This is a genomic window from Vibrio sp. C8 (genome assembly GCF_054051265.1).
Genome location: NZ_JBPAOE010000008.1, coordinates 1 through 57,671, shown reverse-complemented (window position 1 = coordinate 57,671; position 57,671 = coordinate 1). Strand labels below are relative to the sequence as shown.

Annotated in this window: 48 protein-coding genes and 2 pseudogenes (1 of these 50 running past the window's edge); 31 read left to right on the top strand and 19 right to left on the bottom strand. The window is 39.1% G+C overall.

Going from position 1 to position 57,671, the window contains the following annotated elements:
• On the top strand, positions 1 to 3,173 hold the 3' portion of the coding sequence (locus ACRQQK_RS04830; RefSeq protein WP_457510272.1) for a hypothetical protein. 73 nt of this gene lie to the left of the window's left edge; only the last 3,173 of its 3,246 coding nucleotides appear in the window; its start codon lies off the left edge, out of view; the stop codon is at positions 3,171 to 3,173.
• Positions 3,174 to 3,496: 323 nt separating this feature from the next.
• Here ACRQQK_RS04830 and ACRQQK_RS04825 read toward each other — a convergent pair whose 3' ends face one another.
• Positions 3,497 to 3,964 carry an Lrp/AsnC family transcriptional regulator gene (locus ACRQQK_RS04825; protein ID WP_102967200.1) on the bottom strand — a complete coding sequence of 156 codons (468 nt, stop codon included), beginning with the start codon at positions 3,962 to 3,964 and terminating at the stop codon, positions 3,497 to 3,499.
• 163 nt (positions 3,965 to 4,127) lie between these two features.
• Between ACRQQK_RS04825 and ACRQQK_RS04820 the strand changes: the two genes are divergently transcribed.
• A complete protein-coding gene (locus tag ACRQQK_RS04820) occupies positions 4,128 to 4,955 on the top strand; it encodes an EamA family transporter (RefSeq protein ID WP_220089762.1) in 828 nt (275 codons plus the stop codon).
• Between the two features lie 378 nt (positions 4,956 to 5,333).
• On the opposite strand, the gene ACRQQK_RS04815 is transcribed toward ACRQQK_RS04820, so the two are convergent.
• A complete protein-coding gene (locus ACRQQK_RS04815) occupies positions 5,334 to 6,794 on the bottom strand; it encodes a hypothetical protein (protein ID WP_220089761.1) in 1,461 nt (486 codons plus the stop codon).
• A gap of 172 nt (positions 6,795 to 6,966) precedes the next feature.
• The gene (locus ACRQQK_RS04810; protein WP_102967382.1) at positions 6,967 to 7,569 is read right to left on the bottom strand and encodes a helix-turn-helix domain-containing protein; all 603 of its coding nucleotides are present in this window, start codon (positions 7,567 to 7,569) and stop codon (positions 6,967 to 6,969) included.
• A gap of 42 nt (positions 7,570 to 7,611) precedes the next feature.
• Between ACRQQK_RS04810 and ACRQQK_RS04805 the strand changes: the two genes are divergently transcribed.
• The 8 genes from ACRQQK_RS04805 (at position 7,612) to ACRQQK_RS04770 (ending at position 12,577) form a co-directional block, all read left to right on the top strand.
• On the top strand, positions 7,612 to 8,316 hold the full coding sequence (locus ACRQQK_RS04805) for a B3/B4 domain-containing protein (protein WP_102967381.1): 705 nt from the start codon (positions 7,612 to 7,614) through the stop codon (positions 8,314 to 8,316).
• Position 8,317: 1 nt separating this feature from the next.
• Positions 8,318 to 8,944: a LysE/ArgO family amino acid transporter gene (locus ACRQQK_RS04800; protein ID WP_180980383.1), complete on the top strand. Its 627-nt coding sequence runs from the start codon at positions 8,318 to 8,320 to the stop codon at positions 8,942 to 8,944.
• Between the two features lie 58 nt (positions 8,945 to 9,002).
• Positions 9,003 to 9,896, top strand: coding sequence for a dihydrodipicolinate synthase family protein (locus ACRQQK_RS04795; protein WP_102967379.1), 894 nt, complete (start codon positions 9,003 to 9,005; stop codon positions 9,894 to 9,896).
• 57 nt (positions 9,897 to 9,953) lie between these two features.
• Positions 9,954 to 10,580 carry a LysE family translocator gene (locus ACRQQK_RS04790; RefSeq protein ID WP_102941347.1) on the top strand — a complete coding sequence of 209 codons (627 nt, stop codon included), beginning with the start codon at positions 9,954 to 9,956 and terminating at the stop codon, positions 10,578 to 10,580.
• Positions 10,581 to 10,670: 90 nt separating this feature from the next.
• Entirely contained in the window at positions 10,671 to 10,988 is a 318-nt protein-coding gene (locus tag ACRQQK_RS04785; protein WP_102941348.1) for a DMT family transporter, read from the top strand.
• Positions 10,989 to 11,264: 276 nt separating this feature from the next.
• The gene (locus ACRQQK_RS04780; protein ID WP_102967208.1) at positions 11,265 to 11,570 is read left to right on the top strand and encodes an NIPSNAP family protein; all 306 of its coding nucleotides are present in this window, start codon (positions 11,265 to 11,267) and stop codon (positions 11,568 to 11,570) included.
• 81 nt (positions 11,571 to 11,651) lie between these two features.
• Positions 11,652 to 12,104, top strand: coding sequence for a GNAT family N-acetyltransferase (locus ACRQQK_RS04775; protein ID WP_102967209.1), 453 nt, complete (start codon positions 11,652 to 11,654; stop codon positions 12,102 to 12,104).
• Between the two features lie 47 nt (positions 12,105 to 12,151).
• A complete protein-coding gene (locus ACRQQK_RS04770) occupies positions 12,152 to 12,577 on the top strand; it encodes a GNAT family N-acetyltransferase (protein ID WP_102967210.1) in 426 nt (141 codons plus the stop codon).
• A gap of 73 nt (positions 12,578 to 12,650) precedes the next feature.
• Here ACRQQK_RS04770 and ACRQQK_RS04765 read toward each other — a convergent pair whose 3' ends face one another.
• On the bottom strand, positions 12,651 to 13,607 hold the full coding sequence (locus ACRQQK_RS04765) for a nitrilase family protein (protein WP_102967211.1): 957 nt from the start codon (positions 13,605 to 13,607) through the stop codon (positions 12,651 to 12,653).
• A 99-nt stretch (positions 13,608 to 13,706) separates the two neighbouring features.
• On the opposite strand from ACRQQK_RS04765, the gene ACRQQK_RS04760 reads away from it, so the two are divergent.
• The 3 genes from ACRQQK_RS04760 to ACRQQK_RS04750 all read left to right on the top strand — a co-directional run bounded on the left by ACRQQK_RS04760 (position 13,707) and on the right by ACRQQK_RS04750 (position 17,604).
• On the top strand, positions 13,707 to 14,579 hold the full coding sequence (locus ACRQQK_RS04760; protein WP_102967212.1) for a LysR family transcriptional regulator: 873 nt from the start codon (positions 13,707 to 13,709) through the stop codon (positions 14,577 to 14,579).
• 284 nt (positions 14,580 to 14,863) lie between these two features.
• On the top strand, positions 14,864 to 16,705 hold the full coding sequence (locus tag ACRQQK_RS04755; RefSeq protein ID WP_102967213.1) for an ATP-dependent nuclease: 1,842 nt from the start codon (positions 14,864 to 14,866) through the stop codon (positions 16,703 to 16,705).
• 488 nt (positions 16,706 to 17,193) lie between these two features.
• On the top strand, positions 17,194 to 17,604 hold the full coding sequence (locus ACRQQK_RS04750) for an H-NS histone family protein (RefSeq protein WP_102967215.1): 411 nt from the start codon (positions 17,194 to 17,196) through the stop codon (positions 17,602 to 17,604).
• Between the two features lie 159 nt (positions 17,605 to 17,763).
• Here ACRQQK_RS04750 and ACRQQK_RS04745 read toward each other — a convergent pair whose 3' ends face one another.
• On the bottom strand, positions 17,764 to 19,137 hold the full coding sequence (locus ACRQQK_RS04745; protein WP_102967216.1) for an MATE family efflux transporter: 1,374 nt from the start codon (positions 19,135 to 19,137) through the stop codon (positions 17,764 to 17,766).
• A 67-nt stretch (positions 19,138 to 19,204) separates the two neighbouring features.
• On the opposite strand from ACRQQK_RS04745, the gene ACRQQK_RS04740 reads away from it, so the two are divergent.
• The 13 genes from ACRQQK_RS04740 (at position 19,205) to manA (ending at position 34,963) form a co-directional block, all read left to right on the top strand.
• The gene (locus ACRQQK_RS04740) at positions 19,205 to 20,101 is read left to right on the top strand and encodes a helix-turn-helix domain-containing protein (RefSeq protein ID WP_102967217.1); all 897 of its coding nucleotides are present in this window, start codon (positions 19,205 to 19,207) and stop codon (positions 20,099 to 20,101) included.
• Between the two features lie 257 nt (positions 20,102 to 20,358).
• A complete protein-coding gene (locus tag ACRQQK_RS04735) occupies positions 20,359 to 21,231 on the top strand; it encodes a carbohydrate ABC transporter permease (RefSeq protein WP_102943002.1) in 873 nt (290 codons plus the stop codon).
• A gap of 1 nt (position 21,232) precedes the next feature.
• Positions 21,233 to 22,171, top strand: coding sequence for a carbohydrate ABC transporter permease (locus ACRQQK_RS04730; protein ID WP_102964507.1), 939 nt, complete (start codon positions 21,233 to 21,235; stop codon positions 22,169 to 22,171).
• Between the two features lie 7 nt (positions 22,172 to 22,178).
• A complete protein-coding gene (locus ACRQQK_RS04725) occupies positions 22,179 to 22,793 on the top strand; it encodes a YesL family protein (protein ID WP_102964508.1) in 615 nt (204 codons plus the stop codon).
• Between the two features lie 21 nt (positions 22,794 to 22,814).
• Positions 22,815 to 24,041 (top strand): AGE family epimerase/isomerase, encoded by a 1,227-nt coding sequence (locus ACRQQK_RS04720; RefSeq protein WP_112404628.1) that lies wholly within the window; start codon positions 22,815 to 22,817, stop codon positions 24,039 to 24,041.
• A gap of 14 nt (positions 24,042 to 24,055) precedes the next feature.
• Positions 24,056 to 25,138 carry an ABC transporter ATP-binding protein gene (locus tag ACRQQK_RS04715; RefSeq protein ID WP_102967219.1) on the top strand — a complete coding sequence of 361 codons (1,083 nt, stop codon included), beginning with the start codon at positions 24,056 to 24,058 and terminating at the stop codon, positions 25,136 to 25,138.
• A 141-nt stretch (positions 25,139 to 25,279) separates the two neighbouring features.
• The gene (locus ACRQQK_RS04710; protein ID WP_112404627.1) at positions 25,280 to 26,284 is read left to right on the top strand and encodes a LacI family DNA-binding transcriptional regulator; all 1,005 of its coding nucleotides are present in this window, start codon (positions 25,280 to 25,282) and stop codon (positions 26,282 to 26,284) included.
• A gap of 191 nt (positions 26,285 to 26,475) precedes the next feature.
• A complete protein-coding gene (locus tag ACRQQK_RS04705; RefSeq protein ID WP_102967221.1) occupies positions 26,476 to 27,840 on the top strand; it encodes a phosphohexomutase domain-containing protein in 1,365 nt (454 codons plus the stop codon).
• A gap of 42 nt (positions 27,841 to 27,882) precedes the next feature.
• Positions 27,883 to 28,875: a glycoside hydrolase family 130 protein gene (locus tag ACRQQK_RS04700; protein WP_457510270.1), complete on the top strand. Its 993-nt coding sequence runs from the start codon at positions 27,883 to 27,885 to the stop codon at positions 28,873 to 28,875.
• A gap of 116 nt (positions 28,876 to 28,991) precedes the next feature.
• Positions 28,992 to 30,164 (top strand): glycoside hydrolase family 130 protein, encoded by a 1,173-nt coding sequence (locus ACRQQK_RS04695; RefSeq protein WP_102967223.1) that lies wholly within the window; start codon positions 28,992 to 28,994, stop codon positions 30,162 to 30,164.
• Between the two features lie 184 nt (positions 30,165 to 30,348).
• Positions 30,349 to 31,650, top strand: a complete 1,302-nt coding sequence (locus tag ACRQQK_RS04690; RefSeq protein ID WP_102967224.1) for a carbohydrate porin — start codon at positions 30,349 to 30,351, stop codon at positions 31,648 to 31,650.
• 83 nt (positions 31,651 to 31,733) lie between these two features.
• Positions 31,734 to 33,716, top strand: a complete 1,983-nt coding sequence (locus ACRQQK_RS04685; protein ID WP_457510268.1) for a methyl-accepting chemotaxis protein — start codon at positions 31,734 to 31,736, stop codon at positions 33,714 to 33,716.
• Positions 33,717 to 33,778: 62 nt separating this feature from the next.
• On the top strand, positions 33,779 to 34,963 hold the full coding sequence (manA, locus tag ACRQQK_RS04680; protein ID WP_457510267.1) for a mannose-6-phosphate isomerase, class I: 1,185 nt from the start codon (positions 33,779 to 33,781) through the stop codon (positions 34,961 to 34,963).
• A 214-nt stretch (positions 34,964 to 35,177) separates the two neighbouring features.
• On the opposite strand, the gene ACRQQK_RS04675 is transcribed toward manA, so the two are convergent.
• The 5 genes from ACRQQK_RS04675 to ACRQQK_RS04655 all read right to left on the bottom strand — a co-directional run bounded on the left by ACRQQK_RS04675 (position 35,178) and on the right by ACRQQK_RS04655 (position 39,452).
• Positions 35,178 to 36,185 carry an NADP-dependent oxidoreductase gene (locus ACRQQK_RS04675; RefSeq protein WP_457510266.1) on the bottom strand — a complete coding sequence of 336 codons (1,008 nt, stop codon included), beginning with the start codon at positions 36,183 to 36,185 and terminating at the stop codon, positions 35,178 to 35,180.
• Complete coding sequence (locus tag ACRQQK_RS04670; protein ID WP_457510265.1) at positions 36,182 to 36,592, bottom strand: hypothetical protein; 411 nt, start codon at positions 36,590 to 36,592, stop codon at positions 36,182 to 36,184. The genes ACRQQK_RS04675 and ACRQQK_RS04670 overlap by 4 nt, the downstream gene beginning before the upstream one ends.
• A 5-nt stretch (positions 36,593 to 36,597) precedes the next feature.
• Positions 36,598 to 37,416 (bottom strand): oxidoreductase, encoded by an 819-nt coding sequence (locus tag ACRQQK_RS04665; protein WP_457510264.1) that lies wholly within the window; start codon positions 37,414 to 37,416, stop codon positions 36,598 to 36,600.
• Positions 37,417 to 37,487: 71 nt separating this feature from the next.
• Positions 37,488 to 38,270 (bottom strand): SDR family NAD(P)-dependent oxidoreductase, encoded by a 783-nt coding sequence (locus ACRQQK_RS04660; protein ID WP_457510263.1) that lies wholly within the window; start codon positions 38,268 to 38,270, stop codon positions 37,488 to 37,490.
• Between the two features lie 96 nt (positions 38,271 to 38,366).
• Complete coding sequence (locus ACRQQK_RS04655; RefSeq protein ID WP_457510262.1) at positions 38,367 to 39,452, bottom strand: alkene reductase; 1,086 nt, start codon at positions 39,450 to 39,452, stop codon at positions 38,367 to 38,369.
• 132 nt (positions 39,453 to 39,584) lie between these two features.
• Here ACRQQK_RS04655 and ACRQQK_RS04650 point away from each other — a divergent pair, with 132 nt between their 5' ends.
• Both ACRQQK_RS04650 and ACRQQK_RS04645 read left to right on the top strand, forming a co-directional pair.
• The gene (locus tag ACRQQK_RS04650; protein ID WP_457510261.1) at positions 39,585 to 40,136 is read left to right on the top strand and encodes a TetR/AcrR family transcriptional regulator; all 552 of its coding nucleotides are present in this window, start codon (positions 39,585 to 39,587) and stop codon (positions 40,134 to 40,136) included.
• A 72-nt stretch (positions 40,137 to 40,208) separates the two neighbouring features.
• Positions 40,209 to 41,359 (top strand): annotated as a pseudogene (locus tag ACRQQK_RS04645) (IS3 family transposase).
• 234 nt (positions 41,360 to 41,593) lie between these two features.
• Here ACRQQK_RS04645 and ACRQQK_RS04640 read toward each other — a convergent pair.
• Positions 41,594 to 43,603 carry a cellulase family glycosylhydrolase gene (locus tag ACRQQK_RS04640; RefSeq protein WP_457510260.1) on the bottom strand — a complete coding sequence of 670 codons (2,010 nt, stop codon included), beginning with the start codon at positions 43,601 to 43,603 and terminating at the stop codon, positions 41,594 to 41,596.
• 330 nt (positions 43,604 to 43,933) lie between these two features.
• On the opposite strand from ACRQQK_RS04640, the gene ACRQQK_RS04635 reads away from it, so the two are divergent.
• The gene (locus tag ACRQQK_RS04635; RefSeq protein WP_102967231.1) at positions 43,934 to 45,208 is read left to right on the top strand and encodes an ABC transporter substrate-binding protein; all 1,275 of its coding nucleotides are present in this window, start codon (positions 43,934 to 43,936) and stop codon (positions 45,206 to 45,208) included.
• A 700-nt stretch (positions 45,209 to 45,908) separates the two neighbouring features.
• Positions 45,909 to 46,505: a nucleoside triphosphate pyrophosphohydrolase family protein gene (locus tag ACRQQK_RS04630; protein ID WP_102967233.1), complete on the top strand. Its 597-nt coding sequence runs from the start codon at positions 45,909 to 45,911 to the stop codon at positions 46,503 to 46,505.
• Between the two features lie 34 nt (positions 46,506 to 46,539).
• Here the strand turns inward: ACRQQK_RS04630 and ACRQQK_RS04625 are convergent, their stop codons facing one another.
• From ACRQQK_RS04625 to ACRQQK_RS04590, 8 genes and pseudogenes are all read right to left on the bottom strand, one after another.
• On the bottom strand, positions 46,540 to 47,928 hold the full coding sequence (locus tag ACRQQK_RS04625; RefSeq protein WP_102967234.1) for a tyrosine-type recombinase/integrase: 1,389 nt from the start codon (positions 47,926 to 47,928) through the stop codon (positions 46,540 to 46,542).
• A 3-nt stretch (positions 47,929 to 47,931) separates the two neighbouring features.
• Positions 47,932 to 48,444 carry a hypothetical protein gene (locus tag ACRQQK_RS04620; protein ID WP_102967235.1) on the bottom strand — a complete coding sequence of 171 codons (513 nt, stop codon included), beginning with the start codon at positions 48,442 to 48,444 and terminating at the stop codon, positions 47,932 to 47,934.
• Position 48,445: 1 nt separating this feature from the next.
• A complete protein-coding gene (locus ACRQQK_RS04615) occupies positions 48,446 to 50,770 on the bottom strand; it encodes a site-specific recombinase (protein ID WP_102967236.1) in 2,325 nt (774 codons plus the stop codon).
• A gap of 4 nt (positions 50,771 to 50,774) precedes the next feature.
• Positions 50,775 to 53,105 carry a hypothetical protein gene (locus ACRQQK_RS04610; protein ID WP_102967237.1) on the bottom strand — a complete coding sequence of 777 codons (2,331 nt, stop codon included), beginning with the start codon at positions 53,103 to 53,105 and terminating at the stop codon, positions 50,775 to 50,777.
• A gap of 142 nt (positions 53,106 to 53,247) precedes the next feature.
• Positions 53,248 to 53,466 (bottom strand): annotated as a pseudogene (locus tag ACRQQK_RS04605) (nucleoside triphosphate pyrophosphohydrolase family protein); the annotation flags it as partial.
• Between the two features lie 120 nt (positions 53,467 to 53,586).
• Entirely contained in the window at positions 53,587 to 53,937 is a 351-nt protein-coding gene (locus ACRQQK_RS04600; RefSeq protein ID WP_457510258.1) for a DUF2750 domain-containing protein, read from the bottom strand.
• 121 nt (positions 53,938 to 54,058) lie between these two features.
• On the bottom strand, positions 54,059 to 54,682 hold the full coding sequence (locus ACRQQK_RS04595) for an OmpA family protein (RefSeq protein ID WP_457510257.1): 624 nt from the start codon (positions 54,680 to 54,682) through the stop codon (positions 54,059 to 54,061).
• Between the two features lies 1 nt (position 54,683).
• Positions 54,684 to 56,009: a TolC family outer membrane protein gene (locus ACRQQK_RS04590; protein ID WP_457510299.1), complete on the bottom strand. Its 1,326-nt coding sequence runs from the start codon at positions 56,007 to 56,009 to the stop codon at positions 54,684 to 54,686.
• A 424-nt stretch (positions 56,010 to 56,433) separates the two neighbouring features.
• On the opposite strand from ACRQQK_RS04590, the gene ACRQQK_RS04585 reads away from it, so the two are divergent.
• On the top strand, positions 56,434 to 57,671 hold a 1,238-nt coding region (locus ACRQQK_RS04585; RefSeq protein ID WP_457510256.1), incomplete at its 3' end, for an Ig-like domain-containing protein.

Here is a 57,671-nt window from a genome sequence, read left to right as displayed (position 1 = left end):
ATAAAAATGATAACTTTCTCAGAAATCGATGGGGGGGGTTAGAATGGAATATAGTTCGATGGTCAACTGAATATCTGAAGTATTCGTTTATAACACTGATAGCATTTTCACTATTTGGAATCCTCATTAGTTTATCCATTCCCTTGATGATATTGGTAACTCCTTTAGATTCAATTAACTGGGAAGATTACACTGAGTGGCAAACAACGTTTCTATCAGGTCAACTGACAGTATTGGCTGTTGTCTACCCTTTAGTTGTAGGTTTGGTTAGTGTTCTATTTCAAAACAAGGCAGATAAGAACGCAATATTGCCGGTCTACCAAATATATTCTGGGTTTATGTTCGCTGGGCTGAGTGGTTTGTTTCTGTCTGCATACCTTGTCATTGGATACTTAATAGCTCCACACATTAGCACGATCTCATACGCTGCATTCTCCATCTCATCAGCTATGTGGGTTTTACTTAATATTTCACTAACAGCTTGGTTCTTTGTTCAAACATTCAAAATTTTAGATGATTCATCTAGAGAGAAGATCATGTTGCGATACACGATTCAAGAATCATGTATTCATGACGTTAAAGGAAGATTATCATCATTTCTATTAGAGCAACCTTCTACTCTTGGTGTTATCAAGGAAAAGTATGGTTACATCAAAATTAAGTCATCGATTTCTTTTTATTCAAATAAAGGTTGCAAAGAAATTGTTCGAGGTAACCTCGAAGGAAAGTATATTGTTGATGTTAACTATACGTTGATCAACTTGGCGTTACATATCCAATCACTACTTCTCAAAAATAATAAGGATAAATCTGAACTTAGTTTAAATTTATCCCCTGTAAAAATAAATGGGGGTTTTCGGCTTGCTAGGTATCAAGGGTTTGAAATAAATCCATTTGTGAGGTTTGTACTTAAGCACTCATTTATGTTTTCTAATAGACGAACAAATAAAAACCTAAAATTGTCTACAATCGTTGATACTTTTGTCGGTGCTGCACATGACTCTATAAAGTCTGAGAACTCGAAGGAGTTTTCTGAAAACTTGGATGTCCTTGCTAATGCCCACTCTGAAATCGCATCAGTACTATCATTCACTAATGATAACAATGAACTTGATAATTGGATGGTTCTACCCTCCAATTCATTTTTAGGTCGAAATTATTTAGATGAGTTTTCGAGTGAATACTATCAACTGGCTAGGCTGGCAGTCGAGAAGCTTAATAATAGTTCATCATTCTTTCACGATATGCTTTATCTCTACAAAAAAATTTATGTTCGTAGAGACTCTCTGGTTAGACAAGAAATAAACTCTCTGCTCCAAGGTGCTGGTTTTTGTTGGTTTTTACTCATTGACTGGAGAAAGCACAATAGACAAATCGATAATATGAGAGCAGAAGCCACCTATAATCGAATGCTCTTAGATTTTGTTGGATACTGGGAAGGGTGGCAACATCAAATCCATCCATCCAAGGTGGTAATTTCTGATTACGACGAGAACTTATTCGCCTCTTCATGTCACCTCAAAGAGACAATCAATATGATTTCTGTATCTTTGAGTGCAGGAAACATTGAAGAGTTAGAATGGAGCGTTGACATTTTGTGTAGATGGCGACAATCGTTCGATATTGATGATTTTTCATATAGATCACAATCATGGCACTCTTCTGCTCTAAATCACTATTATTTGAAGAAACCTCTAGATAGCCCACAGTGGCATATTGCTCTTAATGGGTCGGAATTCAATCAATCCGATGCAAATATAGTTTGCTTTAGCAATTTAAATAAGGACTTGAGGCTAATCGCCATTTGTGAACTAATCAGGGCTTCAAATGAGGAAAATTCCTCAAAAATCAAAAAATTGGTTAACTCCTTAATGAAGGGACGTGGTGTTAAGTCTCAAGAGCCTTCGAATGTTCCTGAACCTATAGGTAATGCCTCTGATATCATTGGGGCATATATTCGCCAATTGGATTGGGGTAAATATAGCGATAATGCTTATGGCAATTGGCTTGGAGAATGCCGTAGATTATTCAATGATTCAGATGATGAAAAAAGGGTTTCAGGAAGGGTATACACATCTCGTGTAAGATCAAATGCCCAAAGTCAAAGCGAATTTTTTGTACAAATCGCCATCTATATTTCACGTAAAGAATGGACACTAACACCTGAGCTTAGATCTACAATATTTTCAGAGCTATTTAGCTATACAAATCGTGAATCTATATTGTATGAATTGAATAGTTGGATTTCGATTGCAGAAAACTACGCGAATACATTGAACGCTGAGGAAGATAGTAAAGTGATACCTCATATGTCAATACTAGATAGTAGTGAGGACACCAAGAATCTAATTGAAACCTTTATAAGGTCTATGAACCAAGCGATTTCAGAAATTAAAGAGTTTCAAAAAGAAAGTTTGAGGCATTCTAAAATAGATTTGGCAGTGGTAGAAGAATTTGCTCAAGAAGCATCTAGATACTTTTTGGATAAAGATAAAAAAGACTTCTACCCTCTATCATTATTTAAAATTGAATTATGCGATTATCTTGAGTCTGACTTTCAGCGAAATTACACATTCAAGAGCGTAGATAAGTATAACTTTACAACTGAAATTAGATCTAGTAATGAAAAATCTAATAAGGAATATTATGCTAGATTCCTACCCGATAGGATAAAATTAGATATCTTCCGTTCAATATTTGATTTTAATTATCTCTATCATTTGCAGTGTTATTCTGATATGAAGGCGATTGAATTAATTGTTGAATATATACCCAGCATTGAAAATCCTATTCTTTTTGTTAGCAGTTCTTCTGTATTAAACCTGCTAAATAGAGCTAAGTACCAAAAAGAGTTGCTGATGGATTTTGATATCAGTTATAGAAGTGAAAAAGAAAGAAATTATATATGCACTCTGGAAGGTTGTGATATTTATCGTGCACATTACACGGACGTAAAAGACTGTTTCTTACTTAGTCGTGGTGTCCTAGATACTATCGCTGTTCAAAAAACTAATGAGAATGGTGTAGTCGGCGTCGAATACAATCTAGAGAACAAAGATCATCTTTTAGGTTCAATCAAATATACATATTCGATGGATGTCAGGCTTTCTGCTGAGCCTAAATTATCTAGAAGTATGCGATTTACAGTTCACGATAATCTTAGAGCGACGTAAATAGAGCCTTACTTTTGTCACCACACAAGGTATAAAGGATACTTTACCTAATCCAACTTAAACAATTTAGTGCAAATGCGCTAAATTGTTTCTGTCCAACACCGTTCTAGCTGATCTCGCTAGCTCAGATTTGCCCCTTTCTAAGCTTGCGCAACAGGAGACTAATAATCCCTACTAAAAATAGCCCAACTTTTATTAATGGCAGACTGCACAGATCCAATGCGCATAAATTCCCCAAATATTTTCAAAACCACTTCACTTTGGTGTCTAATAATATGCATTATTAGACTGTGGTCGTTCTAACTAATGTACCTATTTTAGAGTTACCAAGGTAGATTCATCAGACCACCACTTTGTTTTAAAACCAGCATAGTAGACGTTTCTGAAACAGAGGGTATGCCTTGAAGAACATTTGCTACAAAACTAGTCAATGCGGCCGTATCTTCTACCCATACTCTTAGTAAATAGTCATAGTTTCCAGCAACCAAAATATACTCAGAGACTTCTGGGTGGCTTTCGATTTCACGAATGAATTGCTCATGGCCGTCAGGTGCATGTCTGTTCAGTTTAACGCTAATAAGAACACAGATGTTAAGCCCTAGGGCTTTAGGGTTTAGATTTGCAGAGTAACTCGTAATGAAACCATCCTCTTCTAACTGACGAATACGTCTTCCACAAGGGGTAGATGAAAGTCCAACTTTGTCAGCAATTTCAACGGTAGACTTTCTGCCGTCCTTAACGAGTTCCTGCAGAATCTGCTTATCTATTCTATCTAACTTCCTTGCACTCATTATCTACTATTCCAAAAATGTTTGACGAAATCTGCCAATAAAGTAACAAAACTCTAGTGATTTTGAACAACTCCGTCAATGCTCTTACTGTAAATTATCCCATAGATATTTCACATATAACCAAAGGATTTTCAGTACTATGCAACCTATACCTCGACTATCAATGACAGCAGCGTTTGCTTCTCTTCTGTCCCTTCAAGTAGGAGCCGCATTTGCTAAGACAATATTTCCTTTAGTCGGCCCAGAAGGTGTTGCTGCACTGCGCATTGGCATTACTGCACTAATTCTTGGTTTGATGATTCGTCCATGGACATTAAAGATTGAGCGCTCCGCTTTCCCAAATGTCATTATGTACGGGGGAATGATTGGACTGATGAACATATTGATTTACAGAGCATTTCATCATATTCCTGTTGGAATCGCGATTTCGATAGAAGTGCTTGGCCCACTAGGTGTTTCTTTACTTTCGACAAAGCGAAAATCAGATATAGTGTGGATAGGGTTTGCTCTGTTTGGCGTTATGATGCTGCCGTTCGGACTGTCCAGCTTTTCGCTAGACATTATTGGTGTTTTGTATGCCGTTTTAGCGGCCATTAGCTGGGGTATATATATTAGTTACGCTAGCAAAATAGCTCATATAGGTGCAGGAGGTGTAAGTATAGGGATGATAGTAGCTGCTTTATTTAGTGTACCTATTGGTGTTACCCAGATCGGACTGCCGTTGTTCAAGCCCGAAGTTCTAGCACTTGGATTAATTGTTGCAATTTTATCTAGCACCATACCATTTCTACTTGATGTTTATGCCTTAAAGAATCTTCCGAAAAGTATATTTGGAGTATTAATGAGCGCTTCACCAGCGGTTAGTGCAATAGCAGGTTGGTTTATACTTGATGAGCAATTAAGTTCTATACAATGGACAGGTATTTTCGCTATCAGCATCGCCTGTATTGGAGCAAGTTTACCTGCGTATGTATCTGCCAAGCCGGTGTAGTATAAATAGCTTGAATAATGTGTAATGGTTGCAAGAAAGAAAACTCAAAAGTCCTTATTCGAAAGCTATATTGAGTAAAACAACACGCATCATAGATTAGAGAAGATTGCGTTATACGTTTGTATTCATTGGTTTTAATAATAAATGATTGATTTCAAAAATTCCGATAGTTTTATCGTTTGCTCATCAATATTTTAAGTTAATGCTCCCATTTCAATATGGAATAATTAAAATATTCAATGTCAGAATTATTTATTTTTTACACTAACTCAGCACTTCCACCATGTTTGTATCTTATTTTAAAGGTGATACAGATGAATAAGCCAGTAGTCATCACCACTGGCTTGTATTTTCATGCTTTGAATAATTCTCTATTTACTATTCTTGTTTGACTTTAACTATTGGATTACTTCGTATGAAATAATAAATCATAGCTGAAATTATAGTTATGAAGCCAAATCCAACAACCCAGTAACCAGGGCCAAATGGTTGTGGATTAAATACCATATAAATTAATGAACCAATAGTGCAAATTATAACCCCAAAACGTAAAATCCTTTGAATGACTTTATTATCTTTCTCATTTAAAAATTGCTGTGCCAGTATCATTACAACCATAATTGCTGGGAATAACATTAAGCTTACATCAAGATGAAGCATTCTAAATGCAAAACCAAAATCACCAAGAGGAACATCATTCGCTGAGTTATATAGATCCGCTCTATATTCCTGTAGAAATCCCATGCCAGCAACAGTGATAACAATACACAACCATGTTAGAAATACACCACTAAGTGTATACTTTGATGTTTTGTCTAGTAAGTTATTGGATTTATTGTTCCCAAATAAAATTGATGCAATAAGTAGTAGTCCGCCAATTAAGAAAAAAGTGCCAATGATAAAATCAACAAGATCTATACCAGCAACACTTTGACCTCTGGGTTTGAAGAATCCTTTTTCTGTAAAAATATGTGGAATTTGAAATTCAGAGCTTCCAAAACCAGAAATAACAAGGATTAATACCATTAAAATTAATCCTGTAATAACAAACCATTCACTAACGGTTTTAAGTTTTTTTACATTACCTAAAACATTGCGACCATATTTCCAATTGATGACGGATAATATAAGACCTATCACTGACACTACCATCATATCTGAATGTGATCTTAAAAGATTGCTTTGCCATTCTTCAAGCGTGTATCCAATCTTCCCTGCATACCAACCCATGATTCCAGGCCAATCACCAAAATCTAAAATAAATCCGGCTAAATCTCCTATAAGAGCAGCAATTAAAGCTGAACATGAAGAAGCTAAAACCAAATAATAATAGGTGGAATTTTTAAGTGCATTATCTTTAGTCTTTATAATTCCTATTAGCATTGTAACTATGATTGCATCAAGAGCAAAAAACGAGAAAATCTGATACCAAAGGGTTAATTTAGTAAACTCCATGGAGCGATTTATAGCTCCTCCTGTTACACCAAAAAAAATGGTACCTATAGTGCAATAAAAAATAATTTTTTTGAATTTTGGGTCAAGATTAAATACCTGACTGACAATTAAACAAGTTAGTCCAGCCAATCCAACTGATAAGCCATGAAAGTACATTATTCTTGAATAATCTACAGGTGTTGTCCTATCTGTAAATATAGAAAATGGGTTAGCAATGAATACACTTCCCATAGCGTACAAAACTAGAACAATTAATAACCAATTGACAACTTGAGGCCAAGAGTACTTCCCAATCCCAACCTCTATCGAATTGCCGTTAGGACTAGCTAAATCTACCTCTCGATTGTTACCTTTGACACTTTGTGTTTCCTGACGCAAATTCATTGCCTTCTCCTAGAGTAGCCTATTAATGATGATACATAACGCCTATATAGATCATATTATATTGACCGATGCGTATCATTGTAATGACCAAAGTCAAAGGTTTTATATTTACTGTCAGTTCAAAATCAGAGTGAGCATTGAGTCCTAAATCGATTGGAATGGGATGTTCTTACTATCTATGTAACTCAGTAACGCTCATGGTAAACACCAAATCAGAGTCAGCTTGGTTTGAGTAGCTGTGAGGAACATCCGTTTTAGCTATAGCAGATTGACCTTCAAGCAGCTCTACTGTTTGCCCATCAATATTCAAAGTGAGTATTCCAGACTCAACATGGAATAGTTCAAATGTACCGTGTGGATGACCGGGTGATTCAAAATGTTCGGATGGTTTAATTACCCAACGCCAAAGTTCTATCATGTCGGGGCCCGTCGTTCCTGCCAATAGCTTAGCACTACCACCATGTTCTCCATTCCACAGAGTTGGAATATCTTCTTTAGAAATGACATTGATGGTTGGGTTACTAGCCACATTGACAATATCGGCTACTGAAATACCAAGGGCAGCGGATAATTTACACAGAATAGCAATACTTGGATTAGCAGAGCCTTTTTCGATTTCAACTAGCATCCCTTTACTGATCCCTGCTTTTTTCGCTAATACATCGAGTGAAAGCTTGAGATGTTTACGGTGCTCTTTGATTCTGGCAGCAACGGCTTGGTTGACAGTCTGGGCATTCGAACCACTATCGGTCATTATATTGACTTTATCGGTCATAACTGTATCTTGTAGCAAATGAGTCATGAGAGGAATTATCTAATGGTTACACTACTACCGTCAATTGACAGTCGCATTTCTAATATTGCGCCTGAATTTAAAGCATTGAGTATCACGGTGAAAGGAACTGAAGTTCAAGACGTTACGTATGCAAAGGACGTATTAAAGGAAGCCTGTGCATCTATTTTAGAAAGTGATTTCTGTTGGGCAGAGTCACACATCAATGCGTGGGGGGACGTTTTTCGTCAATTTGGCTCGAAGCCGAATCGAACACCTTGCTCTGCGGCAGCACTTCGAAAACGAGTATTAAAAGATGGAACAATGCCAAGTATTGACCCTATTGTCGATATTTATAATGCCATCAGTATTCGATATGCCATACCTGTTGGTGGTGAAGACATGGATAGTTATCAAGGAACACCAACACTCACCATTGCCGATGGCACTGAATCTTTTGACACCATTAAAAATGGTGAGGCTTCAATTGAAAACCCTGACGTTGGGGAAGTTATTTGGCGCGATGATATCGGCGTAACTTGTCGTCGTTGGAACTGGAGACAAGGTGTCAGAACCCGTATAGAACCCAATACTCGAAACATGTGGTTTATTCTAGAAAGCTTGCCAGAAATGCCACTAGAACACTTACAGGAAGCAGGAGATGAAATGGTCAGACACTTGCAAGTGATCATGCCTGATTCAGTGATAGAGCAATCGTTGGTTTTTGCTGCAAAATCAATTGAGGTTTGATGTGTTAAATACTTTGTTAACGGGGGCCGTTGTTTCTGGAAGTTTGATTGTCGCAATAGGTAGCCAAAATGCGTTTCTATTAAAGTGTGGATTAAAAAAGCAATACGCACTGTCCGTTGCGACTATTTGTTTTCTTGGCGACATTCTCCTTATCAGTACTGGTGTGCTGGGTATAGGGACCTTGCTTTATAAAGCACCGTTATGGGAAGACATTCTGACTCTTGGTGGCGTAGCATTTCTTTTCTGGTATGGCTATCAATCTGCAAAATCAGCTTGGAGAGGCTCTAGCCACCTAGAGTTGGAAAATTCGGACATTGGCCAGAGTTGGTTAAAGGCCGTGTTGATGGCGATGGCGATCACTTTTTTAAATCCACATGTCTATCTGGATACGGTGGTGATCCTTGGTGGTGTGACAGCTCAAATGGAACCTGACGACAAACTATTGTTTGTTATAGGGGCACTGGTTGCATCAGGAGTATGGTTTTACGGCTTGGCGTATCTAGCTAACAAGTTGATCCCGCTCTTTCGTAAGCCAAGAACATGGCGAATATTAGATTCAGTGATTTCATGCATCATGTTTGGTATTGCATTAAAACTGGCGACTCCTCTGTTAAGCCAATACATATAGAGCGTCGCGATAACGCTGTATTTTCAATCCGCCAATTCTATTTCAGAAGGTAAATTTTATGTTTGTTGGGCTGTCTGCATTTCCATTAACACCAATGTACGATGATTCTGTTGATGAAAAAGCTTTTATAGGTCTTATTCAGCGTTTGGTTAATGCTGAGGTGGATTCTATTGGGGTATTGGGGTCGACTGGTAACTATGCCTACCTCACAAGAGAAGAACGACAAAGAGTCGCGCAGATTGCGGTTCAACACGCCAAAGAAATACCCGTCATGGTTGGTATTAGCGCCTTAAACCTAAGAGATGTCCTTCACAATGCCGAAGATGCTCAAACAGCAGGTGCGAGTGCTGTGTTATTAGCGCCAATGTCATATCAACAGTTGACAGAAAGTGAAGTGTATAAGTTGTATGAAGTTGTCACTTCTAAGCTATCGGTGCCTCTGTGCGTCTATGACAATCCAGGCACGACACATTTTAATTTCAGTGATGAACTGCACGGGCGTATCGCTCAGTTACCCAATGTCAGGTCAATTAAAATCCCTGGTGTGCCAATGGAACCTCAAGCCGCTTTAGATCGAGTAAACCGCCTCCGCGCTCTCATTCCAAAGCATGTATCTATCGGTATTAGTGGTGATTCTTGTGCAGCAACCGGATTGAACGCAGGATGTGACGTTTGGTATTCAGTCATTGGTGGCTTATTCCCTAAAGTGGCTCAATCGATCACAGCAGCAGCGCAAAAAGGGGATGCAGAAGAAGCATTGCGTCTATCAAAACGCTTAACTCCGATGTGGGAACTATTCCATCGTAATGGAGGAAGCCTTCGTGTTGTGGCTACGGCTGCTGAGATTCAAAACTTAGTTAAGCCTCCTTGTTTGCCGTTGCCACTTAGGGCATTAGAGGGACAGGAAAGAAAAGAGTTAGCATTATTGCTTAATAATTTAGAATTATCATGATGTTAAGTCGGATGGTAAGTATGTCATTTCACAATGATATCGTTAAGGATGATTGCAATGGATGCTATTAATTACCCTTTAATCTTAGTGGCAGCATTAGCTGCAATAGCAAGCCCTGGACCTGCGACATTAGCTATTGCTAGCGCATCAATGAGCCATGGTCGAATTTACGGCTTAGGCTTGGCCTGTGGCGTGCTAACCGGTTCACTGTTCTGGTCTTGTAGTGCAGCGTTTGGTCTGGCTGCACTGCTCAGTTCAAATGTTTGGATATTTGAAGTTATACGGTATTGTGGCGCTGCTTATTTGATTTATTTGTCATTGAAATCTTTACGTTCTGCCGTTGGTAAATCAACATTGACGCTAGTTCAAAGTCATTCAACCACGTTGTCCAATATTTATTTCAAAGGTCTACTTATTCACCTGACTAATCCCAAAGCCATATTGTCTTTTGCTTCTCTGTACTCCATCGGCGTTCCTGCAACTGCGCAGATTTCTGATTTGGTGACGGTGATATTGTCGGTCGGAATGTTGAGTTCCAGTGTCTTTCTTGGTTACGCTGTTCTTTTCTCTAATCATAGAGCGAGAAATATCTATCTAAAATCGAAAGTTATGTTTGAATGTACGTTTGCTGCTTTTTTTGGTTTTGCTGGAATGAAAATTTTGACTGGTGATATTATTAAGTAGTTCTTAAAATACCTGTATTGGAAGACGACTTCCCCCGTTTTGGGAGTGAACTGCTGGGACGACCTAGCCCTGTTATTACATGGAGGGGCTATGCCTTGGTTCTATCTTCTCATTGCTGGATTACTTGAAATTGTGTGGGCTTACACAATGAAGCAATCTTACGGTTTCACTCGACTAATTCCATCACTCGTAACTATTTTGGCAATGACGGCAAGTTTTTGGTTGCTAGCGATTGCTATGCGCTCTATACCTCTTGGTACGGCGTATACAATTTGGACAGGTATTGGTTCTGTCGGTGCATTCCTTGTTGGAATTTTGTGGCTAGCTGAACCTGTTAACGCTTTGAGAGTTATCGCAGCCGTACTGATTATTATGGGGCTTATTTTAATGAAACTATCAAGTCTCTAGGTACCATCAATTCATGCAGCAAAATCGACCTTTGTAATCAACATCGGGTTCTGGGTTAACTGACTTTTCCATACTATAAGTTATTCATGATTTACTAATTTAGCAAAATCACTGAAACAGATATGTCCATCAGCGTGTCAGCGAGATCTCGGCTGGCACGAAACTGCCCCTTTTCTTTCTACAGAGTTTAGCTACGTGACTTGAATTTATGATCTTCTGACCAAATAAATCTAATACATAGGATGTGTGTAACTTTCAGAATAGAAGGAACAATCAGTGATCACTTGTCATGTTAAATATGTTGTAGACCCAAAGAAAATCCCTGAGTTTGAGAAATATGCTCGTATGTGGATCCTTCTGGTTGAACAGTTTGGAGGTGTTCACCATGGCTATTTCTTACTGTCAGAGGGTGCGAACAATATAGCGATGGCGCTATTCTCATTCCCATCTCTAGCGAAATATGAAAAATACCGCCACGAATCCGCGCAAGATGAAAGTTGTAAGGCAGCTTTCAAATATGCAGAAGACACTGATTGTGTGCTGAGCTATGAACGTAGCTTCTTCCGACCTATTGCCTCTTAGTGTTGAGCATGGTTTTGGTTTGTGGTGCTTTGGAAATAATATCTACCGTTTAAATGTAAGAATGTAACTATAGAGGAAACAATGGAATATCGTGAAGCAACGCTTGAAGATGCTGTACAATTGTCCAAGCTTTTTCATGCCTATCGCCAACTTTCCGTCAGTTTAGACAATCCAGCTAACGAAGATGAATCATCGAAGTGGATCTCATCAAGAATATTAGACGGGAACGGTATTTTTTTAATTGCATTAAGTGACAAGAAACTATTGGGTTTTGCCACTTTGTATCAGGGCTTTAGCTCGATTTCGTTAAATCATTATTGGATATTAAATGATTTGTTTGTTACAAACGAAGCAAGAGGCTCAGGTTTAGGTCGTGGCCTAATGGAGTTTGCTGAACGATATGCAAAAAAGACTAACGCAAAAGGCATAGAATTAGAGACTGCTGTTGATAATAAGGTTGCCCAGTCGCTCTACGAAGATTTAGGGTATATAGAAAACACTCGCTATAAAACGTACTTTAAAAAAATGGCTTGAGAATCACCGGCTGTTAGGTATTTGGTTTTGTTTGGTGAAACAATAAGATGGAAATAATTATAAGTAAGGATTTAGGGGTAGTTAAACAGGCTCAGGCCATTCGCCACCAAGTGTTTACTCTTGAGCAGAATATCCCACAAGAATTAGATCTTGATGGTTTAGATACGGAATCAATTCATGCTCTTGTGATTGAAAAGTCTGTACCTATCGCTACAGCACGCTTAACGATTAACAATGATGGTTCGTCAGTGATGGCAAGAGTCGCGGTCGTTGAAGCGTATCGAGGTTTAGGTATCGCGTCTAAAGTTGTGTCGGCTTTGATCGAACACGCAGAAAAGATTGGTGTAAATTCAATATTAATTCATGCACATAATTACTTGAGAAGTTATTACGAAAAGTTTGGCTTCCAGTTTATCAAAGAGGTTGAAATTGTGGGTGAGCATCAGTTAATCGAGATGCAGCAAGTGTTTTAGAGTGACGATTATGAACACTGGCCACAGTTGTTCGCTATGCCAGTGTCTAACAGCAATGGTGTGTATAGTTGATTTATTCTTCGGAAAACCTTGCGTCAAACGCTGACAGCTCATGGCCTTTAGTCGTAAGCGCTTGATAAAGCTCTGGCCTGCGGCCTCGAATCCAACGCCTTCCCGTGCACATCTCTAACTCCTGTGCTTTGAGATCGGCAATCACCATATCCTCATCAACGCTATCGGTTTCAGCTAAAATTTGTCCATATGGATTAAGGATCATTGCGTTTCCTGTCCTGACTTCATCCATATCAACACCGACACCATTACTGAATATCAGAAACATCCCGTTGTCATGGGCACGGGACGGCAACCAGCGCATTAGCCATTCACGTCCTTTGTGTCCTTGCATCTCTTCGCGAATGGCTTCAGGGTTCTGTTTACGGTCATACCACAGTTGTGGGTCGATGAGTCCCATAGCATTCGGACTACGGGAATGACAGCCACCAGTTTGATGAGGCGCAACGAGGATATCCGCGCCATTCAAAGCAGTAATTCTAGCGTTTTCAACCAGGTTGTTATCCCAACAAATCAGTATCCCGACACGACATCCATGTGGAGTGTCAAAAACGGTATAATCATTGCCGCTTTCCATGTATCGACTGACAAATGTATGTAGTTTTCGGTGTTTCGCCAGTCGGCCATCAGTCATCGCCATAACGTAAGTATTATAGAGTCTCCCTTTATCGTCCATTTCAATTAATCCAGCACCAATACTGATTTTGTATTGAGCGGACATGGCGAGTAACGCCTGGCATGTCGCCCCTTGAGGAACATACTCAGCGAGGGTACGAATATCAGGCTCGCTTAGTGTTGATACATGCCAGTATCCGGTGATGCACATTTCGGGGAACACAATAATACTGACATTGAGCTTAGCGGCTTGTTCAACATAACGCTGAATTACAGAGAGATTGTAGGTTTTGTCATTGGCCCTGTGATTAAATTGGACGGAGGCAACGCGCTCATCTTTCATGGACTGTTCCTTAGGTTGTTGTGAATTGACGTTATCAGTATAAAAAGTCACTTACATTCCATATAATGAATAATATTCTGTATTCAATGACACCATGGAATGGATTTCGATCAATTACGCACATTTTGTCAGTTAGCGATAGATGGTAACTACCGAATCGCCTCTGATCATCTTTATATTACGCAATCAGCGCTAACCAAGAAAATTCAGCGTCTTGAGGCACATATTGGATTTGTTCTATTTGATAGAGGAAGGCAAGGCGCTTGTTTAACTCAGGCAGGTCTGACGCTTTTGCCAGAAGCACAACGTTTAATGGATAACTTCAGCGCCTTTCAATCTTTAACTGTTCGAGTCGCCGAGGGAACGACAGGGTCTCTAAAAATAGGCTTTGGAATATCTTCTTATGTCCTAGCCCCACGCTATATCACCCGTTTTAAAACTCGCTTTCCTGATATTCATATTGTGCTCAATGACATACCATCACAATTACAAACGGAATTATTACTTCGTGGTGACCTTCAGCTTGGTTTTAACCGGCTTCCAGTACTTCCCCCATTGAAAAGTATCAAGCTTTTCTCAGATCATTTAGTGGTCGCCGTTCATCGTTGTCAGTTAATTGACGAAGGCGAACTTTGGGCTTCTTTACGTCATCTAGACTATTTGAGGCTTACCCCGGAACGAGGACAGGGCTTGGCGAAACAGATAGATAGGTTATTGATAGAGGAAAATCAAATACTACATCCCGTACAGGAAGCCGATGATATCGCGACTCTGTTAGCCCTTGTTTCAGCAAACTCAGGCTTTACGATTGTACCTGCCAGTGCTTGTCATATTGCTAATGATAGCGTTCGCCTCATTCCATTACGTGGACCAAGTGCTGTGTGGGATGTAGGTATCATTTGGAATGAGGTATTGGACAACGTCGCGAGAGACAACTTCATTAAATTTGTTGTAGCAGAGCACCAATCCTGACGTTGCGATACGAGTCACATCCTTTTGTTTTCAATCTGCAATGCTGAATTCAAAGTCATCGCCGTCAACAAATCTCTGCCCCAAAGTGAGTTGAGCACTCATGAATGAGTAGTCTTTGCGAACTACTTTTGAAATACATGATCTAATGGCAAACCCAAGTGCAAGGCTACTCCCCCTTATTTGCTTACTGGCTAGAACTTCTCGTTTTGCTTGAGAAATTTAAACTACTGAAAAGTATACTTTTGTATTAGTATTTAGGCTCTAAGATAACTTTGGAGCAATAAATGATACGCCTGATCTCTATCAAGAACTTCCGTTCTATCTCTAATCAAGCGTTTAAGGCTGAAGAGATCACGACATTTGTTGGAAGAAATGATGCTGGAAAGTCCAATGTGCTACGAGCACTAAACCTGTTCTTCAATGGACAAACAGATCACAATCAGAGCTTTAATTTTGAGAACGATCACAATAAATATGCTCCTAAGTACAACCAACGTGCGCAAGAGATTGTTATTGAACTTGCGTTAAAGCTTCCCAAAAGCTATCGAAAAAACTTAACGTTAGACTATGTTTACTGGAAAAAGGTATGGCGGGAAGAAGGGGTTCGAAATGATTATGAAGAAAGTGGGTTATGTACAATCAGGAATAATCAGATACAAAAAAGAACTAAAGGTTTTCCTCCTCGCAGCAAAATTCCATATTTATTGAACGCAATTGATTTCGAGTATATACCCGCAACAAAAGACTGGAATTATTTTCAGAATTTGCAAATTAAGCTATATGATTCATTGGCTAACTTATCTGATCAAGGTTTACATCAATCTGCTTCAAGTTTCGAAGAAGAGATAAATGCTCATGTTCAAGAGCTTACACAGGCAATAGACAATGAGTTTTCGGGCAGTAATATGGTCAAACTACCCAAAAACCTTAGGAGCATTTTTGGGGCGTTGGAGTTTAATTCCGATGAAATTCCATTGACGAGGAGAGGTGATGGAATAAAAATTCGCCACATACCAATGATCCTGTCATTTATTGCGTCTAGGAAGCAAAAAGCGGCAAAGAGAAATACTATTAAACCCCAGATATGGGCTTTCGAAGAGCCAGAGAATAACGTTGAGTTCTTATCCTGCTTCGAGCTTAATAGGCAGTTGATTGAAGCTGCAATAAATTACACTCAAATACTAATTACAACTCACTCTCCAGCAATTTACGCTATTGGTTCATCTGAAAAGTTACCTTCAAATGTTAAAACAACCAGTTACTATGTTGGACAGAAAGATAACGCCACTTTTGTTAGTCAGACTGATGAGAAGGCATTACATGGTAATATGGGCTTTTTACAGCTAATTGCACCAATAGTTGAAGATAAAAGAAAAGAGTGGGATCAAAGAGAGAAAGAGTACATCCAAACTCAAGAAAATCTTAAAAATAAACTTTCTAAAACTAAGCTACCTCACCTTTTCCTTGAGGGAAAAAGTGATAAGAAAGTTTTTGGTTGTTTACTTAAAGCAAAAGGTCTTAATGACAAGGTTCATATCTTTGTCCCATCAAATGCTAGTAACGGTGCAAATTCAGCAGCTGATAGGCTACAAGCATTTCATTTGCTTCAAAAGCACGTTAAGCCCAAGGATAAATTGCAAGCTCTTATCATTTTGGACAACGATGATGCAGGAAAAAAGGCCTCAGATACTTTAGACGATGCTGTTGCTTCCAAGCATATCAAACGCTTTTTATTGAAGCCTAATGATGACCTAAAAGCAATGTTCAAAGTTGGCGGATTAAATATAAATACAGATCTGGAAAGGCTAATGCCTCCTTCACTTTGGCAGCTAGCCAAGACGAAAGGTTGGGTCGAGTTAGTTGACGACCACTATGAAAAGTTAACTGAATGTGGGCGAAAAAAATTATGCAATGACAACATTAGCTTTGATGACCTTATTAGCAAGCTATCTGAGCATCAAAAGGATCTACTAAACTATCGATTCACCGACGAGGGCAAAGATGCTTTAAGCCGTCATATTGAGTCCTCGCAAGACGAAGCTCTAATACATGCGTTGCTTGAAGCATTTAAAGAGCCATTGGATATCATAGAAAATTTCTTGCTAGCGCCTTCTAAAACCCAATAAGTCGAGACTTTATTCTGTGGCTACAAAAAGTTAAAGGTTAGTCTCGGAGATGCTTGGGAGTATCAACTTAGCATTACTTAGTGGTTTTGCCATACTGGAAGTAATTTATGAGTTTCTGATTTGGCAAAATCACTTACTCATTTATGTCCATCTTCGTTTCAGCCGGTTTGGGCTGAAATTGTTTGGGCTGAAACATTTCGTCCCAAACTTAATTAGCCGCTCGCTGCGAGTTAACAGAAAATCAATTCTTAAATATCTCTATTCAGAAATTAAGATGTTTATTTGATTGGAGATATTTTACTATCACTCAATTTAAGTATTAGAACTCGAATTTATGATTTTTTATCCTATTTATGAGTAGATCCGATATAATTCTTCTCTCCACTAAGCATTCGGTTATCGCACCTTAAAGACGATATAAGATCTTCGCATGTGGAATATATTTAGTAAGAACCAATTTGCACATGTGTTATTAACTTGGGAATAGTATGAACGAACTAATAAAAACTTTATTAAACTTACGCAGTTTGAGAGCATATTCTCGTGAACTAACGTTAGAACAGCTAAATGAAGCTCATAGTAAGTTGCTTCTCGTTGTTGAAGAACGTCGTGAAGAAGAGGCTAAGCTAAGAGAGCAAGAACAAGCTAAAGAAGCCAAGCTAGCAGCTATTGCAAGACAGATCAAAGATCAAGGAATTGATATCCATGAAGTGATTTCAGCCCTTTCATCGATATCTAGCTCCAATAAGCAGAAATCAAAGAGAGCGCCACGTCCAGCTAAATATAAATATATTGACGCGGCTGGCTCAGAACAATTTTGGACAGGTCAAGGACGTACTCCAAGCGTAATTCAAAATGCATTAAATCAGGGTAGCTCTTTAGACGACTTCTTGATCTAATTATGATCTAGCTGAGTGAAGCTTTGGTTCAGCAGGATGTAAAAAGCTCATCACGAATGTGATGAGCTTTTTAATAGCGAGTACTATCTATATTATTAACAAATAACAACCGCTTGAGGTTTAAAAATATTTCTGATCCCTACAGTACATTAGATTCCACTAAACGCGGGCACTAACAGTCAGATCTCTCAGCCATAGATGTTTGTTGTATCGACGCCAACACAGGGTTAATTTAATTACTTCTTCTAATAGCATCATCGCGTAAACCTGTTCGAAACTTAAGTGGAGTATAAAGGCGGCAATTGCTGTAAACGGAAGACCGAACATCCACATGGCTATAAAATCCATTTGCAAACAGAACTTGTTTTCTCCTCCTGCGCGTAATATCCCATTGATGATGACCATATTAAGCATTTTAAGGCTCACAGCGATACTGAGTAGTGTAATTGTTGGCTTGGATAGTGACGTGTACTCAGGATTGTCCAAACCTAAAGCTGATAAAAACCAAGGTTGAAAAACTAGCAAGATTACCGTGGTCGCTATACCTAGTATTGCGAAAGCTCGAGTAAACAGTCTCGATATTGCTTTAGCATCTGTGAATTCTGCACACCCAAGATGCTGCCCAATTATCACCGAGCACGCCACAGATAGACCAAAAAACAGCGAGAAACATAGTGATTCAAATGGTCCAAGAGTGCTAAATACAGCAAGTTCTAGTGTTCCCATATGCCCAAAGATAACTTGATACAACATGGTTCCAATAGCCCATAGAACGGCTCCGGAAACTGCTGGAATGGCTAGTGAGATATATTTCTTATGTAGCCCTTCAACATCCAGATTATTTATATTGGTACTCTTAAGCCAATGTTGCTTGAATCCTAAGTAGCTGAAAAAGATTATTATCTGTGTAGCTCTAGATATAGTTGTAGCTAATGCCGCACCCGCGACTCCCATTGGTCCTATTACATAGATGCCATTAATTAAGCAGTAGTTTAGAGCTATGTTTACGATTATGGTGATTGTTGCGATGACTAAAGGGCTAAAACTATCACCAGTAGAGCGTAGAGTTGACTCTAGAACTATCACTAAATGAGTAAGTATCAAAACGGGTGATGCATAGAGTAGATAATCACTGCCTAAAGCTATAACTTCTATGTCTCTGGTTTGAAGGTTCAATATGTTGTCTGAGAACACAATGAAGATAGTTGTGACTGGAATTAAAATCCATATACCGGCTTTTGCAGCCAACAATGTGACAGCTTTAGTGGTACTACGTTCTCCCTTCCCCCAATATTGAGCTACCAGTATGCTGCTAGCGGTAGAGAGTCCAGCCATGATCATAATAGCGACAAAATGCCATTTAGAGGCAAGCCCCACGGCGGCTGTTGCTTCCTTACCAAAGTTTCCAACCATTAAAACATCAGCTAATGCGAGTATGGCTACCAATGCACTTTGAATAGCTACAGGAACTCCGATTCTAATTGTTTTCGACAAAACTGCTGATGTTTCGGGTGTTAAGTAGATTCTTTTCATGACAAATTTGTAACCTGGATACGAAAATGAGATTGTTGAACTTTAAGCATTTAAGGCACTAAACGAAATGTTCCAAAGAAATGAAAATCTGTGCAAATCTGTCATCGATGCAAAAACACAGCCATCAAGAAAATGGAAAGATGATGTATTCCTTGCTCCAGAATGTCGGGAGCGATTTCTTGTGCTCTCTGATGTTCCAGAGATGAAGCAATTTGACATTTTTATGGCAGGTTTAGCGCAGTTAAAAAATGGATATGTTGTAGAAAGGAGTAGTCCTGATGTGCACACAGTGCTTGTGACATTAGAGGGTGCTGGAGTATTAACAACGTCAGAGTGCACTCTAGAGGTAGGGATAAACACCGTTACATTTTTGCCCGCAGGCAAGCCCTTTCGATTTGAGCTAAATGATCAATCGAAACCATGGAATATGGTCTGGTTGCTTCTTAATAACGTGGAAAGATGGAATAGCGTTGCCAAGTCATATCGTCCAGTTATTAATTTTGATTCAGCCGAATCTGTTTGGTCTCTGACTTCTTTAATTCATAACGAAATAGATGGTAGATCTGCGTTTAGAACAATGATGTTAAGTGAGCTAGTAAAACTTCTTTCTAACGTTGAGATAGACCTGTCTGATACACAAATGCGAGTATTAAGCATGTTGAATACAATGGAATCACAGCTCCATCTTGATTGGAGCGTTACAGACATTGCGGCATCTGTGTTCTTAAGTACTGAGCAACTCAATAGAGTTGTAAAGCAGATTGTGGGGATGACACCTAGAGAATACTTGATTCATTTACGAATGAAGAAGGCTGCGGACTTATTAGGAAATAAAGACTGGTCGATAAAAATGATCGCGCTTAGATTGGGATATCAAGATCCTAATAACTTCACACATCGATTTCGCAAATTCTATGGAATATCTCCTCGTAGATATCGTGATAGTTTAAATCTCAATTCGTAACGTTTCGATTTGGTTGTTTTGATACATTTTGAGCGTTTCATCACATTTAACAACTGCTTCATATATGGGCTTTGATCACAAACAAACTCGATATAGAGGTTTGTTTATTGATCGGTTTCACATTAAACCTATATGACAGTATTGAGTGATTGCTATGACAAAATCGTAACGTTAAGATTTGCGTGTAAATGAGATGAATCAGTTCAACCAAAATCTAAATTTAAGGATGGCTGGTTGGATATTTTTTGGGAGCTTATATGTTTAACTTGACGTTAAAGCAACAGCAAAGGCTAATCATCGTTATGTTCTTAACGATTCCGCTGACGTTGCTGTTTACTTTCTCTTATTACCCAGCAAGCCAACTCTTCTATATGAGTGCGACAGATTGGGATGGCTATGCACCAGTTAAGAACTTTATTGGACTCGACAACTACACGTATTTGTGGGAAGAACCAGACCAACTAAACCCATTATTAGTGACTCTTTACTATTTTGCTGGTGCAGTTATTCAGTTAGTACTCTCGCTTTGGTTTGCTGTACTTGTAAACTCCAAACTCGCAGGTCGAAACCTATTTAAAACACTACTTTTTATCCCATTTGTTCTAAATGCTGTAGCGGCATCTATGGTGTTTCAGATTTTTTATCAGGTAGATGGTGCATTAGATAGTTTCTTGATACTGATTGGTTTAGAGAATCTTATTCAACCATGGTTAATGGATCGTGATGTCGTCAATTGGGCGCTAGTTGCAGCATCAATCTGGCGTTATCTAGGTTTCAACTTAATACTGTTTTACGGTGTATTACAGTCAATTCCACAAGACCAATATGAAGCCGCTAGAATTGAAGGCGCATCAGGTTGGCAACAATTTCGTCTAATCACATTACCGTCAATTAAACTCGTTATTGGCTTACAAGTGCTTTTGGCATTTGTTGGTTCACTCTCGGTTTTCGAAATACCAATGATCATTACAAAAGGTGCAAACGGCACTAAAACATTTGTAATGGCTACTCTGGAAACAGCATTTAATTTCAATGATTTCGGTCTAGCGTCAGCAATGGCTGTGCTACTTCTAATGATTGTTGTGTTGTTTATGATTCTTCAAAAAGTGTTGTTTAAAGAGGAAAAGTAGTATGTCAGATAAAACGTCAACTATGACCTATGAAGAGCAGCTTGTAGTAAAAAAAGTAGAGCGCTCAAAACGTTTAATTCGAAAAGCACGATTTAAAAAGAATTTGTCTAATCCGTCATGGGTATTCTGGGCACTATTTAAGTATATGACATTGATCCTAGCGTCATTTGCTGTGTTAGTACCTCCATATTCCGTATTGATGGCTTCATTTAAGACATTAGATGAGTACTACAACACGAGTAAGGTAGGTATTCCCGAAACATTCTTGAACTTTAGCAATTACATCAAAGTATTCGCTGATGGTGATCTTGGGCTAGCATTCCTAAATACAGGTACTATTTTGCTAGTGTCGCTGTTCTTCACTATCGTGTTCGGTACTCAAGTTGCATATGTATTGTCTCGATTTGAATTCAGAGGAAAAAAATTAGTCTTGTTGGCTTACGTTGTGGCTATGGTAATTCCAGCGGTTACAACTCAAGTTGCAACTTTTGAAGTGATTAAGAGTTTAGGGCTAATTAATAACAAAGCGTCGGTAGTTCTGTTATACATTGGTGCTGATGTTGTAATGATTTATGTATTCCTCCAATTCATGAAAGGTATTCCTGAGGAGTTAGATGAAGCTGCGAAGATGGAAGGTGCCTCTTATTTCCTCATCTACAGAACCATAATCTTACCTTTGCTGAAGCCAGCAATTGCGACAATTATTATTTTGAGAACGATCTTTATCTACAACGATTTCTACTTTCCTTTACTTTACTTGCCTGAATCATCGCAAGTGACAGTGTCAACTGCACTCTATAAGTTCACTTCTGTGTTTGGTACTGAGTGGACAACGATATCAGCAGGGATTGTAATTATCTTAGTTCCATCAATCGTTATATTTCTTACACTTCAGAAGCAAATCTATTCTGGTGTAACTAATGGCGCAGTGAAGGGGTGATTAGACTATGAATTCGTCCTCACTTATTAATGCTTGTCATTGGATCACTCGTTTAGCATGGTTAAACGTAATCTGGTTCTTTTTGTCTTTAATCGGTGGGGTAGTGTTTGGTGTTCTGCCTGCAACAGTCACAGTGTGTTACCTAATACGAAAATATTTAAACGGTGCTGCGAAAGTTACGCTAAAAGACGCGTGGAATACGTACCGAGCTGAGTTCTTTCGTAGCAATAAAGTAGGGTTAGTATTGTTGTTACCAACGATATCCTTTCTTTGGTACATACATTGGGCAATTTTAAACCTTGAAGGGATCTCAACAGTTATCATGTTATGTGGCTTGCCAATAACAGTACTGATGATTGTTTTGACTTATTGCACATTAGTCCAAATGAGCATTTATGAAGCTGATAGCTTGAAAGATGAATTAAAAAATGCCGTCGTATTACTCGTAGAAGAAAAGCGAGTAGTCCTGTTTACGTCAGTGGTTTTTCTAATATGCATCATTTTGCTTCTAGTAAATCCGATAGTTGGAATGTTCTTTAGCGTCTCTCCTGCGTTATTTTGCACAATAGGATTGTTGTGGATGAACAAGAATGAACTTAAAAATTCCTATGCTGAATTATAAAAATATTTGCGAGAAAACAATATGTTAGATTTATTTAAGATAAAAAACAGCATAACTGAAGAAGCTACAAGCATTCTTGATTTTTGGTTGAGTATGCAAGACAAGAATCTGGGTGGCTTTTATTGTTACGCAGACTACACGGGTAACATTGATACTGAACATGAAAAATCAGTATTGCTACATTCTAGAATTCTTTGGACATTTTCTTCTGCATATCGAGTGCTTGGAGACAAGCGTTATTTAGCCGCAGCAGAGCATTGTTACAAATTCATGGTTGATAAAGCTCTAGATTCTTTGCACGGCGGTGTATATTGGCTTTTAGATAAAAATGGTAACGTTACGGATTCTCAAAAGCACGTGTATAACCAAGGTTTTGCTATTTACGCTCTTAGTGAATATTACCTGGCTAGTGGTGCGGAAGATGCATTAGACGTTGCAATGAACTTGTTCTATTTAGTAGAAGAGCATGCTTATGATGTTACTTACGGTGGCTATCGTGAAGCGTTTGATAAGAATTGGAATCCGATTGAGAACCAATTGGTATGTGACACAGCAGAAGGAATTCTCGCTGAAAAATCAATGAATACACACCTACATGTACTTGAAGCGTATACAGTATTGCATCAGGCTACTCAAAATGAGTTAGTTGAACGTAAATTGAGTGAGCTGTGTAAACTGATGTCAGAAAAAGTCGTTGATGGCACTCTACATTATGGGCTGTTCTTTACTAGAGACTGGCGCTGTGTTTCTGGAGACGTTTCATACGGTCATGATATCGAGGGTACTTGGTTAATGGATGAAGCAGCCAAGCAGATTCATGATAAAGCACTAGCAAATAAAGTGTTCGATCAAAGTTACGATATGGCTTGCATAACTAGTGTTGAAGGTGTGGATCGTGATGGTGCTGTTTTCAACGAACTTAGAGAAGGACATTTGCTAGACTCAGACCGCATTTGGTGGGTTCAAGCAGAGGCAATGGTTGGTTTTTTTAATGCTTACCAAAAGAAAAATGCGGTAATGCTGTTGGATAACGCTGTTGGTTGCTGGAACATCATTCAGCAGCAGCTAAAAGATAAGTTAAATGGTGAATGGTATTGGAAAGTTAAGCGCAATGGACAGCCTTATAAAGGCTTACCTAAGGTCGAGCCTTGGAAATGTCCTTATCACAATGGACGCGCGTGCTTAGAGATGATCAAGCGTATTGACCTATCCAACAGCCAAACAACAACTAAATTTAAGAATGTATAAACGAGGATGGCAACATGCATGCTGTAGAAGTAAAACAATTAAATAAATCTTTTGGTAAAACCGTCATCCTTAATGACATTGATTTAGAAATGGAAGCAGGTGGCTTTACTGTATTGCTTGGTCCTTCAGGTTGCGGCAAGTCGACATTATTGCGCTTGATTGCAGGTTTGGAAGATGTCACTTCAGGGCAAGTTATCATTGGCGGAAAAGATGTTACTTTGGCAGACCCGAAAGACCGCGATATCGCTATGGTGTTCCAGTCCTATGCCCTTTTCCCTCATATGACAGTTGCAGAGAACATCGGTTTCGGTATGAAAATTAATAAGAAGCCAGCCGATCTTATAGCGAGACGAGTTAAAGAAGTATCTGAAATGCTTCAAATTGAACATTTGCTTGATCGTACTCCAGCGCAATTATCAGGGGGACAGAGACAGCGTGTTGCAATCGGTCGAGCACTAATGCGCCAGCCTAAGGTGTTCTTATTTGATGAACCTTTATCAAACTTAGATGCAAAGTTGCGTGGAGAGATGAGACTAGAACTGAAGAAGCTACATGCAAACCTAGACTCAACTATCATCTATGTTACACACGATCAAATTGAGGCAATGACACTTGCTACAAAAATCGTGTTATTAAACAAAGGGATACCTCAACAAATAGGTACACCTTATGAAATCTATAACCAGCCAGCGAATATTTTCGTAGCGAAGTTTGTGGGTGCTCCTCAAATCAACCTTCTAAAAGGTACATTACACAAGAAAGATGACTCATGGGGCGTACTCGTTAACAACACATGGATTCCGGTTAAAGACTACAACTTCACTTCAAAACCAGTTGAAGATAGAAAGGTTATTTTTGGTATCCGACCTGAACATGTCACACAATCACCGCTAAATAGTCACTTTGAACTAAATCTACCTATTAGTGCCTTTGAGATGACTGGGTCAGAAACTCTTGCTGAGTTCGATATGTTCGGAATGCCTTTGAGAGCGAAGTTAGATGCGAATATTCAGATTCGAAATGGAGACAGATTAGACCTTCATTTGAATTTACAGAACGTTTCGATTTTCTGTGCAGCAACCGAAGAGAGAATATAGTTGTTGAATAAATTAAAAAAAACAGGCTACAACAGCCTGTTTTTTTTGACTTACTTAAAATTTATGTGTCTTGCACTTGAGTAAGACATATATCAGTGAGACACTTTCTTAACGTTACGAATTTAGCAATCATGGAACCCTATGTCTAAAGCTACCTTAAAAACAATAGCTGAATATACAGGATTGTCTGTTACAACTGTTTCTCGCGCACTGAAAGATGGTGACGATGTAAAGCAACCGACAAAAGATAAAGTAAAAGCGGCTGCTACTAAGTTGGGCTATAGACCAAATCTATCCGGAGTAGGGTTAAGAACTGGTATCAACTACAACATTTGTGCGATATTGCCAGTGACAAAAGCTGGAGATATTGTTGGTGATGTTGGCACGTTATCACTGATCGCTGGCTTAACTGCGGGACTAGACGGCACACCATTTCACCTTACTGTTTTACCATTAGAACCAGATCAAGACCCACTAGAACCAGTTAAATACGCGGTTGAAAACAATTTGGCTGGCGGGATCATTTTCAACTTAACACTGACGCAAGATGAGCGAGTCACTTATCTTCATGAGCAAGGCATCCCTTTTGTTACCTTTGGTCAAACAGAGATGAGCATAGAGCATGCTTATGTTGATATAGATAACTACGATATTGGCTATAGGGCTGCGAGTTATCTATACGATAAAGGTTGCAAGAGAATCCGCTTACTTAGTTCTTCTCAGATTTATACTTATGCTTGGCATAAGTATTACGGAGTGAAGAGAGCATCAATGGAACATGGTATCCAGTTCTCAAAAGATAGAGACATTATCTTTGACACAAATGTGGATAATTACCGAGAGTATGCTCGAAAGATGATGGAGTCGGACGATGCCCCTGATGGTGTTATTTGCGGGTCAGAAATTAGCGCATGTGGCATGATTGCTGGTATCCAAGACGCAGGTAAGAAAATTGGTGAAGACGTACAAGTTATTGCTGTTGAAACTTGTGATTTACCGAGTTTCTTCACTCCTCCTGTACCTGGCTTAAGACAAGATTTTCATAGTGTAGGAAAGATGCTATCTCGCTATATCGTCCAGTGTGTTGAAGGGGCTGATCCAAAAGAGCTTCAGTACGTAGAGAAGACAACTCTCTACCCTAGATAACATTCTTTAATTTAGAAATCGTAACCATTTCATTTAGAGCCAGTGATTTTACACTGGCTTTTTTATGTCCCCCCAATATTAGAAAGTTAAAACTCAATATACATCACACTTATAGCCAAAAATCTCAAGATATCCTTGAAAGGATCTGTGAAAAAAATAAAATGGTAACGTTACGATTTTGAGGGTTGGAAATGAAAAAGTTAGTTCAAGCTTTTAAAGCTTACGACATCAGAGGAAAGTTACCTGACGAGCTTAATGAGGATATCGCTTATAGGATTGGCAGAGCTTGTTCCGAGTTTCTTTCTGCTAAGAAAGTAGCTGTCGGTTTTGATATTCGCCTAAGTAGTCAATCATTAGCTCAATCTTTACGCGAAGGGCTAATTGACGGTGGTTCTGAGGTTTTAGACTTGGGATTAGTGGGTACTGAAGAAGTTTATTTCGCAACAAGTCACCTTAAACTTGATGGCGGTATTATGGTTACAGCAAGCCATAATCCTAAAGAATACAATGGGATGAAGCTAGTTCGTGAGCAGTCGAAACCAATCAGCGGTGATTCTGGCTTAAATGAAATTAAGGACTTAGTTGAGTCTAGAGACTATGTTAAGTCAAATAATGCGTCTTTATACACAGAAAAATCGCAACGTTACGATATTTCTGGCGAGTACACGGAACATTTGCTGAGTTACTTGAATCGAGAGTCGTTGCGTCCGCTACGAATTGTAGTAAATGCTGGTAACGGTGCAGCAGGTCATATGATTGATAATATTGAAGCAAACCTGCCGTTTGAGTTCATTAAAGTAAATCATAACCCAGATGGTAACTTCCCTAATGGAATTCCTAACCCTTTACTGCCAGAAAATCGTCAAGCGACAATAGACGCTGTCATTGAGCACAACGCTGATTTTGGTGTCGCATGGGATGGTGATGTAGACCGATGCTTCTTATTTGATGAGAACGGTCAGTTTATCGAAGGCTACTACATTGTTGGTATGTTGGCAGAAGCGTTTTTAAACAAAGAGCCAAAGGCTAAGATTATTCATGATCCTCGATTGACATGGAATACTATCGATATTGTTTCGCAAGCAGGTGGTGTTGCAGTTCAATCAAAAACAGGTCATGCGTTTATCAAAGAACGTATGCGCCAAGAAGATGCAGTTTATGGCGGTGAAATGTCCGCGCATCATTACTTCAGAGATTTCGCTTATTGTGATTCTGGAATGCTACCTTGGCTATTAATTGCAGAACTTGTTTCTACCAAAGGGCTAAGCCTTTCACAATTTGTAGCTAAAGCTCAGTCGCGTTACCCAATTTCGGGTGAAATTAATCGCCATGTACTTGATGCAAAGAGTGCAGTACAGCGTGTATGGGATGAGTTTATTGATACCGCAGTTGTAACTGATATTACTGATGGCATAAGCATGGAATTTAACGAATGGCGATTTAACTTACGTTCATCAAATACAGAGCCTGTCGTTCGCTTAAACGTTGAATCGCGTGGTAATCCAGATTTAGTTGAAACGAAAACAAAACAAATTTTGGCATTGCTTGAAGCGTAGTGCTTATAAAAATTTAATTTTAGATATTAACCGGAGTACAAAATGTCTGTGAAAATTATTGGTGACGCTATTCCTAACATGCCTTGGCAAGAGCGTCCAGCAACTGAAAAAGGCGTAATGTGGCGTCATAGCGAAAACCCTATTATCGATTGGAACCCTTTCCCTGCGGCAGCTCGTGTTTATAACTCTGCGGTTGTTCCATTTGAAGGTTCATTTATTGGTGTCTTCCGCTGTGATTACAAAAATGGTCGACCACATCTACATGTAGGTCGTTCAAGTGATGCATTAAACTGGGAATTTGAACACAACCCTATCGAGTGGAAAGACAAAGATGGTAAGCCATTTCAACCAACTTATGCTTATGACCCTCGCGTAGTTAAGGTCGAAGACATCTACTATGTAACTTGGTGTACTGATGACCATGGAGCGACTCTTGGTGTTGGTATGACTACAGACTTTAAGACATTTACACGTCTTGAAAATGCTTGTGTACCGTTTAACCGCAATGGTGTTCTGTTCCCTCGTAAAATTAATGGTCAGTTTGTTCTTCTAAATCGCCCTTCAGATTCAGGTCATACTCCATTTGGTGATGTTTTCCTGAGCCACTCTAATGATATGGAATACTGGGGTAAGCATAGACACGTAATGGGTAAAGGTGGCAACGGTTGGTGGCAAGGTACTAAGATCGGTGCTGGTCCGATTCCAATTGAAACTTCAGAAGGTTGGTTGATGATTTACCACGGCGTATCCGGTACGTGTAATGGTTTTGTATATAGTTTTGGTGCTGCACTACTTGATATCGATGAACCATGGAAAGTTAAGTACCGCACTCGTGACTACATTTTAACGCCAGAAAAATCATATGAAACAACAGGTTTTGTACCAAACGTTGCTTTCCCATGTGCAGCGCTAGCCGATGCAGATACAGGTCGTATTGCTGTTTACTACGGTGCTGCTGATACCTATTCGGCAGTAGCTTATACAACTGTAGATGACTTGATCAATGAGCTGAAAAGCAACTCAGAAGTATTTTAATACTGTACTAATTAATTTAGGTGATTATCGTAACGTTTCGTTTATCACCTAAATGATTGTATAAAACAAAATATATTCTATTTATTAGAATTTAATTTAAATATTAAAGGTTTTATATGTCAATTTTTAATGAAAGACTCTCATTATTGAAATCTGAGTTTAAAAACAATACTGAATATAAGAATGCTCCAGTTAAGCCTGGTAATGGTTTATTTTATCGATATGAAAAACCAGTTTTGACGGCTCAACATGCTCCTTTAGCATGGCGTTATGATTTAAATTCTGAAACAAATCCATTTTTAATGGAGCGTTTAGGAATTAACGCAGTTCTTAATCCTGGTGCGATTGAACTGAATGGAAAATTCTATTTGGTAGCACGTGTTGAAGGCTATGACCGCAAGTCGTTTTTTGCTGTAGCTGAGTCAGCTAATGGTATTGATGGATTTGAATTTTGGGAAAAGCCATGTGTGATCCCTGAAACTGATAATCCAGATACAAATGTCTACGACATGCGCTTGGTGAAACATGAAGATGGCTACATTTATGGTTTGTTCTGTACAGAGAGAAAAGACCCAAATGCAGCTCCTGGTGATGAATCTGCTGCCGTTGCACAGTGTGGTATTGTACGAACTAAAGACTTAGTGACATGGGAACGCCTACCTGATCTAAAAACACGTTCTGCACAGCAGCGAAACGTAGTCTTACATCCTGAATTTATCGATGGTAAGTATGCATTATACACTCGCCCTCAAGACAGCTTCATTGAAGCAGGTGCTGGCGGTGGCATCGGTATGGGCTTTGCAAATTCAATGGATAATGCCGTTGTAGAAGAAGAATACGTTATTGATCCAAAAACTTACCACACAATTAAAGAGTCAAAGAATGGTCAAGGTCCTGCGCCAATAAAAACGGATAAAGGCTGGCTGCATATTGCTCACGGAGTACGTAACACTGCGGCAGGTTTAAGATATGTTCTGTATAGCTTCATGACTTCACTTGAAGATCCTAAGAAAGTTACACACAGACCTAGTGGTTATTTCTTAGCGCCAGAAGGAAATGAGCGTGTAGGTGATGTATCAAACGTTGTCTTTTCGAATGGTTTGATTGCTCGTGAGAATGGCGAAGTCTTTATTTATTATGCGTCTTCCGATACTCGTTGCCACGTTTTAACTACTACCGTAGAGCAGCTCGTTGACTATGTTGTAAATACTCCTAGTGATCCGCTGACATCTGCTGAGTGTGTAAAACAACGCATAGCATTGATTGAGTCGAACAATAAGTATAAATAGTCAATTTAATAATAAGGGCACAGCTAAGTGCTCTTATTATAATGTGATCTTTGTAATATTTTTAAATCCAATAGTAACGTTAATCGCTAAATATTCCTTTGCCATCAGTGGTTCCTTTGTACATAAGGTTTTACTAAGGATGGTTGTTATAAAAACACCTACAGTAACGATAAGAAGAAACACTATGAAATTAAATAAATTAACGAAAGGCATTATCTTAGGATTGGTTGTAACCTCTGCTCCCGCACTTGCAATCGAAACTGCGACTGAGTTCCATGGTTACTTAAAATCAGGGTTATTGTTGAACGGAGACGGCACACGTTCAAACTCATTAGGTTTATTTACTAGTTACGGTAAGTTCCGTCTTGGCAATGAGCAGAATACTAAGATCGAATTGCTACCAACTTTCAAATTTACTACTGATGAAGGTACATGGGCGAAGGTACGCACAAACCTAACTCATGAAACGACTTGTACTGCGGACTGGAATTGTCAAGACGGTGACAACCATGACATTCAGTTCCGTGAAGGTTTTGTTGAAATGGGCGGTTTTTCGTTTTCTCCTGAAAGTGTTTTCTGGGCGGGTAAGCGTTACAGTTCATCAAATACTTCAAACCATCAGTATGACTGGGAATACATTCAATACAATGGCACTGGTGGTGGTGTAGATAAAGTCGATGTTGGCTTCGCCAAAATGGACGTAGGTATCTATGCATTTATGCCAAGTGACCGAAATAATGAAAACCCTACAGACACTACTATTCAAGGTTACTCAGACGATCTATCCCTTAATGTTTGGTTCAAGAAAATTGCCGATACTGGCTTAGACCTTCAGTTTGTTGCTCATTCAATGGAGGAGCATTCGTGGCATCAAGGTGCGGCTACAGATGGTCTCGGTGCTACAGGTGTTTACAATTTTGATGGCTTTTATGGTGTAGCAAACGGTTATTCACGAATTGCGGTTCAATATGGTCAGGGCTTAGCTTCTGGTGACTCATTGGGCAAAAACGGTTGGGGTTTTGCTAACTCGGAAGATACCAAATCTACACGTGTTGTTTTCGATGGTCTGGCTAGCCTGAGTGATTCTTGGGAGCTATCAACTTTTGCATTCTATCAAAAAGATTCCGACTACTCCCCATGGAGTGATTGGAGCGACGCATCAACAGTAGGATATGACCGTGACAGTTTTGCTATCGGTGTACGTCCGCACAACCAGATTACAACTAATTTTGCAATGCAATACGAGTTGGGTTACGAGCACATCAAAGAAGACAAAGTTGATGGTGCAGATGGTGGCTTCTACAAAGTGACGATTGCTCCAACTCTAATGTTAGAAACGGGCTTCTGGGCACGTCCTCAAATCCGTGCATTTGTAACTTACGCGAAGTGGGATGATGAAGCAGCATCGAAAATCGATAGTGGTTATACGCGTAATGGCGATACAGACACTCTAAATTTCGGTGTTCAAGCGGAAGTTTGGTTCTAACTTGCCTTACCTAGAAACCATATACATGTCTTAGGTTTTGGAGAGGGCTTTGCTCTCTCCTTTTCTCGTAATTTGGAAGTGTTATGAAAGTTGTAACTCAAGTCATTATTGCGTTCGTAAGTGTAATCGTAATGTTCTCTGTAACTAATGCTTTTACGGTTTACCGCTCTACATCAGCAAAAGCGAACTTAGCAGAAATCATCCAAAGTTCTCTATCACTGAATGAGATGGCAAACAACTTACAACATCAAAGCCAATCTATAGATTTACAACTTAACGACATACTGGTTCTTGATAAAATAGACACTGTAGACATAGCAAAGGGTGATTTACAAAACAGCTATGAACACTTAGTGCAGAGTGTAAGCTCAGCACATTTCTTTGAAGATTATACTCAAAAGCAACTTATTGAACTCATTGGCTCTTGGCATAAGATATCTAATCAGCTTGTTGAGTCCAAGAAAGAAATAATCTCTCTAGACCAAAAAATCATTCGTGATCGCAAAGAATTAGAAAATATTGCTGCTTCATCAGACATCATTTTCAAAAGAGTGGTTGATAAGAGAACGGATATTGATGAGTTTTTGCGAAAGGATATTGAGGCTTATCTTGAAAAGCGGAATGCCGCTATTGCACTGTCGAATAGGATACTATTTTCAAGAGATCTTGAAGACGCTATCAGTACTCAGAAGCAGATTAAATATCTAGAGTCGATTATTGCAGAGGAAGAAGACTATCTCCTAGATGAATTAGTTGATCTAAATAATGATCGAGACTATCAAAAAATTAGTGAGCAGTTAACAGAATACCTATTTTCTACATCTGGTGTTAGCGCTAATCAGATCAACTTATTAAATAAAATCAAATACGTACAAGACCTTAAAGAGCAGTATTCTAATTATAAATCGGGATTCGCTGACCATCTAAAGCAAATTGTATCTGTTGTTCGTGATAACAATCAGAAATTGAAATCCAATGTAACAACAGTATTAGATACGATTGTGTCATTTCAATTGGTGACACTGGTCGTTTGCGTAGTCTTTGTGCTCTTCGCTGGTTCCATTTTAACCCACAAGATCAAGAAACCCATTGGTTATGTTTTAAGTGTTTTAGAACGAATGGTGAATGGAGATTACACTCAACGAGTAAATACAGCGGGGTGGAGCGAAGAATTTACTTATTTAACGAAGCAACTGGAAAAGGTAATAAAAACTAATAGTTCGCTGATAAATCAGGTAAAAAATAACAATTCGGAATTGAGAGAACAGAGCCAAGACAATTCACAAGCTATCGGGAATGTCTGTGAAACTGGCAACGACCAGATGCTGTCTATGCATTCAATTTCCGCAGCCGCCGAGCAACTAGAAAACATTAGTAAAGATACTCAAAGCGCCGTAACAAAGGTGATGGGACACACGCACCTTATTCAGGAGTTCGTTGAAACAACTCTTATTTCTGTAGATGCAATGGTAACGGGCAATGAAGACTTAAATCAGCGGATTGCTGAGAGTTCCAAAACTATATCTGATGTAGAAAACCGTACATCAGATATCAGCCAGATTATTACTGTAATTGACGAAATTGCGAATCAAACAAATTTATTAGCTTTAAATGCGGCGATTGAAGCGGCAAGAGCTGGTGAGCATGGTCGCGGTTTTTCTGTCGTTTCAGATGAGGTGAGTAACCTTGCTAAACAAACAACTCACTCAACACACAAAATTCAAAAAATGATTGATAACTTGAATCGAGCGAGTACTACTGCTGTTCAGGGAATGTCTTCATGTTCAGTTCAAATGGAACAGAACACCCTCCATCTACAACAGGTTAAGACAGTTATTAATCAAATAAATGAACATATTTCAGATTTAGTAGTGGAAACAGATGTTATTACTCGTTCTTCAACCGAGCAATTTCAATCGTGTTCTCATATCGCTACCGCTGTCGCTGATGTTGTATCAGGTTTGGAAGTTAGTATAAGTGCATTAGAAAATGTAAATGAACGCAGTTCTCACCTCTTATATCTATCTAAGCAGCAACACCGTGAATTAGACAAATTTAATACTTAGTTTTGTAGGGACTTTGCTATCGCTTTCATGTGTAGCAGAGGAACTAATTTGAGGAGAGAAAGATGATCGAAATAAAAGGTTCAATAAAACAATATGCCTGGGGTGGTTATCACTATTTGCCAATGATGCTGGGCACAAATTTAGGAAATGAGCCAGCAGCGGAGTTATGGCTAGGTGACCACAAGTCCGGTTCTGCGACTTTAATTGATGGGTCCCCTCTGTGTAAATGGATCGAGGCGGCACCAGAATACCGTCTAGGTAAAGGCTTAGTCTTGCGTTATGGATGTCGTTTACCCTTTCTTTTCAAAATATTAGATGTAAGAGAGCCTTTATCTATACAAGTGCATCCAACCATTGAACAGGCGAAGAAAGGTTATAAACGAGAGATTTCTAAAGGTATCGCTCAAGATCAACGTAGCTATCATGATGACAACCATAAACCGGAGTTGATGCTAGCGCTATCCGATTTTTATTTATTGCATGGTTTCCGTAACGTTACGGAAACTTTGGCTGAACTAAACAAGTACAAGTCATTGCATGAACTCATCAAGTTGTATTCTGAGATCGGTATCAAGGGCTTTGTCTCTTTGATTTTTAACCTACCGAAATCAAATCTTTTTCGACTGTTAACCCCAATTATAGAAGCGAACCGTTCTGCTTACGCACAGAATGAAATCTCAAAATCTGAGTCTTTGTTCTGGTTTATGCGAGCGGTGGAAAGAATTGAGCGCGATAACATGGATCTTGATGCTGGGCTTTTGATGATATTCATCATGAACCTAATGTATGTGCCGAAAGGGGATGTTGTTTACCAAGGCGCAGGTGTACCTCACGCATATCTAGAGGGACAAAATATTGAGTTGATGGCTAACTCTGACAATGTTATTCGCTGTGGTTTGACCTCTAAGCATGTTGACACTAGAGAGCTACTGGAAATTACAGATTTCTCTCCTATCACGCCAGCTACCGTAAAAGGCAGAGCAAATACCGATGGAAGTACGGACTACATTGTCCCTGTGAATGATTTCGCTCTGAGAGAATATAAACTTGAAAAGGGACAATCACTAGCAACACCTGAGGAGGAAGGTGCATGTATCTGGTTTGTACTTAGTGGAGAAGTGAAGTTAGACAATCAACAACATTATTCAAACTCAGGTAGTGCGTTTTATCAGCGACCAGGCGAAGTAAACTTATTTCGAGCTGTTTCTGATGCTGCAATTTATCGTGCATCGGCTTCAACTAATTGATTTTACTTTTGTAGTTGGTCAGTTACCTGACCAACTACATATAGATATGGGAGGTTGCTCAGATCAGGGGGCCTTTGTTAACACTTCACTTGAATAAGCAGGTTTACTCACTTAACGAGAAGTCTAAAAGACTCGGTTCAACTAAGCGATAGCCATAACATGGCTCTCCGTAAATGCAGCTTATGCAACGCTTATAAATGAATATTGCTTTGTTTTAATCATGTATTTTGACAACGACTTTTCCTTTGGCATGTCCTTCAGCAAGGTAAGCCAGCGCTGCTTTTGCCTCTTCGAATGGAAAAACTTTGTCGATAACAGGCTTGATAGTTTCTGCTTCAATGAGTTTGCTGATTTCGCTAAGTTGAGCGCCATCGGGGCGAACAAATAGAAAAGAGTAGTCAACGCCTTTCTTTTTCGAGAGGCGGTTGATTTTTCGACTCATCAATCCAAATATAAAGCTTAATATCCCATTTAGTTTGCGTGTCCGAGCAAAAGCCGCATCTAGGGGGCCAACAAGAGAGATGATCTTGCTTCCTGGTTTGAGGATATTGATGGACTTCTCTATGGTGTCACCTCTTGTGGTGCCTAGCACTGCATCATAGTTGTTTAGCACTGCTTCAAACGCTTGTTTTTTATAGTTCACTACAGTGTCTGCGCCAAGATTGCGTACCAAATCGATATTTTTTGTACTGGTCGTTGTAGCAACCGATGCGCCAAGGTGTTTTGCTAATTGAATCGCAAACGTCCCTATGCCACCAGAACCTGCGGGAATAAAGACTTTCTGACCCGCTTTGAGAATGATACGTTCTTTGAGTGCTTGCCAAGCGGTTAGACCAACCATTGGGATTGAGGCGGCTTGCACGAAATCAAGATTAGCGGGTTTGTGCGCAGCCGTATTTTCTGGCACCAAAGCAAATTCAGCAAGCGAGCCAATGCCTAGATCAAAGATGCTGGCAAAAATAGCATCTCCTGGCTTGAAGCGTGTGACTTGGCTACCAACTTCAGTGACTACTCCAGCTAAGTCGCTACCGAGCGTTGCCGGCAACTTAAAATGAAGAACTGGTTTAAACGTCCCCGTTGGGATCATATTGTCGATAGGATTTACGCCTGCCGCGTAGACCTTTACGAGCATCTCATTGGGTTTGATTGTCGGCTTAAGGACATCACTAAACTCAATGACGGGTGATGATTTATGGTATTTCTTGAGAGTGAGTGCTTTCATTTATGTGTTCTCAACTTATTGCTAACGTGATGTTTTTTAATCGATGTGCGCCAAACATACAAAAAAGCCAATCCTAAAATCGCCTCTATCAACGCTGCTATCAGGATTCTGTTACTCACGTGACCTACTGAAAACTCATAAGCAGCTAGTAATATTAGTACAGTACAAGTCGTTATTATTCCTTTGATGAGTGCCATTCGGGTCGCTGAATGCTCAACATTTCTAGCCACGAAAAACATGATGGCTACCCCTATATAAAATGCCGCGCCACGGCGGCTAACAACGCCTGCGCCATCGCTATATTGCACACCCCATTGCGTCAGCATTTGCTCAGGGCATAACATCCAGCCAAGGGCTAAAACTAGGAACAACAAGGAAGTGAGTATTGCCACATGTCGAAAATTCACAGGTGTTATCCTTTCTCATCAATCCGTAAGCTTTTACGTATAACTTTATCCAATACAGAGGCTGGGGCAAATCTGCGTAAAAATCTAAGCTGTCCGGCTGCCTTACCAGTGGTATAACGTAATTGAGGCTTAGTTGCCTGAGCCGTTTTTAGCACCACCTCCGCGACGACCTCAGCCGTGTCGCCACCTTCCATCGCTTCTTCTACAACTTTAGTCAGCTTAGCGCGGATCTTGTCGTACTCTGGAAGCATAGAATCAGGCTGGACATTGTTTGCTTCAAATTTGGTTTTGGTAAAAGCCGGTTCGATCAATGACACTCTAATGCCGCGTGTACGCAATTCATGATCCAAAGCTTCAGAGTAGCCCTCAACGGCATGCTTGCTGGCGGCATAAAGGGCCAAATAAGGCATAGGCACAACACCTATAATTGAACTGATGTTAATGATCCGGCCAGATCCTTGACGGCGCATATGGGGCACGACCGCACGAGTCATACGGACAATACCGAAGAAGTTTGTGTCTAGAATACTCTTGGCTTGTTCTATTGAGCTTTCTTCTGCGCCTGCGGGTGCAACGCCAAAACCCGCATTATTAACTAAAAGATCAATGCGTCCCTCAAGGCGAAGAAGTTCGGTAACGGCAGCTTCGACAGATTCATCATTTGTCACATCAAGCGCCAGCATTGGAAAGCGAGCGCCACTCGAGGTTGCCCCACGTCGGCTCGTGCCGTAAACACGGTAGCCAGCAGCGGCAAGTTTGATGGCGGTTGCCTCGCCAATGCCGGATGAGGCCCCCGTCACCAGCGCGACAAATTTATTGGTCATTATATGTCACTCCTTAAGTAAGTTGTTTTCTAATGTCTTTGTGAGGCTATGAATCAAGGTTTTATGGTTGTTTATGCTGTTTTATAACGCGCAGCGGCATGTGACATCTCAATGTCAGAAAGCAACCCTTGTCGCGCTTTATCTAATTCATCCCAACGAGTTTCTTGATGAAGTGGTGGTATGGTGACAAGTTCTTTACGATCGAAACCAACTAATGCCGCATCGACGAGTTCATTGACTTCCATCATCGGCGAGGAGTTGCTGATATCGATTCCTGCGCGATCCCAGATTTCGGTATAAGTGCCCGCAGGTAGTAGCGCTTGCACGTAAATGCCTTTAGAGGACAATTCTAGATTCATACCTTGAGATAAGAACAAGACGAACGCCTTGCTGGCACCGTAGACAGTCATTTGGTATTCAGGTGCAAGACCTACGACAGAGGACACATTGACGATAGAACCTTTACCAACTTTGACTAATCGAGGGGCTACTGCATTAGCAAGTCTTGTTAATGCGGTAACATTCAACGTGATAAGCTTTTCGATCAGTTCTGGAGTCTGCTCAACAAAGTTACCAGATTGAGCAATACCTGCGTTGTTAATCAGTGTGTCAATGCGATCATCTTCTTGTAGGCGTTTTTCAACCAAGGCAAGGTCACTGGATTGGGTTAAATCAGCAGGCAAGACATCGACATTGACGCTGTATTCTTGGCGCAAACGAACGGCCAGTGCTTCAAGTTTTGCACCATCACGGGCAACAATAACCAAATCGTGACCACGACGCGCAAAGCGATCCGCATAGACAGCGCCAATGCCTGTAGAAGCGCCAGTGATAAGAACTGTAGAATTTGACATGATATTTTTCTCTTTAAATAGTGTTCTAAATAATGTGTAAAAAGTGGCGACACACAAACAACATGTCGCAACATTATTAGCTAAGTATCTGCATTTTTAGGCATTCTCAAGGGTTGGGTAGTCGGTATAACCTTTGGCACCACCGCCATAAAGTGTTGAACCATCCAGCTCGTTTAACGCGGCCCCCTTTTCTAATCGCTCAACGAGATCAGGGTTTGAAATAAATGGGCGACCAAGGGCAAATAAATCCACGTTACCTTCTGCTAACTGAGCAGACGCCAGCTCGGTGTTATAACCATTGTTGCCCATGTAAGTATTTTTGAAACGTTGGCGGAGTGAACCGTAGTCAAACGGAGCGATATCACGTGGGCCACCTGTTGCGCCTTCCACTACATGAAGATACACAATGCCAAGCTCATTCAACTTATCAGCCACATAGTCGTATTGTTCCTGTGGATTGCTGATGGAGATGGCGTTTGCTGGTGAAACAGGAGAAATACGTACGCCGGTGCGATCCGCGCCAATTTCTTTGCTAACGGCTTCGGTCACTTCTAATAGTAATCGCGCACGGTTTTCAACAGAGCCACCGTAAGAATCGGTACGTTGATTCGCGCCATCTTTTAAGAATTGCTCCAATAGGTAACCATTGGCACCGTGGACTTCAACACCATCAAAGCCCGCTTTAATTGCGTTCGCTGCCGCTTGGCGGAAATCTTCAATAATGGTGGGGATTTCATGAATTTCTAATGCGCGAGGTTCAGAAACGTCAGCGAAACCGTTATTCACAAACACTTTAGTTTCCGCTCTGATTGCAGAAGGCGCGACAGGCGCCGCACCATTGGGTTGCAAATCAACATGAGAAATACGACCAACGTGCCACAGTTGAACAAAAATCTTTCCGCCCTTGACGTGTACCGCATCAGTCACCTTTCGCCATCCATCGATTTGGTCCTGAGTGAATAGTCCTGGTGTGTCTTGGTAGCCTTGCGCTTGCTGTGAGATCTGCGTAGCTTCGGTAATAATCAGGCCCGCTGATGCACGTTGTGCATAATAAGTGGCTGCAAGATCACTCGGCACTAAAGCTGCCCCTGCACGGTTCCGAGTCAGAGGTGCCATCACAAATCGATTAGCAAGAGTAAGTGAGCCAAGTTGGTAGGGTTGAAATAGAGCTGTATCTGTCATTTTTGAGTTTTCCGTTTTACGACTGGAGAATGCTCATAATGATGATGATCATAATCTAAAATGTCAATGCTTTGATTATGACCATCATCAAAGTATACTAAATCATGATTTTTAAGAGGAGACGTAATCGATATGAAAGTGACAAAAGCACAAGCCCAAGAAAACCGTGAGCGCATAGTTAAAACCGCTTCTGTATTGTTTCGTGAGCGTGGTTACGATGGTGTGGGCGTTGCTGAATTAATGTCTACAGCAGGATTTACTCATGGAGGGTTTTATAAGCATTTTCAGTCTAAAGCTGACTTAATGGCAGAAGCTGCCGCCTACAGTTTTGCACAATCAAACGCACAAATGTTTGATTTTGACATCGTATCTTTTGTGCAAAAATACCTCTCTAGGGAACATCGCGATAAACCTGGTAATGGATGTACTATGGCTGCACTTTGTGCTGATGCTGGACGTCAAGCTGAGCCACTCAAAGAAACATTTTTGACTGGAATTGAGAGCCAACTGTCCAGTTTTTCAAATGGAAAAGAGTCTACTTTGGAAGAGCGCAAGAGCAGTATAAACGCTATAGCTCATGCTGTTGGTGCTCTTGTTTTGTCTCGATCTTGTCCTGATGATTCTCTTCTTGCTGATGAGATTCTTGATGTATGTCGTGAAGACATACTGTCAAAACTAACCTAAAAAAAGAAAGTGATCCGCCCCAGCAGTTTTGGACACTGAGTTAAGTGAGTACAATCACTAACGAGGTGAACAATGACAACTAAGAAAACTAGAATTAAACATTCCCCTGAATTTAAAGCAGAAGCCCTGAAGTTAGCAGATAAAGTGGGAGTAGCTGCGACAGCAAAACAGCTTTCTTTACACGAATCTCAAATCTAAGGGTGGCGGAAGAACTCGAAGAAAGACACCAGTACTAGTCAGCGAGAGCAAGAGCTAGCCGCAGAGGTTGCCAAGCTCAAAAGGCAGTTGGCTGAGCAAGCAGAAGAGCTAGAAATTGTAAAAAAGGCCGCCACCTACTTCGCGAAGAATCTAAAGTAGATTGCTACGAGTTTATGCTCGAACACCTGCTGTGCTTCAGTATAGTGCGTATGGCTAAGGTGTTCGGGATATCCCGAAGTGGGTTTTATTACTGGATTAAGCATCGACACAACGCCATCCAACGTGAGGCTATTCGCCAACAGCTTGATACAAAAGTTAAAGAAGCTTTCGCCAACAGCAAAGGCCGAGATGGCTCAAGGCGTATCCAAAAAGAACTGTCTGAGAGCGGTGATAGCTACAATGTTAAAACCATTGCTGCCAGTATGAAGCGTCAAGATTTAACACCGAAAGCTGCACGCAAATTTAAGTGCACTACGGACAGCAAGCATCAAATGCCTGTTGCTCCAAACCTGTTGGCTCAGAACTTTAGCGCATCTGCTCCGAATGAAAAATGGGCTGGAGACATCACCTATATAGCGACAAGCGAAGGCTGGCTGTACTTGGCGGTAATTATTGACCTTTACTCAAGACAAGTAATTGGATGGTCTATGGATACCAGAATGACGGCTACGCTGGTCTGTGATGCGCTATCAATGGCGTTGTTCCGTCGCGGATTCCTCGAGCAGGTTATCGTTCATAGTGATTGAGGTAGTCAGTACTGCTCAAAAGATTATCGAGATCTCATAACTGCTTATAATCTAAAACAAAGTATGAGTAGAAAAGGAAATTGCTGGGACAATGCTTGTGTTGAGAGCTTCTTCCATTCTATGAAAGTGGAAGCGATCCAATATGAGCCGATTATGACGAGAGACCAGATGCGCCAAACGATCTTCGAGTATATAGAGGTTGATTATAATCGGATGAGAAGGCACAGTGCTCTTGGGTATCTAAGCCCAGTTAACTTTGAACAACAAAATGTCGCTTAATGAAGTGTCCAGTCTGGCTGGAGCAGATCAGTTCCCCGAGGGGAGGGAGTCCATACATCTTAGAGGGACGACACTTGGTAACAGGTGTCGTCTACTCGACATAAGTGTGCCAATCGCTAGTTAGAAGAAACATCTTAAATGAGTGTTCTCACATAGCTCATAATGAGCGTTAATATTGCCTTAGAAGTTAAACGCCAGTTTGTAACTGGCGTTTAATTCTATTTTAAGAACCGCTTAATAGACGGGTTTTAAGAACTCAATATCGTCGATGTATACTGAACCATCTAATGGATATTTATCGCCAACTATACATAAGAACATGTCAGGTAATTTTTTCGATACGTCTCCCAAGTCAATTTCTACAACTTGCTTATAGTAGGTTTGTCCGTTAAGTGTAACTTTCTCAAGGTCTTTGACTTGCATTCTAAGTTTATCTGCATCAAGTTTTACCCAACCATCACCTAATGCTGCATATGGACGTACGCCACCTTTATCTTCTGAATTGGCTGGTACGTATAATGTGTAGCGCATTTTTGTATGTTGGGCGAACCCTTCAATTGCAAGATTGCGAACTTTAAGCTCTTCCCAATCATTCTTTCCTGACCAAACGAGGTTTAGTTTTAGCATCGGTGAACCAAGGTCATTCGTTGGTTCGACTGCTGGTGACTTCCAACTTGCTTGCCATGTACCTTCTTTCTGCCAACCTTGGGTTGTTCCATCTTCAAAGTCATATTTGGTGCCAACTTCATAACCTTTGATTGGGCGGTCAATTTCTACTTTGATTTTGTCTGTTTGTCGCTCTCCTTGCTCGAATGTAGCGACTGTTATGAGTGTTCGAGAACCATAGCCAATATCACTAGAATTGAGTTTGGCTTCGTAGTATCCATCTCCGTCAGTATCAGTCATATCTAAAGAGATGTTCTTCTCTGGAATACGGAGCTGAACTTGTTGCGTCTTGTTGCCAGGCTTAGGCATAGCATAGCTACGAACAGTGAAGCTTTGCTCTGAGACCTTCATGCCATCAACTGGATATGCCAAATAAACGGTATCTTCTTGGCTATATGTTAGTCCTCGCATCTGCTTCGAGTGATTGACAAGAATACTTGTTGTTCGACTATCGTCATTTAGAATTCTAAAGCCATCATAGTCAGGGTATAGCTTATTTGGTTGGTCGGGATCGGAACTTGTTAAGATCCAGAACATGCTTCCGGCTAAGCCGGTTTCATAAGCTGTTTGAGTCCACTTATGGTAGATGAAATCGCGATTTTGCGGTTCGTCTTTACCAATACCGTATTCTTCAAGTACTGCTGGTTTGTTCGCCTTCTTAGCTGCTGAAGCATGATCTTTGATCCATTGTGTTCCCCATTCTTCAGCGTTGTGTTTGCCCCAATGTTCAGGGTATAAGTGGAAAGTACCGTAGTTGATGTTTGGAAGGGTAATGATTCTGTCCCAATCTACACCTTCACCGCCATTGTATGTCCAATCTTCATTATTATTTCTTTTGAAGAAACCTTCAGAGCCAAGGGCTATAAGCTGGTTGGGAGCTAATTCTCGAATGTAATTACTAGTGTCTTTTGCCCAGTTATATAGAAGCTCTCCACTTTTGTCTGACTGTGCCCTTGGTTCATTTGCAAGTTCCCAAGTCATGATTGTTGGTTCGTCTTTATTGGCTATGCCTGTATAGCGGTTTTTATGTTCAATAATATGTTTCACATAGTTTTTGTAAGCGTTAACTATCTCAGCTTGCTTATAAAAGTCATCATGATGTGCGCCATTAAACCAATCTACGTATTGTTGCATGCCACCAAAATCGCCCCAGTTATTAGTGAGAGCGATGACTACACGAATCCCACGTTGTTTGGCTTGAGCTACGGTATAGTCGAGTTTTTCTAGTGCACTCTTAACTCCTGGTGGGGGGGTATAAACACCAGGTTCAGCCTGCATAGTATGTTCATGACTAACACCCTCCATAAATCCCCATACTCGAATCGTATTAAGCCCCATTTCTTTGGCATCATCTAATACAGCATCGATCATCTCATGTGAGCGATAATGCATGTAATAGTTGTTCGTACCAGCAAATCTAAATGGCTTATTGTTGAGTAGCAGTTGATCACCTGACTGAATCACAAAACTCTCCATAGAATCTAAAGGAAAGTTGTTGTCAGCCATATTCGTGTTTACGCCACTACTACATGCGGCTAGCAAGGTGAACAGTGGTAATGGATAGTAGATGTGCTTCATCTTTCGTCCTTAATTGTTATTTAGTTATGCGGCTTATATTTTGGACAGAATCACGCTGTAGAATAAATGGTAACGTTTCGATTGTGTGTTTTAGTTCACCATAATGAGGAAAATGTGACTTTGTGCATTATATTTTAGGTTTTGAGTCGATTTGTTTAAGTTATTGATAGTTAATTGTTTAAATGATTTTTATGTGTTTTTTTGAAAAAGTTCTGGTGATGGTGCTCACGTATCGGTGTATTCTATGTGGATTAAATTAATCGTAACGTTATTATTTTGTTCAAGAAGAGCAATCAAACATCTAGCCAAAGATGTGCATGGAGATAGAGAATGAAACTAACTGTACCTACAATTACAAAAACAATCGTCGCAAGCGCTCTTGCTTTCGGCATCAGTAGCGCAGCAAGTGCAGGTGTTACTGACGGAATAAATAAATCTCTGGTAAAAGGGGAGATTACTTTTTACACCAACCGCACCGATTTAGTGGAAGCTGGTGTATATAAACGTTACGAAAAGGAGTTTAAGGAAATTTATCCTCAAGTAACGGAAGTAAAAGTAGTTGGCTTTGCGGATTACCAAGGTGGTCTGCGTCCACGTATGAATACTGGCGACTATGGCGACTTAGTTTTAATCCTTCCATCTGTACCTTCTGAACAATATGGCAACTTTTACGAACCGTTGAATGACTTATATGGTCCGGAAGATGTCTATTTTTACGACGCATGGGCTGATTCAGGAAATGCGTATGGTATTTCAATGGGTAACTCAGTTGAGGGACTTGTATACAATAAAGAAGTTTTGAAGAAAGCTGGTGTTGAAGTGCCAATCAAAACACTGTCTGGCTTCTTTGATGCTGCGGCGAAGATCAAAGCAAACGGGCAAATTCCACTTTACATCAACTTCGGTGCCCAGTGGCCTCTTCAACAGTGGGATAAATTTCCACTTGTAGTTGAAGGAAGTAATGATGTTTATGAAAAAATGCTAACTCAAGATAAGCCTTTCTCTGGCGATACGTCATATAACAAGTCTCTTAGTGTACTTAAGAAGCTAATTGATGATGGCTTTACCGAGAAAGATTTGATGACTAACTCTTGGGAAGATTCGAAGAATGCGATTGCCAAAGGCGATGCAGGTATGTATTACCTAGGTAACTGGGTTATTCCTCAAGTTATTGAACGTGGTGCAGAACCAAGTAACGTAGGCTTTATGCCAATGCCTTCAAATGATAAGGGCGAACTTAATGCACAAATGAACCACGACTGGGGTTATGCGGTAAGCAAGCATTCAAAGAACAAAGAAACAGCAAAAGCGTATTTGAAGTTCATTATTGAAGCATCGGATTTTGAGGAAATTGCAGGTTTCATCCCAACTCTAAAATCTAAAAAACCTTCGTTACAACAGCTAGACGAATTCATGAGTTATGAACCAAATGTTATTCAGACTCCTGTTAACTCTTCAACGTTCATTGAAGTAACTAACCGTTCGAAAATCGATTTCTACTCAGGTGGCTATATCCAAGATGTAATTACATCGAAAGACTTTGCCGAAGCGTTAGAAAAACTTGATTCTCGCTGGGATAGAGCTAAAAAACGAGTTGTAAAATAAGCTCCGCTGCAAACAACTTATGCTGGCTTATTGCCAAGGTCGCTCGGGGGAGCGACCTTTTTTATTAATACATTGTTTACAACATAATGTGAGCTGCTGTAACTAAGCCCTATAAAATTTGTGTTAAAGCGAAACAAGATGAAATCAGATGTAATACTTTTACTTCATGAGCTGATGCATAAGCCCAGAGGTAATATGAAGCTAAGTGAAATGAGACGAGCGCAATCGGTCACTGTCGAACCGAGAGTCTTATTGCTTTACTGTGCCCCAAAAGCCTTTATTAACTTAGAACATGAAACCGTTCAACTGACAGATGAAGGGTTGGATTATTATCTAGCTAATTCGAAGTTGTTAACTTGAATGCGGTATTTATCATAATTGTATAGATTTTAACTAGTTTTGCTTGGTTACGTAATTTCGATGAAAAATGAAGGTGCCTAAGTTGTGTGATTACTAAAGAAAATGCCCTCAATTTAGGGTGCACCTAGCCCTGTAAGTTTGCTCAAAACTTTAGTCATGGCGTAAGCTATACCGACATGAGCACTGTAATGTCTTAGTTCAGTCAACCATCTAGTAACTACTTCACACGATGCATTGCAGTTTTAGAATGAACGATATGCTTTGAATTACAAATTGCTATCTCAGTTCTTAATTAAACTATGTTAAGATTACACTAAGATTAAAATGTTTTGAGATAAATATGTTAAGTGAGTTTTCAACTGAGTTTACGGTTTTGACTCCCGAGTTTTGGGAGCAAATGTGTCATGATATTAATGAGTTCAGAAATACTTTCCAACTACCAGTAAATGAGCCAATCTCAGTCAATGACTGTAATGTGCATAATGCATTGCATATAGAAGAGCTGGTAGAGTTAGCTCTAGCGACAACTAAAGTTGAGCAAGCTGATGCCATACTTGATGCCGTGTACACCTTAGTAGGTAGAACTGCGCAAGTTGGAGACTACAATATGGAAACCTCTACAGTTGCACATATTGTCGACATCTTATTAGCAACAGCATCTACATTAGGAATTCCTTATGTGGAATGCTGGAATGCAATACATGAATCTAATATGACCAAAGCTGCATCATCAGAAAAAGAGGCATTAGATACTGTCGAGCATTATAAAAATAGAGGCATAGCTGGTGAGTTTTTTATATCGGATAGTGGGAAATATTTAATCAAGTGCAGTGAAGATTCAGTGGATGAAACTGGCTCTAAAATTCGGAAAGGAAAGGTTTTGAAGTCAGTTAACTACACTCCGGTTGATCTAGGGTTGATCTTATCAACTAACTAATCATATAGAATATGCTAGAAAACACATATATCTTCTAGCATATGTCTGCTTCCAAATTTGATAGTAGCAATTCAATATCATTAAATGTTTGTTCAATCGATAGTTTTCCTGATTTTATATTTGATTTCATTCTTGTGATTGCTTTGCGTGTTGAATCTAACGCAGAGCGGACCTGTATGGATTTCAATTCAACATTGAAATTAATATGTCTAGCGAATGCTAGTTTAATGTAAGTATCCATCGATGAAATCGTAGCATGTCCAGTCCATTCCTTAAGTTGTAATTTAAACCATTCAGCATTCAAGATTATTTTTTTAAAGTCTTCAGCAGTCTTTATATCATCCCTTGACGCAATTATATCTACAAGCTTATTAGTAATATATGTATGCCTAAATAAATGAGGATGTAATTCTTCTTTGATACCTATTTTGCTTCTCCAATTATTAAAAAATGTGGTCAATGTATCCTCAGAAAGCTGATTCCCAGTAGTTGTACTTATTATCAAGTATCCATGGTCTTTAGATTTACCAATAGTATTATTAATGATAATTCTTCTTGTTGAACGTATGAAATTTGAGATTTCCGATAGAAATACGCGGCTAACAGGCACGTACCTTGTCATCCTATCTTTTTGCCTCTGTTTTAAGTTAATTAACCGGATGGAAGGGAACTCGCTGTCTGATGCTATAGCATTCTGTATGTCCTTAACTTTAATATTGATGATTTCAGCTCGCCTAGCTCCAATCTGATCTAAGCAGTGAAACACAGCTAAATCTCGCTCTCGAACATCATTATTACTTTGTGAATCTAGATAGGTATACAACTTATCATGGACCTCAATCGATATTGGAGTTTTAGATCGCACTGAATTACCTGAAGGGAATGAATAGTGTGTAATTGATGTAGTAGTTACTTCCTTTGAGTAACCTTGGTACTTCTTCTTTGATGTAACATATTTTATATGGATAGAGTTCCCCTTTTCTGAACCTATGAAATACTTTAAGTCGTTAACATCCTGAACAAATTCTAAAAAATCTAAGCATCTCTTACCTATATTAATTACCGTATTTGGTTGTTTCTTTTGATTAACTCCATTGCTTTTTTTTTCAGCTAAAAGGCTGTTTATGAACAAGGTAAATATATTGTCAGTTAATTGCGAAATGTTAATGTTATTATTATAGATAAACCTAATTAATTGATGTATTTGAGTTGCGTAGGTATGTAACGTACCGCCTTTTCTACCAAAGACAGAACGTCCTTCTTGCACCAATTTTCTCATGTAGAGATTAGCTTCATAGCATGGTTGTCCATCAGGATAAGTTATATATGGATATCGCTCTATTTGAGGTAGAAAATTTAATTTATTTTCCAATGGATTATAACTATCCCATAGAACATGATCTTTGATGTATAGGATGGGCATGCTCTACGCCTCCTTTGAAATGTTTTTAACATGTTGTAATTTAAGGTTTATAGTATTATTAAAATTGGTGTAATAGCTAGCAGGATTATCAGGAGGATTAAACATAATTTTTTTTATTTCATCTCTTAATTGATCTATTAATGTTGTGTAGAATGAGTTTTTACTCATAAGTATTTGTATCAACTCTTTGTCTGTTATAGTGGTGTTTTCTTTTTTTAATTTTCTTTTTTTATCTAATTTTTTTAATTCAAATAAAGCTAGTTTCCTTTTTTTATCAAATTCGATATATCCTTCAATGAATTGTTCACCACAAATAGATTTTTGGGTATTTAATGACATCGGGTATACTTCTTCATCATGATGATCCTTAAACAATGTTATTTTTGCTAGAGCGCTTTGAGAGGATAGAGATTGTATTATTTCTTTTGTGTTAAAATGCTCTGGATTCGCTATTATTTTATCTAAAATATTTGTCAAATTTCTAACTGATTCAAAATTTCTGTCATGCTTAGTCATTTTATAAATCCTTTATTTTTAATGAAAAATAATAACGATTTTCATCATCTTTTTTATAGAATGTTGGCTCTAGTGATATTATGTCGTTGTCGAATAAATAAAGGATTTGACCTTCTATCTCTGCTTGGTTTAATATGGTTTCGTGGTCGATATTTATTTTAAAATCCTCGGATAAAATATCATTTTCATAGTAGCTTTTAACAAATAATTTTGCGGTTGTTATATTTATACTATTTACACCAAATGAATTTATTAAACAGTTGTTCAATTTATTTAAAATGGAATCATCTAACTTATGTAATGTATTAGATAAATAGTTTGCTTTTACTGTATTGAATATGTTTCCTGGCAGTGATTCTGATATGTAATTATACAAGTGTTCTATGTTTGTATGGGATAATTGATGTCTAAGTGAATCGAGTCTTTTATCTTCATATGCCCAGAAAAAAAGGATAGCAAAAAATCTTCTTAGTTCATGTTCTCTTATATAATATCTATATACTTCACCATCTATGATGGTAGTTACAGTTTCTATGTAATCGCAGAAGTAACTTATATATTCATTGTACTGCTTCTTATCAAGTGGATAAAAAATACCATCCAAAGTTCCTACCCCATTAAATAGTGCAAGATTATTATTCATTAAACCTTTTTTAATGATAATTGAATTAAATCTTTGCAACTTATAAATTAATTTAGCAATAATTAATGGTGTAGGTCGTTCTGTGTATTCAAGGAGGCTTTCTTCACCTCCGATGCCACTTTTTGCTGCGAAAAATCTTAAGTAAAATTCAAGTAAATCTTCTTGTGACGCATTTTTCTTTCTATCCTCTAGCCATGGGTTGATGTTAGGGGTTAAATTTCCAATTGAAGGTAAACTGGTTACTTCTTGAACTCGACGTGCATTTAGTGCCCCAACAAGGACAAGGATGGAGCCTAATAAAACTTTATAATACTCAACTACATATTTACATTCTCGCTGTGACTCACCAACTGTTAGCTCATTTTTTTTGGGTCGAAAAAATTGATCAAATCCGAGTTCCTTTAATTGATGGCTAATAAAATCACACGATTTCATAAGCTTCCTGTACTTAGTCGAATTTTTATCAAGGTTGCTTGTAACTTCATGGAACTTAATTATGGAATCGAACAGCAAATCTATCAGTAGTACAGGTTCTCCTGGCTCGATTAGGTTTTTGTTCCAAAGGGCAGAACTATCAAACTTATTTGAAATATTCAGCTCGAATGCTTTTTTCATAGATTTTAAAACAAAATCAGGAGGCAGGGTAAAAACTCTATTTCTAGTCTTAAAACTATGTAAAGTAGCCAATCTTTCAATAGTTATTTCTGAACTATCGATGATGTTACTATTAAATCCAGAATAGGTTGAACTGAGTGGAATGTAGTTAATAACATTGATTATTGATTGTAAGGATTGTTGTGAAAATCCGTCCTGGTCGTCATAGTCATTTATGGATAAATATTCTCTTGTACCTCTTTGTCTTTTTAATTTAAGATAATTTAATACCCCTGTCCTAGAGTACGATCCGGTATCTATAATGCATTTATTAAATACATCATTGAATAACTTTTTGCTCTTTATTGTAGACCCATCTGTAGAATAGTAACCATTGCAGTATAATTTGTAGGCAAGAAATGTCATATTTTCATTTATGACATTGTTTTTTTTATTTATGTTGGTTAAATGTGGGAATTTTTTTTTGAAACTATAGTATGATTGAAATTCTTCGCTAACATTAAGATTTTCACTAAAAGAATACAATTTTTCTTGAAAATTAATTGCCCCATAGTATCCGCTATTACAGTACCGAAGCAGAATTGACATTATAAAATCGGTGTTAATATTATCTAATGAATCGTTACAAACTTTAATTAAATTATCATGAGTTAGAAGAATATTTATTAATTGGATGCTGGCGTTTATATTGCTACGTATACTACTGTTTTTTAGAATAGAACCTCCATTGGTCAGAGCATGGTTAGGTGCAATTATTAAATGCTTCAAGAATAATAATAATCTTGAATTTTTTTTGTCAGTAAGCCTACTCTCATCAGATAGTATAATATTTTTCCATATTATTTCCTTATCTTCACGTGAATTTACATTTATGTACCAGGTTTCATCGTCAAAATCAGAAATAAGCCAATAAGGGTCGGTTATATCATAATCATATAATCCTGTAAAATTATTGGAATCAGATATTAAATCATCATAAGTTTCGTAGTTAGTTAAATTAACGATTTTTTCTTTATGATCTACATTGAATCGTTTTAAATTTTTTAAGATGCTGTTGTAAGTTATCATATATTTACCTTAATATAAGGTTTGTTAATTTATGGTTAGAAGCAACGTTGTATGCATCAATTACGTGTTTATTGACTTTAAATTTCGTGAGATTATTTATTGATGACTCGATGTGAGTTATTACATATGAAGATAATGTTTTCCATTTTTCTAAAGTTAAAGGATTAATATCTAGTTTTGCTATGGAAAAGTCATCAAGTGTAATTATATAGATCATAATTTGAAGGAGTGGTACGGATATTAATATTTCTAGGCTATCGTATATATTATTTCTTTTTGAGTTTAGCGATAAATTGTCCACATCAAAACCATGGCGTGTAAAAAAATCATCAGCATCCACAATATTTGCATCTAGAACTTCTAGAAGATACGGACTGTCTTTCATTGATAGATAAATGACAGTATTTTGAAATATTCGTATGTCTCTTTCTTGTACATATTTTTGTAAGACATCTGGTAGGTAAGCATTTACTAGTTCATAATACGATTTGGTGTGACCTAATGTTTCATGAAAAATATCTAATGAGCTGGTCTCTATATATTTTGATACTGCGATAGTACTTCGTAGTGCTCTCAAGGATACATATGTATTATAGTTCTCATTGTTTTTTAAAACCCAAGTTCCTTTAACCTTTGATATGCTTTTCTCAAAATTTTTGAATAAACTACCATAATAATTATGATCCCTACGAACTAATTTTATAGGAACTGGTTTTTTATTAATACTGCTCGTAACTAGTAACAGTTTCCTCCAATTGTCATCACCAATACTTCTTAAGTATTCTCTACAGTATTTTGTATGTTCAATAAGCATCGCGACAATTAATTTTGATAATCGTGTACAGGGTAAAATTAATGCAGACTTTGTCTTGCCTCTTCGTTCTTTGAAAGTGCTAATGACCATCACCCCGTTTGTTTCTTTGAAGCCAACTAGTCTTCCATCAGTATCAAATAAATCCCAATCTTGAAAGGATGAGGGTACTAGTTGAGGGTGCTCATGAACTAGTAGTAGTAGAAATGGGTAAATGGTTTCGTGTGTTGGTAGATTAAGCTCTTTAACTAGTTCATCATTTGATAGCTCATTATCCTTGCTGCTTAGAAAGCTAATATAACCACGAACTCCTTTAAAGCCGTAGTGGTAGAATGTTGCTATCGTATTTACAATGTTGTTACGACCATAGGGGTAATTTTCTGCTCCTTTGTACCCACCATTTAGATTTGAGCCATGAGATGGTGGCGGTTTAATTTGTCCTGTAGTAATGGCACTATTAATAGCTTTGTCCTTATTCAATACTTTATGTACTAAACAAAGACTATGATTTTTGATGTGTAGTATATCGTGGCGTAGTCGATTTTGTATTATATCGAAAGCTTGTTGGTTTGGAATGTCTAGCGGTATGCCGGACGTTAATCTAACAACAGTTTCTTTTGTTAACCCGCCACCACTCGATATACTTTTGTTAGAATTTTTTAAACTCTTTAATGTTGGTACTACAATTTTTCTAATTGGCTCATCAATTAGTTTGCTTTCAACGAATATCTCTTTATACAGCATAACTTTTGAAGGGTAGTGGTTTCGAATTAAATTTCTTAAGGCATTAGAATTAGTTTTTAATTTTACCTCTAGTAAATCTAAATGTAAGATGTTCTCGAAAGAATTAGACACGTTTTCAGGAGATATAGATAAAATTATGGAGTCAGGATCTTTATATATTGCTACTAATTGTTTAAATGTTTCAATTAACTTTCTTGTGCCGCTAAGTGCATATGGTGAGTTGTGCTTTCTAAAGTAATTGGAGCAAGCATGATGCACAAAATCAACAAAGTCCTTGTTGGTTGCATCATAAAGGAATGCCAGATGTAATCTAATCTTAACATTATCAAGTGAAGTACACTCCCAACCAGCGTAATAATTTACTAAATCGGTATTTTTGCATTGGTTGTATAATGCTATGCATTCTGGAATATCTGCTTTCTTTACTGGGAAGCTTGATAATGAGACTAATGACTCCCCAACAATCGCTGAAAATATGTATCTGGCATGCGCAAATGCACTGTAATAACTGCTTTCTAGTTCATGTAAACAGAAACCGATATAACGCTTTATATGAGTTATACGAGAGTTGTGGTCATTGAGTTCAATTAGACCATCAAACTTGTTTGTATGCCCTGATATTACATGAAGGAAACAGGCATATCCTTTATGTATGGTTTCTGCGAGAGCTTCATAGGTGCAGTTGCGTACCAAACTGTTGTAAATATGAGTCCTGTATGCATCTGTGATTGCACAGTTGAGGTTCGGATAAAATTTAAGTGATCTAATCTCGATAGCCATATGCAATCTCTAACATTGGTAGTATAGAAAGCGTAGTACCGAATTTTGATAGTTGTCAAATCAGACGAGGTAAAAAAATGAGAGTAAAGCTATGTGTGACGGTGAGTTATGCAGGAATTGACAAAGTTAGGACTTAGGGAAAGACATACACGCTGTCTACAATCGCATCCGCTTGTTCAGTTTTGCTGTCTGCTTCAGCCAACTCGGTCAGTTCTTCGATGGCTAATGAGGTATGAAGAGTATCTGCTTTTGTATCTAAGCTTGCTGGGTCCGCTACTGGTAAGTCAAAAGTGCTACGGAATTCGTTGATATCGCGGTATAGGTGATCATAAATTTCTTGTGTCAGCTTAGATAAATGCATGGGTTCAATCCAGTTGAAAATAAACAGGTCGTCATAGTACCAAAGCTCGGACTACAAATACAAAACAAGACGCTAATTGCGTCTTGTTTAAGTGGTTATGAAAGGGCTATACCAATTCACTTAAAGATACATTTTTGCCAATTCTGAAGGCTCAAGTTCTTTTCCGTCTAAAGTTTGGTTCCAGTTAATACCAACAAGAACGCCATCTTCATTAAGAGTGATCAGCCAATCTTCAACGAAAATATCCAGTGGGATCTCTAGAACTTCGAAGTCTGCCCATTCTTCAACATTGTGCAACTCAGCGTCTTCTTTTGAAGACCAGAAAGGCATTACTTCGCTTTCTTCAAATTCTGTTGACTCACAAGATAACCAACCTTCTTCATTACGCAGACCCCAAACCAGTTGGTTTTCTTGGGTTTCTTTGATGAAAAGTTCTAGGTTAGCTTGAACATCTGCTGTTAATTTGCTCATTTTATTTTCTCATTAAGAATGATGCACGAAGGGTAGCACTTTGAAGCATTTTTTCCCATTAAGATTTGGATAACTCACAATAAAAAGGCGGCTAATCGGCCGCCTTTCTTGATATGTAGATTTATTTAGGCAGCGCAGTAAATATGCTCCACTCTTTGACAATTGCACCTTTGTAGCCAACCACTGTCGCTGTTACTCGACGATTGAGTGCATGAGCAACTTGTGTATCACCATGAGAAGCAAGCTCAGTATCGCCGAAACCAACAATTCTTACTCTGTAGCGCTCAACACCGTAGCGTAGTAATTGAGCTTCTACTGCTTCAGAACGTCGTTTAGATAGGTTGAGGTTATGCTCTTGGCTACCTACTTTACTTGCATAACCTTTGATTTCGATAGAAGCCGAAGGGTAGGTGTTTAGAAATTCCGCCATTTGACGAATCTGACTAACAAACACCGGCGGAATATCACTAGAATCATTAGCAAATAGGATGTGTAAGCTTTGTAGCTTCGACGTTTTAACAAAGGTACCACATCCGTCATTATCGATTTCCGATAGTGAAGGAGTGTCTGGGCAAAGATCCCGAGCATTGATTACACCATCGTTATCATCATCTTCAAGATCTGCGACCTGATTAATCTGCGGTAGAGCAATGTAATCATATTCATCGCTAGCTACATTTTCTTCAGCATAAGCGAACATCGCAGCACTTAACGTCGCTGTAAGAATAACAAATGTACCTTTCATCTTAGTATTTCACCTTCTCTGTCCATTCCGGAGCGACATCAACTCGCAATGCATCTAGTAAATTACCTGTAGCGTTCATAACGCGATACTTTGCATATTGCTCAGCGTATTTCGCATCCAAATAGTCTTTACGGGCTTCAAACAGTTCATTTTCTGTGTTGAGTAAGTCAAGGAGCGTACGTTGTCCAATCAGATACTGTTTGCGATATGACGCAACGGTTTGGGAAGTTGAATCTACATGGTCAGCTAAAAATTCTTTTTGCTGCAGCGTCAAATCTAGAGCACTCCATGACAAACGTAAGCCTTCTTCTACGGCACGGAATGTATTTTCGCGTAAATCTTTTGCTTTATTGAGCTGATAAGCGGCGCTTTCAGATTGATCACTATCGCTACCACCGTTGTAAATGTTGTAGCGTAATCTCACCATTGCACTGAGTTCATCACCACTGCCTTCATTCCCTCCAGCATCGTCATACCAGCGTTGAGATGCTTCCAATGAAATAGTTGGATAGTAGGGCGCTTTTGACTGTTTATATTGAAAACGTGCTGCGTCTACATCGGTTTGCGCCACTTTAATGACTGGATGTTCATCAAATGCTTTTTTTAGAGCGTCATCAATAGTGTAGGAAATTGCTGTACTGTCCGCTCGAGGAAAGGTTAACCCTAAAGGTTCTTGACCGACTAAACGGCGAAATTGAGTATGCGTATCGTACAAATTGTTTTGTGCCGCAAGTAAGTTACCCATTGCTTTAGCGATACGAGCTTCAACTTGAGTGACATCGGCAATAGAGCCTACGCCAGAATCAGCACGCTTTTTAATATCACGATAGATTTCTTTATGCGTTGCTAGGTTTTTTTCTGAAAGTACGAGAATTTCGTAAGCTTTGGTCGCTTCAAGGTAAACATCCGTGACTTCCAGTGCTTTATTAGAAGCATCCGCAAGAAGTTGGTAGCGGTCTGATTCTGCTTCAGCAGCCGTACGATCCATATCATTTAGTGTGGATGAACCATCCCAAATAAGTTGATTGAGAGTGAGGGCTGCATCTTTGCGGGTCATATCTGTATCAGGATTACCTGTAGACGAGGCGGGATTGATACCTTCGTATCCAATACCAGCATCGAGATCGATTTTAGGTAAATATGCACCAGAAGAGGCATTTGAGTCAGATAATCGACTTTTATATTGGTTAAACGCACTTTTCAATTCAGGGTTTGAAGCAAGAGTGAGCGATACTGCTTGTTCAAGTGTCTGTGCAGACACAGATCCTGCGAGCACTAAAGAGCAGAAAAGTGTTTTAGTTGGGAACCCTTTCAAGATGAACTCCATCAAAAATGACTGTACAACGGACACCGAGTCTAAGGCAAAAGAAGTCTCATTGATAAGACGAACACTTAGATGTGTCAAAAATGTGACTAAAAATGTGACGAATATAGATTTTTTGCATAATTTTAGGTTGATGCATAATCAATGCTGTATGTAACTAATTAATGAATAAGTATTTTATGCATGTAGTTCGGTAAGAAAAATCTTACATGGATGTTAGCATCGAATGTGACATTAATTCATGAAATTGTGTGTCGTAAATATAAGAAGTGTCAAGAAAATGTTATTTTGATGCAATTTCGGCCTTTGTTAGAAGATAGAACGATGATATCGTAAGTCGGATTTTTCCCGCAAAATATTCAAGGTTATATCGAATATTAAACGGTTAAATACATAACTGTTTGTAACGTGTATTTTTGAGGCTCATATGGCAAAAGATTCTTTATTTTCAATCGCAAATCTAGCTGTAAATCAAATGATAGTGATTGACAAAAATGGCGATCTAAAAATAGCGACGATTGGCGAGAAATTGCCTGAAGGATCGATTGTCATCCAAAGAGGAGATGAAGCGGGTTCTAATAACGAACCTACAACTCAACTCGTTGGCCAAAATAATGATCTTCAAGATGTAACAGATGACGTTGCGCAGTTACTTGCAGCCTTAGAAGAAGGTCAAGACCCTACACAACTTGATGAAGAGCTTGCTCCTGCTGCTGGTAGTAGCCAAGGTTCTTCTCCTACAGATTCAGCAAGCATTGACCGTGTGGGTTCAGAAATTATTGCTAGTACTAATTTCAGCACAACTGGATTCGAATCATTAGGTTTTTCTCAAACTCAAAGCCTCGCCTTAATCAATCTTAATCGTTCAAATACTAATGCGAATGTCGAAGCCGCAGACAAAAATTCAGATCCAAAAGCCCAAAATGACACTATCTCAGTAGACGAAGATACTTCAGTTACCATTGATGTATTGAGCAACGATTCAGACAAAGATGGCGATACGTTAACCATAGTTTCTGCAACAGTTCCTCAAGAACAAGGTTCCGTTGAAATTGTTGGCGGCAAACTCGTATTCACTCCAGCGGAAAACTACAACGGCCAAGCAAATATTGAATACACCATCAGTGACGGTCAAGGCGGTTCGGATACCGCTAAAGTTACGGTAACCGTCAATCCGGTGAACGACGCACCAGTTGGTGAAGCGGACACGGCAGAAGCTGTGGAAGGCACAACAATTACGGTAACGGAAAGCGTCTTGGATAACGACAGTGATGTTGAAGGCAATACGTTAACGGTAGTGGGTGTCAATAGCTCATCAGCCGATGCGGTAACCGTGCCAACGAACGGGACTTACACGATTAAAACCGCGCTCGGCGGTACCGTGGTCATGAGCAGTGATGGCACGTACACGTATACCGTTGGGGCATTGGATCACAGTGAATCTGGAACGGTGCAAGACAGCTTTAGCTATTTAGTGAGCGACGGTACAGACAACTCTGAGTGGATCACGGTCACGATTGACGTCACCGATACGGGAGTTGAGGCGAATAAAGACAAATACACCGTTAATGAAGATGAAAGTGTTGAACTTAACTTGCTGTCCAACGATAGCTTAGGTGAAGACGCGTCAAGCATTACGTCGATTAATGGTGTTGCGCTTATTGA

Excerpts from the sequence above, each read along its gene's own strand:
- ACRQQK_RS04825 (WP_102967200.1), bottom strand. The coding sequence starts at position 3,964 with ATGAGTGCAAGGAAGTTAGATAGAATAGATAAGCAGATTCTGCAGGAA.
- ACRQQK_RS04820 (WP_220089762.1), top strand. The coding sequence starts at position 4,128 with ATGACAGCAGCGTTTGCTTCTCTTCTGTCCCTTCAAGTAGGAGCCGCA.
- ACRQQK_RS04815 (WP_220089761.1), bottom strand. The coding sequence starts at position 6,794 with ATGAATTTGCGTCAGGAAACACAAAGTGTCAAAGGTAACAATCGAGAG.
- ACRQQK_RS04810 (WP_102967382.1), bottom strand. The coding sequence starts at position 7,569 with ATGACCGATAAAGTCAATATAATGACCGATAGTGGTTCGAATGCCCAG.
- ACRQQK_RS04805 (WP_102967381.1), top strand. The coding sequence starts at position 7,612 with ATGGTTACACTACTACCGTCAATTGACAGTCGCATTTCTAATATTGCG.
- ACRQQK_RS04795 (WP_102967379.1), top strand. The coding sequence starts at position 9,003 with ATGTTTGTTGGGCTGTCTGCATTTCCATTAACACCAATGTACGATGAT.
- ACRQQK_RS04790 (WP_102941347.1), top strand. The coding sequence starts at position 9,954 with ATGGATGCTATTAATTACCCTTTAATCTTAGTGGCAGCATTAGCTGCA.
- ACRQQK_RS04785 (WP_102941348.1), top strand. The coding sequence starts at position 10,671 with ATGCCTTGGTTCTATCTTCTCATTGCTGGATTACTTGAAATTGTGTGG.
- ACRQQK_RS04775 (WP_102967209.1), top strand. The coding sequence starts at position 11,652 with ATGGAATATCGTGAAGCAACGCTTGAAGATGCTGTACAATTGTCCAAG.
- ACRQQK_RS04770 (WP_102967210.1), top strand. The coding sequence starts at position 12,152 with ATGGAAATAATTATAAGTAAGGATTTAGGGGTAGTTAAACAGGCTCAG.
- ACRQQK_RS04765 (WP_102967211.1), bottom strand. The coding sequence starts at position 13,607 with ATGAAAGATGAGCGCGTTGCCTCCGTCCAATTTAATCACAGGGCCAAT.
- ACRQQK_RS04760 (WP_102967212.1), top strand. The coding sequence starts at position 13,707 with ATGGATTTCGATCAATTACGCACATTTTGTCAGTTAGCGATAGATGGT.
- ACRQQK_RS04755 (WP_102967213.1), top strand. The coding sequence starts at position 14,864 with ATGATACGCCTGATCTCTATCAAGAACTTCCGTTCTATCTCTAATCAA.
- ACRQQK_RS04750 (WP_102967215.1), top strand. The coding sequence starts at position 17,194 with ATGAACGAACTAATAAAAACTTTATTAAACTTACGCAGTTTGAGAGCA.
- ACRQQK_RS04745 (WP_102967216.1), bottom strand. The coding sequence starts at position 19,137 with ATGAAAAGAATCTACTTAACACCCGAAACATCAGCAGTTTTGTCGAAA.
- ACRQQK_RS04740 (WP_102967217.1), top strand. The coding sequence starts at position 19,205 with ATGTTCCAAAGAAATGAAAATCTGTGCAAATCTGTCATCGATGCAAAA.
- ACRQQK_RS04735 (WP_102943002.1), top strand. The coding sequence starts at position 20,359 with ATGTTTAACTTGACGTTAAAGCAACAGCAAAGGCTAATCATCGTTATG.
- ACRQQK_RS04730 (WP_102964507.1), top strand. The coding sequence starts at position 21,233 with ATGTCAGATAAAACGTCAACTATGACCTATGAAGAGCAGCTTGTAGTA.
- ACRQQK_RS04725 (WP_102964508.1), top strand. The coding sequence starts at position 22,179 with ATGAATTCGTCCTCACTTATTAATGCTTGTCATTGGATCACTCGTTTA.
- ACRQQK_RS04720 (WP_112404628.1), top strand. The coding sequence starts at position 22,815 with ATGTTAGATTTATTTAAGATAAAAAACAGCATAACTGAAGAAGCTACA.
- ACRQQK_RS04715 (WP_102967219.1), top strand. The coding sequence starts at position 24,056 with ATGCATGCTGTAGAAGTAAAACAATTAAATAAATCTTTTGGTAAAACC.
- ACRQQK_RS04710 (WP_112404627.1), top strand. The coding sequence starts at position 25,280 with ATGTCTAAAGCTACCTTAAAAACAATAGCTGAATATACAGGATTGTCT.
- ACRQQK_RS04705 (WP_102967221.1), top strand. The coding sequence starts at position 26,476 with ATGAAAAAGTTAGTTCAAGCTTTTAAAGCTTACGACATCAGAGGAAAG.
- ACRQQK_RS04700 (WP_457510270.1), top strand. The coding sequence starts at position 27,883 with ATGTCTGTGAAAATTATTGGTGACGCTATTCCTAACATGCCTTGGCAA.
- ACRQQK_RS04695 (WP_102967223.1), top strand. The coding sequence starts at position 28,992 with ATGTCAATTTTTAATGAAAGACTCTCATTATTGAAATCTGAGTTTAAA.
- ACRQQK_RS04690 (WP_102967224.1), top strand. The coding sequence starts at position 30,349 with ATGAAATTAAATAAATTAACGAAAGGCATTATCTTAGGATTGGTTGTA.
- ACRQQK_RS04685 (WP_457510268.1), top strand. The coding sequence starts at position 31,734 with ATGAAAGTTGTAACTCAAGTCATTATTGCGTTCGTAAGTGTAATCGTA.
- manA (WP_457510267.1), top strand. The coding sequence starts at position 33,779 with ATGATCGAAATAAAAGGTTCAATAAAACAATATGCCTGGGGTGGTTAT.
- ACRQQK_RS04675 (WP_457510266.1), bottom strand. The coding sequence starts at position 36,185 with ATGAAAGCACTCACTCTCAAGAAATACCATAAATCATCACCCGTCATT.
- ACRQQK_RS04665 (WP_457510264.1), bottom strand. The coding sequence starts at position 37,416 with ATGACCAATAAATTTGTCGCGCTGGTGACGGGGGCCTCATCCGGCATT.
- ACRQQK_RS04660 (WP_457510263.1), bottom strand. The coding sequence starts at position 38,270 with ATGTCAAATTCTACAGTTCTTATCACTGGCGCTTCTACAGGCATTGGC.
- ACRQQK_RS04655 (WP_457510262.1), bottom strand. The coding sequence starts at position 39,452 with ATGACAGATACAGCTCTATTTCAACCCTACCAACTTGGCTCACTTACT.
- ACRQQK_RS04650 (WP_457510261.1), top strand. The coding sequence starts at position 39,585 with ATGAAAGTGACAAAAGCACAAGCCCAAGAAAACCGTGAGCGCATAGTT.
- ACRQQK_RS04640 (WP_457510260.1), bottom strand. The coding sequence starts at position 43,603 with ATGAAGCACATCTACTATCCATTACCACTGTTCACCTTGCTAGCCGCA.
- ACRQQK_RS04635 (WP_102967231.1), top strand. The coding sequence starts at position 43,934 with ATGAAACTAACTGTACCTACAATTACAAAAACAATCGTCGCAAGCGCT.
- ACRQQK_RS04630 (WP_102967233.1), top strand. The coding sequence starts at position 45,909 with ATGTTAAGTGAGTTTTCAACTGAGTTTACGGTTTTGACTCCCGAGTTT.
- ACRQQK_RS04625 (WP_102967234.1), bottom strand. The coding sequence starts at position 47,928 with ATGCCCATCCTATACATCAAAGATCATGTTCTATGGGATAGTTATAAT.
- ACRQQK_RS04620 (WP_102967235.1), bottom strand. The coding sequence starts at position 48,444 with ATGACTAAGCATGACAGAAATTTTGAATCAGTTAGAAATTTGACAAAT.
- ACRQQK_RS04615 (WP_102967236.1), bottom strand. The coding sequence starts at position 50,770 with ATGATAACTTACAACAGCATCTTAAAAAATTTAAAACGATTCAATGTA.
- ACRQQK_RS04610 (WP_102967237.1), bottom strand. The coding sequence starts at position 53,105 with ATGGCTATCGAGATTAGATCACTTAAATTTTATCCGAACCTCAACTGT.
- ACRQQK_RS04600 (WP_457510258.1), bottom strand. The coding sequence starts at position 53,937 with ATGAGCAAATTAACAGCAGATGTTCAAGCTAACCTAGAACTTTTCATC.
- ACRQQK_RS04595 (WP_457510257.1), bottom strand. The coding sequence starts at position 54,682 with ATGAAAGGTACATTTGTTATTCTTACAGCGACGTTAAGTGCTGCGATG.
- ACRQQK_RS04590 (WP_457510299.1), bottom strand. The coding sequence starts at position 56,009 with ATGGAGTTCATCTTGAAAGGGTTCCCAACTAAAACACTTTTCTGCTCT.